This window comes from Pseudomonas sp. Xaverov 83 (genome assembly GCF_019352905.1).
GTDB lineage: Bacteria > Pseudomonadota > Gammaproteobacteria > Pseudomonadales > Pseudomonadaceae > Aquipseudomonas > Aquipseudomonas yamanorum.
Genome location: NZ_JAAAFU010000081.1, coordinates 166394 through 224064, shown reverse-complemented (window position 1 = coordinate 224064; position 57671 = coordinate 166394). Strand labels below are relative to the sequence as shown.

The window sequence follows — 57671 nt, the reverse complement described above, 5'->3', positions numbered from 1 at the left end:
ATAGGGCAGTCACCTACAGCGTTATCCCACAAGTGGCCGGTAGAGGTGGATGTCGTCCGGTTCCTGTTGATACAGCTCAGGATCCGGCTGCTTGAGCAGGTGGCAGCCGTGCCGGAGATAGAACTCCACCGTGTTACGCGACTCGGTGGCCGATACGTAGAGCGCCTCGGCCCCCGCCGTGCGGGCGTGCTCACAGGCCAGGGCAAACAGCTGGCCACCCAGGCCCAGGCCACGGGCACCATGGCTCACATGCAAAAACTTGAGCTGGCGCATGTGCAGGCCCTGATTGTGGATAACCCGGTTGTCCACCACCGCGGCGGCCAGCAACGTTTGGCCGTCGAACACCCCATGCAGCCAGCCGCCGCGCTTCAGGCACGCGTGCAGGGCCACGGCATCCTGCTCGGCTTCGCCCTCAGGCCAGCCTTGCATGTCGTGGTGCTCGGGGTATAGCCGCAACTCACCGTGTTCCACGCGATAGCACTCATCGACCCGTTCGGTGCGGTCAATCAGTGCCAGCAACGGCAGATCTTTTTCGGCCAGGTCACGCTTGATCAACATGCTGTGCGTCCGAGGGGTGATGGTGAACAAGGTTGAAGGCTTCCCCAGGCGTTGGCGCTTCGAAATAGCCGGTGATCAAATCGAACTGGGCATCACTGGTTTCAAACGCGTGGGTACCGGCAGCATTGCGTGCACGCAGGCGTGCCTTGCAGACCTCGTCCGGCACGTCCAGGTAATGCAATTGGTGATCGGCGCCCGCGCCCTCGAACAAAGACCGCATCCAGCGACGGCTGGCCTGGGTATTGGCCGGGAAATCCAGCACCACCGAGACGCCAGCCTTGAGCAGCGAGATGACATGGGCCGTCAACGCATCGCGCAGGTGGCCGGTGCAGCGCACGTAGTCGCCCAGGGCTTGGATCTGTCCGGGATAAAGGCGTGACAGCCACTCATCCTCGCTGATCAATACCGTCTGGGGAGCCTGCGACAACTGCTGGGTCAAGGTCGATTTGCCGGATGCGATTTTGCCGCAGATCAGGTGCAACATGAGTTTCTCCGGTATTGAAGCCAATAAAAAACCCGCCGGTCCAACGGCGGGCTTTCATGTTTACCACGATTGCTGTGCAGATCAATCCCGCAAATCGGACTCATGAATCGGCTGGTCGCGATGTGTGGCCCGCTGATACTGCGCCGGCCAGGTCGCCTTGCGCCCACCGAGGTCGTCGTCGGCATGCAACGGCCAGTACGGGTCACGCAGCAGCTCACGGGCGAGGAAGATGATATCGGCCTGGCACGTGCGCAGGATATGTTCGGCCTGGGCGGGCTCGGTAATCATGCCCACGGTGCCGGTGGCAATCCCCGACTCTTTACGCACACGTTCGGCGAAGCGGGTCTGGTAACCGGGGCCTGTAGGAATTTCCGCATTGGCCGCGGTGCCGCCGGAGGAGACGTCGATCAGGTCGACGCCCAGGTCTTTCAGGCGGCGCGCCAGTTCGACGGTTTCATCCGGGTTCCAGCCGTCTTCGACCCAGTCGGTGGCCGAGACCCGCACAAACAGTGGCAGCTCTTGAGGCCAGGCTTCACGCACCGCCGTGGTCACTTGCAGCACCAGGCGAATGCGGTTTTCGAACGAGCCGCCGTACTGGTCCTGACGCTGGTTGCTCAGGGGCGAAAGAAACTGATGCAGCAGGTAGCCATGGGCTGCGTGGATTTCCGCCACTTTGAAACCGGCGGTCAACGCACGCTTGGCGGCAGCGACGAAGTCAGCGATCACTTGCTGGATCTGCCCTTCGTCCAGTTGCTTGGGTGAAGTGTGCTGCGGATCGAAGGCAATCGGCGAAGGCCCCACCGGCACCCAACCGCCGTCTTCCGGCTTGACGCTGCCATGCTTGCCGATCCATGGCCGATGCGTGCTGGCCTTGCGCCCGGCGTGGGCCAGTTGAATACCCGCCACCGCGCCTTGGGCGTTGATGAAGCGCGTGATGCGTTGCAGGGGTTCGATCTGTTCGTCGTTCCACAGGCCCAGGTCCTGGGCGGTGATGCGGCCATCGGCAGTCACGGCGGTGGCTTCGGTAAAGATCAGCCCGGCGCCACCGACGGCACGGCTGCCGAGGTGCACCAGGTGCCAGTCATTGGCCAGGCCATCGACGCTGGAATACTGGCACATCGGCGAAACGGCGATGCGGTTGAGCAGGGTCAGTTGGCGCAGGGTATAGGGTTCAAGCAGCAGACTCATGGGGCACCTCTTTTATGCAGTGGGCAGGCTCCAGGGTTCTGTTTGAAAGGTCGACGAAAAACCCGTCCCCGGCGGGCTGAAATAAGACAAGGTCACAAGACCGATCACACAGTGCTTAGAGACTAGTCGACAACAGAGGATTGCACAGGGTTCAGCGTGGCTCGATATGCGCGATCATCAGTTGCACGGTTTCCTGGCCACGGAACTCGTTCACGTCGAGCTTGTAGGCCAGTTCCACCCAGCGAATGGTCGGATTGGGCCAGATCTCGCGGTCGATGCCGAAGGCGATGCCATCGAGTTTCACCGAACCGCATTCGCTTTTGAGCACCACTTTCAGGTGCCGCTCGCCGACGACGCGCTGCTCCACCAGTTGGAACACCCCGTGAAACAACGGCTCGGGGAAATGCTGCCCCCACGGCCCGGCATTGCGCAGGGCGCGGGCCAGTTCCAGGTGAAACTCTTCAACCGCCAGGGTGCCGTCGGACAGCAATCGGCCCGTCAGGTCTTCTTCACGCAGTTGGCGGCGCACTTCGGCGTCAAAGGCTTCGGCGAACAGTGGGAAGTTGGCCTCGGGCAATGTCAGCCCCGCCGCCATGGCGTGGCCGCCGTACTTGGCGATCAGCGTTGGGTGCTGGCTGGCCACCACGGCCAGCGCGTCACGGATGTGAAAGCCCGGCACGGAACGCCCGGAGCCCTTGAGCAGGCCATCCCCGGCATCGGCAAAGGCGATGGTCGGGCGGAAGTAGCGCTCTTTCATCCGCGAGGCGAGGATACCGATCACGCCTTGGTGCCATTCCGGGTCGAACAGGCACAAGCCATACGGCATCGATTCCACCGGCAAGTCCTTGAGCTGCGCCAGGGCCTCACGCTGCATGCCTTGCTCGATGGATTTGCGGTCCTGGTTCATGCCGTCCAGCTGCGCGGCCATTTCCCGGGCGGCGGCGAAATCCGAGGTGAGCAGGCATTCGATGCCCAGGCTCATGTCATCCAGGCGACCGGCGGCGTTCAGGCGCGGGCCGAGGATAAACCCGAGGTCGGTGGAGGTGATGCGGGCGTGATCGCGCTTGGCCACTTCGAGGATCGCCTTGATCCCCGGGCGAGCGCGACCGGCACGAATACGCTCCAGGCCTTGATAGACCAGGATGCGGTTGTTGGCGTCCAGCGGGACCACGTCGGCCACGCTGCCCAGGGCCACCAGGTCCAGCAGTTCACCGATGTTCGGCTGCGGCTTGTTCTCGTACCAGCCAAGGCTGCGCAAACGCGCGCGCAGGGCCATCAGCACGTAGAAGATCACGCCTACACCGGCCAACGCCTTGCTGGGAAATTCACAGCCCGGCTGGTTCGGGTTGACGATCGCATCCGCCGCCGGCAGTTCATCGCCGGGCAAGTGGTGGTCGGTAACCAGTACCTTGAGCCCCGCCGCTTTCGCCGCCGCCACGCCTTCGACGCTGGAGATGCCGTTGTCCACGGTGATCAGCAGCTGTGGCTCGCGTTGCAAGGCCACGGCGACGATTTCCGGGGTCAGGCCGTAGCCGTATTCGAAACGGTTGGGCACCAGGTAGTCGACGTGGGCGGCACCCAACAAACGCAGGCCCAGGGTGCCCACGGTGCTGGCGGTGGCGCCATCGGCGTCGAAGTCACCCACGATCAGTATCCGCTGGCGCTGTTCCAGAGCCGTCACCAGCAGGTCCACGGCGGCATCGATGCCCTTGAGCTGCTGATACGGAATCAGCCGGGCCAGGCTTTTATCCAGCTCGGCTTCCGATTGCACCCCGCGTGCGGCGTAGAGACGGGTCAACAACGGTGGCAATTCACCGAGGAATGGCAGGACGGCGGGCAACGGGCGAGGATCGATACGCATGGGGTGACGGAAGCTTCTCTTTAATGTTGAAAATTAGCGGTGATCCCTTGTAGGAGCTGTCGAGCCCCAGCGAGGCTGCAACAGGATCACCTCGGTGTACCTGTCAGACCTCAGCGCCTGCATCGCAGCCTCGCTAACGCTCGACAGCTCCCACACTCGACCAGCATCCAATCAGGTATCGACGTTTCAGCCGCGCTCGCCAGCCAGCCATTCCAGCTGGACTTCGTGCTGGCCACGGTCGTCAGTCACGAAGATCGTGCCTTCGCTGATCATCACGTCCCACTTGATCACCCGGGGCATGTCCTTGGCCAGCACTTCCAGGATTTCCTGGGGTACGGCGGCGATGCTCACGTTTTTCAGGTTCTTCGCCACCGGCACCACTTTGCCTTCCCAGACGCGCAAGCTGCCATAGGCCAGCAAGGTGGTGCGTTCGGTACGGCGGGAACACCAGGTCAGGCGGTCCGCGTCCGGCTGGCCGACTTCGATCCAGTGCAGGACGCGGTCATCCAGGCTTTTTTCCCACAGCGCTGGTTCGTCTACATCTGACAGGCCACGACCAAAAGACAACTGTTCGTTGTAGAAAAGTGCGTAGGCCAGCAAACGCACGGTCATGCGCTCTTCGGTTTCCGAAGGGTGGCGGGCGATGGTCTGCTTGACGCTCTCGTACACCGAACGATCAAGGTCGGTGAGGTTGAGTTCAAACTTGTAGGTCGTGGACGGCTGGGCCATGAACGGACTTCTAGAGACAGGGAAAGGCGGCAAGTCTAACCGATGGCGAGCTGATTCAACGAATCCTGCGCTGCATCATCCTTATCACTGCGCGACTCGCCTATGTTAAAAGGCTCACATCCCTGCCCTGCCCGAAAGGTTCCTCATGTCGTTTACCGCCAAACCACTTGCCGGCCTGAAAGTCATCGAACTTGGCACCTTGATCGCCGGCCCGTTCGCGTCCCGCATCTGTGCCGAGTTCGGCGCCGAGGTGATCAAGGTCGAATCCCCGGATGGCGGCGACCCGCTGCGCAAGTGGCGCAAGCTGTATGAAGGTACGTCGCTGTGGTGGTTTGTGCAGGCGCGCAACAAGAAATCCCTGACCCTGAACCTGAAACACCCGGACGGCCTGGCGATCCTCAAGCAACTGTTGGCGGACGCCGACATTTTGATCGAGAACTTTCGCCCTGGCGTGCTGGAAAAGCTCGGCCTGAGCTGGGAAACCCTGCACGCCCTGAACCCAAAACTGGTGATGGTGCGCCTCTCAGGCTTTGGCCAGACCGGGCCGATGAAGGACCAGCCAGGGTTTGGCGCGGTGGGCGAGTCGATGGGCGGTCTGCGCTACATCACCGGTTTCGAGGACCGCCCGCCGGTGCGCACCGGGATTTCCATCGGGGACTCGATCGCGGCGTTGTGGGCCGTGATCGGGGCGCTGATGGCCCTGCGTCATCGTGAAGTGAATGGCGGGCTCGGCCAGGTGGTGGATGTGGCGCTGTATGAAGCGATCTTCGCGATGATGGAAAGCATGATCCCGGAGTTCGACGTATTTGGCTTTATCCGCGAGCGCACCGGCAACATCATGCCCGGCATCACGCCGTCCTCGATCCACACCAGCCAGGATGGCAAGCATGTGCAGATCGGCGCCAATGGCGATGCGATCTTCAAGCGGTTCATGTCGGCCATTGGTCGGGACGACCTGGCCAATGACCCGGCCCTGGCCAGCAACGATGGCCGCGACAGTCGGCGCGATGAGCTGTATGGCGTGATTGATCGCTGGGTCAACTCACTGCCGCTGGAGCAAGTGGTGGAACAGTTGAACAAGGCCGAAGTACCCGCCAGCCGAATCTACAGCGCCGAAGACATGCTGGGAGACCCGCAGTTTCTCGCCCGCGAGATGTTCCTCAAGGCCCAACTCCCTGGCGGCAAGGACTTCAAGATGCCCGGCATCGTGCCCAAACTGTCGGACACACCGGGCAGTTGTGAGTGGGTCGGACCACAGTTGGGTGAACACAACGCAATGGTGCTCAATGAGTTGGGCTACGACGCGGCCGCCATTACCCGCCTGCGTGAGAATGGCGCGATCTGATGGCGCCGCGCTTCATCATTCGTCTATGCCTCCTGGGTTCACTGCTCGGGGCTTGGCCGCTGTCGAGCCAGGCTCAGGAGACCTTGACCTGGCTGCTGCGTGACCTGCCGCCCGTGACCATTTTCGACGGCCCGCAAAAGGGCCAGGGTGCCCTCGACCAACTGCTGCCGATACTCGCCGAGCATATGCCGGAGTATCGACACAGGATCCTCCACGTGAACCGCGCCCGCGGTATGCAAATGCTCCGCGACCCAGACACGCTGACGTGCGACCCGTCCCTGCTGCGGACAGCAGAACGCGCCAAAACCGTTGTATTTTCCGCCCAGGCCTTTGCGACGGTGAGCAATGGGGTGACCGTCCGCCAAAGTCAGCAGGCAGCGCTGGCGCCGTTTGTGGTGGATGGAATGTTTGACCTGGAGGCGTTTTTGAATGCCCGGGATGCGCGCCTTGGCATCATCGCCGAACGCAGTTATGGCGCCCTTATCGATGAAGCGCTCAAGCACGCCAGTGTTCACAAACTGGCACCGCACTACGGCAATGACGCCCTCGGCAGCCTGCTGCAAATGCAGCGAAAGGGGCGGCTGGAGGCGGTGTTGGGTTACTGGACAGAAGTTCGCTATCAGGCCCTGCAACAGGGCATCGATCCCCAGGACCTGATCTTTTATCCCATCAAGGGCACCCCGCCCTATCAACTGACCCATATCGGCTGCACGGATACCGCGGCAGGACGTGAGGCTATCGAGCGGATCAATCAGGTACTGCGCAAAATCCCGCAGGAGCAACTGCGGCAGTCCTACGCCTCTTGGCTCGACCCGGTCATGCGTGATCAATACCTGCAAGACAACCCGACGTTTTTCCAGGAGGCCCCCGGCCCATGACAAATCGCGGGCAAAAAGAAACCCCGAGCAGTGGGGAGACAACTCGGGGTTAATAAGGGCCTAAAAAGACCAGTAACAACGAGCCACAAGCACCGGAGCACAATGCTTGATCTCGCTGTTACAAAATCTGACTCGCCTTACCGTAGGAAGGTTCCCAACAAAAATAAATCTTCATGCACAGGCATTCGGCCGAGTCAGGGCCGCATTGCGCAGGGCCGCCATGACCGAGGGTTCCAGGCGTCCTTCGGCGATCATCAGGTCGCGGTGCAAGCAGTCCACCACATCCACCAATGCACGCTTGTCGGTCAATTGCGCCTGGTCGACTTCACGTTCGACCACGATGGCACCGGCCGGATTCTTTACGGTTACCAGGCATTCGCCCTGCACACCCGAGGTGGTCAGCGTGACCTGATAAGGGCTCAGTGCTTCACCGAGCAATAGGCTGATACTTTCCATCTCGATCACCACTCAATAGTTCGGGAACAATCGTGTAAACGGGAGCTGCATCTATCCTAAGTGACTATTTGTGTCGTAGGAAAGTTCGCTTTTTCGTCTTTCAAGGGTTGCCGGGGATGACGTGTCCAGCATGCGCTTGCAACATGACAACCAAAAAACGGCAGCACATAACTGCTTACTCAATGAGTTGCCGTTTTGGCGCTGATGCCGAGGGTGAATCCTATACTCGGTGAGTACGGGTCACGCTGCCACACAGGCCTATCAAAAGCCCCCATTTCGAAGGATGACGACCATGCTGGAACACAACAAAGAGCAGGCTGTACTAGAGAAAATCCACGCTGACATATCACGAATTTATGCCGAACAACGCAAGCTCAACGCAGAATCCCACAAGATAACCCGTGAGAATTTCTGGTACCCCGTGGGTATCGCCATAGGCTTCTTCACGGCTGTCGGGACCGTCATGGCAATCGCGCAAAAGCTACTCGCGTAAACGCCCCCTACGACCAGGGCTGCCTGAAACGCAACCGCCGCTAACGCAAGGAAGGGAAAGCGGCGTTGTTTTGCCGATCGTTAAAACGCCACTCCGGCCATCCCTCCCATTAACAGGCTAGAATCCCCAAATTACCCCGGGAGCCTGTATTGAAAGAAGCGTCTGATAAGCCATTGCGCATCGTACTCGCCGACGACCATCCGATTTTTCTCATCGGTCTGCGGGCGGTCCTGGAACGTGACGAACGGCTGACCATCGTCGGTGAAGCCAATTCACCCCAGGCACTTGCCGAGCTACTGCAACACTGCCCCTGTGACGTACTGGTCACCGACTTCATGATGCCCGCCGAGCCCCAGGCCGACGGTTTGCGCCTGATTGAACAACTGCGCCGGCATCACCCGGCCCTGCCCATTGTGGTGGTGACCATGCTGAACAACGCTGGCCTGTTCCACGCCATCCTGGAGTTGGGCGTCATGGGCCTGCTGAGCAAGGCCAGTCTCGCGGACGAATTGCCTGAAGCGATCCGCCAGGTACGCCTGCAGCGACGTTACGTGGCCCAGACCATCAGCCAGTCACTGAACCTGGCAGGTGTCGATCGCGTGTACTCCCAGGATCAACTGTCACCCCGTGAACTGGAAGTCATTCGCCTGTTGGCCGGAGGCTTGACGGTAGGCGAGATCGCCGCGAATCTTCATCGCAGCAAGCAGACCGTCAGCGCGCAAAAAGTCAGCGCCATGCGCAAGCTGGGCCTGAGCAACGACGCGGCGTTATTTATCTATGTGCAGGAACACGGGCTGGCCTAGCCTGAAACGCGATCCACTGTTTCAGTGCCTCGGCATCCATGGGCCGGGCGATAAAACAGCCTTGCAACCACGCAGCCCCCAACTCACTCACCGCGTGATAATCGGCGGCACTTTCAACCCCGGTCACCACCACCCCCACACCCAGTCGCCCCGCCATACTCATGGCGCCGGCAACCACTGCTGCCTTGCGATCGTCCCTGGCCATGCCGCTGGCAAACGCCGGCGGGATCTTCAATTCGCTGAAGGGTAATTCCAGCAAGCGTTGCAGGCTGGTGCCACCCACGCCGAAATCACCAATGGACAGCTTGCACCCCATCATCCGCAAACGCAGCAAGCCGGTGACGTGGGCGCTGTCGGTGTTCAAGCGCGAGGTTTCCACCAGTTCGAGGGTCAGGCCGTGAGCGGGCACGCCGTGAAGTTGCAGCAAGCCTTGCAGCACTTGGGGAAAGTGCGCGCGCTCCAGCATTCGCCCTGGGATATTCACCGCCACCGGCAGCGCCTGGCCGGTCTCGCGCATGACGTGTGCCGCCAGGCCCAGCGCTTGCTCCAACACGTGCCAGGTAAACGCCTCTTCCATTCCGGCAAACTCCAGCACCGGTAGAAACTCATCAGGCAACAGCAGCCCGCCTTCAGGAAGCTGCCAGCGCGCCAGCGCTTCAACACCTTGCAACGCACCGGCCTGGCTGACGATGGGCTGATACCAGACCGTGCCACAGCGTGCGATAACCGCCTGGCTCAGATCGGCTGAAGGTGGCAACACCTCGATTTCGCTCAAACCCAGCAACTGGCGCACCTGCTCCCAGGACATCGCCGCCGGCCCGGGCCGCAGGCGTTCCTGGCACGCCGTCAGGACTTGCCCGATCAACGTTGCCGATGCGGGCTTGGGCAAGCAGCCGAGCACGTTGAGCCCCAACTGCCGCGCCATGTTCGCCACGCCCTCCAACACCTCGGGCTCGGCATTGCTCAACAAGATCAACACCTGAGCCTGGCGACGTTCAGCCAGTTCGCGGATCAGCTCCAGGCCATCGCCCTGCTCCAGGTACAGATCGCAAATCGCAATGTCCACCGCGCCCTTGCTCTCCAGTGACTGCCGAGCGGCGTCAACCGTTTCGGCAGTGCGTACATTGAATACGCCGTTGGCATTGAGCATCTGATGCAGGGCCATCAATTGGAACGGGTTATCTTCGAGGATCAGGACTTTGAGGGAACGCATGAAAACTTTACCGGGGACAAGCGAGGGTGCGCAGACTAGTAAAAACCCCGCGCATTCCCCATAGGACATGTCTTATTCGGACCGATCCAGATAGGTATCAAGCTCGCGCTGGAACTCGACCAATGCCTCGCGCAGCGCTAACCAATGCATTTCAACCTCAGCGTTGCGCTGTTCCCGAAGACAGCCTTCCAGCGCCACACAGGCCTTGGCCAGCGGCAACGCATCCACCAGGCAGCAAATGCCCTTCAGGCGGTGCAGCGAAGCGGCCAGCCGGGCCTGGTCGTGGTCCGTCATAGCGGCGACCATCAAGTTATGTTCCTGCTCAAGGCTCCTCGCCAGTTCCTCCAACATCCGCAGCAAAACCGGCCCGTCGGCCTGGGTCATGGTGCGCAAGGTTTCGATACTGAAAGAGCGCGCAGGCGCCACCCGGGCGAGCACGCGCGTCCAGTGTTCAAGGGTCACGGGCTTGACCAGCAGTTCATCCATTCCCGCCTCCCGGCAACGCTGCTGTTCATCATCCAGGGCATTGGCCGTGCAACCTACCAACGCCAGGCGTGGCCGTTGCTCCTGGGTTTCAAGCCGACGGATGGCCTCGCTCAAGGCGTAGCCGGACATGCCCGGCATGTTGCAATCGGTGACCAGGACATCAAACACCTCATGGCGCCAACGCTGCAAGGCCGCCTCCGCCGAGTCGACGGCCACCACCTGATGGCCGAGGAACTGTAACTGCTGAGCCAGTACCAAACGGTTGGCCGGCAGGTCATCCACCACCAGCACCGACAGGCTGCGGCCGGCGACGGGCAACAACACCGCAGGTGCCGCCGGCACGTCGTCGCTGCTGACCCGGTCCAGGTACAGCTCGATGCACACCACCGTGCCCTGTCCCACAACACTGCTCAAGGTGATGCTGCCGCCCATCAACTCCACCAGTTGCTGACAGATGCTCAAGCCCAGCCCCGTGCCACCGTGCTCGGCAGCCGTCATTGCACTGACCTGGATAAACGGTTTGAACACCCGCGCCTGCTGCTCGATGCTGATACCCAGGCCGCTGTCCTCCACGCAGATGTGCAAGTATTCAGCTCCCGCCTGGTCGAGCTTGCGCGCGACACTGACCCGAACCTCGCCGTGCTGGGTGAATTTAATCGCATTGCCCAACAGGTTATGGATCACCTGGCGCAGGCGCAGCGGGTCGAACCAGTAGTGCCCTTGCGCCGCCGGATCGAAGGCGAGGGTCAAGTGCAGGCCTTTTTTCTGCGCCATGGCTTCAAACAGCCGCTGTATGCCCTCAAAGAACGCTTTCAAGTCAGTGGTCTGCGGCGCCAGTTGCAGATAACCGGCTTCAATCTTCGCCAGGTCCAGGCTGTCACCCATCAGGGCAATCAACTCACGTGCCGAGCGATGGGCTACCCGCAGCGCTTCAGACACCGGATTGCCTTCGGCCAGGGCACGCTCTTGCTCCAACTCAAGCAGGCCGATGATGGCGGTCATCGGCGTGCGAATCTCGTGGCTCAGGGTCGAGAGAAAGGCGCTTTTGGCGTAGTTCGCTTCATCAGCAGCCTGGCGCGCATCCATCAGTTGGTGCTCCAGGACCTTGCGCTCGTTGATGTCGATCCAGCCACCGAGCAACCCTTGCAATTGGCCCTTGGCGTCAAAGAACGGCACCGTCCACTGATAGACATGAAACGCCCCGCCGTTGAACTCCAGTTGCCGATCGACGAACAGCGACTGCTGGGTCGCCAACTGTTCCATATGGCCGGCGTGCAGGCGCGCAGCCGTTGCGTCAGGCATCAATCCGCTTTCCATCAGCGTCAGGCCCTGGATGTGCTCACGCCGGGTGTTCAACTGTTGTTCATAGCGGGTGTTGCAGGTCACCAGGCGTCCTTCCAGATCACGGACAAACACCGGGTTGGGCATGCCATCCAGCAACGCGCGTTTAAATGCCAACTGGTCGTTGAGCCGTTGCTCGGCCTGCAGGCGCTGGCGAATCTGGCGCTTGAGGCGGCTGTTCCAGGCCAGGGACACCAGCACAAACAGCAACGCCATGGCGACCGTCCAATAGGCCCATGGCGGCACGCGCTGCCAGGCCGGCACCGGGACCGGCACGGTACCCAGCCAACGCAAGCGCAAAGCACTCAACTCCGCGACCGGCAGCGCTTCCAGTGCCTTGTTCAAAATGCTCAACAGTTCCGGTTGGTCCTTGCGCACCGACAGGCTGTTGGCCGACCACTTGCCCTCGACACTGCGACCAATGCGCAGCTCATCGGCCGGGTAACTCTGAACTTCCACTTCACTTTGGATCGTCGCCGCCGCGCGGCCCTGCGTTACCAGCTCACGGGCCTGGGCATAGTTATCCACCGGGTGCAGCTTGATCCCGGGGTGCTCGCGACGAATGTACCCCTCCAGGACATGGCGTGCCGGCAGCGCCAGGACCTTGCCTGACAGCTCGCTCAAACTGGCCACTGGCGGTGCGTCCGCACGTTGGATAAACACCCAGCCGGAACCCCCAAAACCATGGCTGAAATTCAGGAATGCCTTGCGCTCCTGATTTTCGGCCAACGTGGTGTTCATATCCGCCCTGCCCGTTTCCAGCAACGCCAGGGTTTGCGCCGTGGAAGACACTTCCTCCATGACGAACTGCAAGCCGGTCATGCGTGAAATGCGGTTGAGCAGGTCCACATTCAGCCCTACCCATTGGCCGTCCTTGTCCTTGAATACATAGGGCGAGAGTTGTTGGGATGCCACCACCACATGGGGATGCTGGAGCACCCAGGCCCGCTCCTGGGCCGACAAGGCGATGCGCTCGGCGGCAATGCCGACGCCCAGGCCGGTGGTCCAGCGCGCGAGGATCTCCCGCCGCACGGAGTCATCGATGCTCGCCAGCGCCTGGTCCATCATCGTCCCCAGCAGCGGGTCGGCCTCCCGTGTGGCAAAGGCGAAACCGATGGGTGCCAGCCGGCTTTCCACCTTGATCTGCAAGCCCAGGTAGGGCCGCAAAGACTTGTAGGCGCGCACGATCACTTCGTTGCCGATAAACGCATCGGCATCACCTTGCTTCAGCGCTTCCAGGCCGCTGTAGAGATTCGGTGCCAGCATGATGTGGCTGCCGGGATATGCGAGATGGACGTTCTTGACGTTGGCGTAGCCGTCCAGCAACACCAGCTTCTTGTCCTTGAGGTCTTCGTTCTGGGTGGTGTCATCCCGGCGCACAACCACCACCGAACGATCCGGCATGTAGTCTTCGGTAAAGCGCAGCCCCGATACGTCGCGCTCATAACCGTTGGCACTGGTGAGAATATCGATGGTGCCGTTACGCAAGGCTTCCACCGCCTGCGCCCGCTCGGCGAAGCCCAGGACTTGCATCGGTGCATTCAGGCGCGCGCCGATCAGGCTGAGATAATCGGCGCTGATGCCCTGGTAGCGATTGCGGTCGCGGGTGATATCAATTGGCTGATAGTCATCAATCGAGATGCCCACCTTCAACGGTCGATGCGCCGCCAGCCATTGCTGCTCGCTGGCCGTCAGGGGCATGGGCTCCAGGGCAATGAACGCCGGTACCAGCTTGAACGGCAGGCTGACAGCCGCGAGGCTTGCCGAACCCTGCACAAGCAACAGCACACCTGCCAGCCACACACACGCGCGGGTCGATAAATACACCGGTTGGGTTTCCTTGATTATTCTTGTTGGTCGCCGCGCAAGTATGGCTCGCCAGAATGAAAAAGCCCGTCACGAGGACGGGCTTGAGCTACCACGTAAAGCCGTTGGCTCAGAGTGGCTTGCCGCGATTGCCATGCTGGCTGACAAACGCCTGCACCGCTTTCAGGTCATTGGCCAATACCGTGCAACGCTCTTCACGCTCAAACAGGTCGGTGAGGTGCGGCGGCAATTCCAGCGCCTTGCCAACACCCGCCTTCTCCACCGCTTCCGGGAATTTGACCGGGTGCGCAGTGCCGAGAATTACCATCGGGATGTCCAGGCTGCGACGGCATTCGCGCGCGGCCTTGACGCCAATGGCGGTGTGCGGGTCCAGCAGTTCGCCGGTCTGGGCGTAGACTTCGGCAATGGTCTCGCAGGTTTCTGCATCATCCACGGCCAGGGAGTCGAACAGCTTGCGGGTTTCGGTCCAGCGCTCTTGCTCGACGCTGAAACCGCCACCTTGCTTGAAGCTGTCCATCAGGCCAGCCAGGGCAGCGCCGTTGCGACCGTGCATGTCGAACAGCAAGCGTTCGAAGTTCGACGACACCATGATGTCCATCGACGGCGACAGCGTGGCGTGCAGCGTTTCCTTGACGTACTGGTTGCCACTCATGAAGCGGTGCAGGATGTCGTTGCGGTTGGTGGCGACGATCAACTGGTTGATCGGCAGGCCCATGTTGCGCGCCAGGTAACCGGCGAAGATGTCGCCGAAGTTGCCGGTTGGCACCGAGAACGACACCGAACGCGCCGGGCCGCCCAACTGCAGGGACGCATGGAAGTAGTAGACGATCTGGGCCATGATCCGGGCCCAGTTGATCGAGTTCACCGCCACCAGGCGCGTGCCCTTGAGGAAGCTCTGGTCGGCGAAGCTGGCCTTGACCATTTCCTGGCAGTCATCGAAGTTGCCTTCGATCGCGATGTTGTGGATGTTCTCACCGAAGATCGTGGTCATCTGCCGACGCTGCACTTCCGACACGCGGTTGTGCGGGTGCAGGATGAAGATGTCGACGTTTTCGCAGTGCTTGCAACCTTCGATCGCCGCCGAGCCGGTATCACCGGAAGTGGCGCCGATGATCACCACGCGCTCGCCGCGTTTTTCCAACACGTAGTCCAACAGGCGACCCAGCAGTTGCAGGGCGAAATCCTTGAACGCCAGGGTCGGGCCGTGGAACAGCTCCAGGACCCATTCGTTGCCGTTCAGTTGACGCAACGGGGCGATGGCGCTGTGGGAAAACACGCCGTAGGTTTCTTCCAGGATCTTCTTGAAATCCGCATCCGGGATGCTGCCGGTGACGAACGGGCGCATGACCCGGAACGCCAGCTCGTGGTACGGCAGGCCGGCCCAGGATGCGATTTCTTCCTGGGTGAAGCGTGGCAGGTTTTCCGGCACGTACAGGCCGCCGTCAGTGGCCAGACCGGCCAGCAAAACGTCTTCGAAATTCAGGGCCGGTGCCTGGCCGCGGGTGCTGATATAACGCATGACTGGCTCCTCTAGAGCATGCTTGAACAAGGGCCGCCGAACGCGTGGGGCCCTTGCCGCAAAACGATTAGTTCAGGTGTTCGACGCGAATCCGCACCACCGGCCCAACCACACCCTGCAACGCTTCAAGCGCGGCGATGGCATCGTTGATGTGCTGTTCCAGCACACGGTGGGTCAGCAGGATCATGGGCACCAGGCCGTCTTGTTCTTCGACTTCCTTCTGCATGATCGATTCAATGTTGATGCCGCGCTCCGACAGGATGCTGGCCACCTGAGCGAGCACGCCCGGATGATCCTTGGCCTGAATGCGCAGGTAGTAGGCACTTTCGCAGGCTTCGATCGGCAGGATCGGGTGGGCCGACAGCGAGTCCGGCTGGAAGGCCAGGTGCGGTACGCGGTTTTCCGGGTCGCTGGTCATGGCGCGAACCACGTCCACCAGGTCGGCGATCACCGACGAAGCGGTCGGCTCCATGCCGGCGCCGGCGCCGTAGAAAAGGGTCGAACCGGCAGCATCACCGTTGACCATCACGGCGTTCATCACGCCATTGACGTTGGCGATCAGGCGGTCGGCCGGGATCAGCGTCGGGTGCACACGCAACTCGATACCGGCCGGGGTGCTGCGCGCTACACCGAGGTGCTTGATGCGGTAGCCCAGGGCTTCCGCGTAGTTCACGTCGGCGGTGGTCAGCTTGGTGATGCCTTCGGTGTAGGCCTTGTCGAACTGCAGCGGGATACCAAAGGCGATGGACGCCAGGATCGTCAGCTTGTGGGCAGCGTCGATGCCTTCAACGTCGAAGGTCGGATCGGCTTCGGCGTAACCCAGGGCCTGGGCTTCGGCCAGCACGTCTTCGAAGGTACGGCCCTTCTCGCGCATTTCGGTGAGGATGAAGTTACCGGTGCCGTTGATGATGCCGGCTACCCAATTGATGCGGTTGGCGGACAGGCCTTCACGGATCGCCTTGATCACCGGGATACCACCGGCAACCGCAGCTTCGAACGCTACGATCACGCCCTTCTCGCGGGCCTTGGCGAAGATCTCGTTGCCGTGTACGGCGATCAGCGCCTTGTTGGCGGTGACCACGTGCTTGCCGTTCTCGATCGCCTTGAGCACCAGCTCGCGGGCCACGGTGTAGCCGCCCACCAGTTCGATGACGATATCGATTTCAGGGTTGGTGGCGACTTCGAAGACATCGTTGGTAATCGCAATACCGGTCGTTTGGAACTGAGGCTTTGGCGTACGCGTGGCAATTTGCGCCACTTCAATCTCACGCCCTGCACGGCGGGAAATTTCTTCAGCGTTACGCTGAAGTACGTTGAAGGTGCCGCCACCGACGGTCCCTAACCCACAGATGCCTACTTTGACCGGTTTCACTGAAGAACTCCCCATGAAACGGCCGACTCAAGGTCGGCCGTGAAAACAGCCGCACAACTGCGGCTCTCTATTAATGACCCGCCGAACTGTCGGCGAGTCATGATCGTCAAGGCTCGACGATTTTGCTTACTTTGCGTTGAGTGCCAGTTTGGCAACTTGCGGCGCCGGCTGGTAGCCCGGAATCACCTGACCGTCAGCCAAAACGATGGCCGGCGTGCCGCTCACACCAATCGACTGGCCGAGGGCGAACTGCTTGGAAACCGGGTTGGCGCACTTGGCGGCCTTGATTTCCTTGCCATCGACCATCTTGTCCATGGCGGCTTTCTTGTCGGCCGAACACCAGACAGCTTGCAACTGCTCGTCACCCGGCGAACCCAGGCCCTGGCGCGGGAACGCCACGTAACGCACTTCAACGCCGAGCTTGTTCAGCTCAGGCACTTCGGCGTGCAGCTTGTGGCAGTACGGGCAAGTGGTGTCGGTAAAGACGGTGATGTGGGTCTTGGTTTCGCCAATGGCCGGGTAAACCACGGTTTCAGCCACCGGAATGCCGTTGATCAGCTTGGACACACCCAGGCGCTCGGCTTTCTCGGTGAGGTTCACCGGCTTGCCGTCTTTCAACTGGAACAGGTAGCCCTGGACGATGTACTGGCCATCGGCGCTGGCGTACAGCACGCGGCTGCCCTTGAGCTTGACTTCATACAGGCCGGTCATCGGGCTGGCGCTGATGCTTTCAATCGGGGTATCGAGCTGGAGGGCTTCCAGGCTCTTGCGGATTGTCTTTTCTGCGGCGTCATCGGCGACGGCAAAGGTGGAGACCAACGCAATGGCTGCGATGGCGAAAATCTGGGTCAAGCGCATGGGAACTCCTGAAGGCAGATGCAGGGACGGGAGCAGGAACACCGATCTTCAAACACGGGTTTGGGCCGTCCCCTTTGCGAACCGGCAAAGCCTACCACAGTTGGGCCGCAGGGCAGCCAGTCGCGGGGAAATTGGGGTTTTTCCGATGTGATTTTCATCCGCGGGGATGGTGCTTGGCGTGCATCTCCTGCAAACGCGCCCGGGCCACGTGGGTGTAGATCTGGGTGGTGGATAAGTCGCTGTGGCCCAGGAGCATTTGAACCACGCGCAAATCCGCGCCGTGGTTGAGCAAATGCGTGGCGAACGCGTGACGCAGGGTGTGGGGCGACAGCGACTTGCCGATCCCCGCGACCTTGGCCTGATGCTTGATGCGATGCCAGAAGGTCTGGCGGGTCATCTGCTCGCCACGCTGGCTGGGGAACAGCACATCGCTGGGTCGACCGTTGAGCAACTCGCTGCGGGCGTCGCGCATGTAGCGTTCGATCCACACAATCGCCTCTTCGCCCATGGGCACCAGGCGCTCCTTGCTGCCCTTGCCCATCACCCGCAATACGCCCTGGCGCAGATTGACCTGTTCCAGGGTCAGGCTGATCAGCTCGGTGACGCGCAGGCCGCAGGCATAGAGCACTTCCAGCATGGCGCGGTCGCGCTGGCCGATGGCCTCGCTCAAGTCCGGGGCTGCGAGCAGGGCTTCAACGTCGGCTTCCGACAGGGATTTGGGCAATGGCCGGCCCAACTGTGGCATGTCGATTTGCAGGGTTGGGTCGACAGCGATCAGCTTTTCCCGCAGCAGGTAGCGATAAAAGCCACGTACGCCGGACAGAAAACGCGCGGTAGAACGAGGTTTGTAGTTTTGCTCCAGACGCCAGGACAAATGGTCAAGAATCAGCTCGCGACCGGCGTTGAGCAGCTCGAGGTTTTTCTCCTGCAGCCAGCCATTGAACAACGCCAGGTCACTGCGGTAAGCCTGGCGGGTGTTGTCTGACAGGCCTTTTTCCAGCCATAGGGCATCGAGGAAGCGGTCTATATGGGGATGGTCAATGGCGGGCATGAGGGCTCAGGCTGGGAAAGTGGCGGTGTCGGGTAGATCCTATCGCAGCACAGGCATCTACACATCAATGAAGGCGGGCAAATAATCTGTGGCGAGGGAGCTTGCTCCCGCTGGGGCGCGAAGCGGCCCTGACTGACCATGAGGCCCAACAGAGAGACTTCTATTGCAGGTTTCAGGGCCGCTGCGCAGCCCAACGGGAGCAAGCTCCCTCGCCACAAAAGCGACTCGACTCAGGATCAGTCGGCAAACCCTGGCAGCACGGGCACCGGTCGTTTGTCAGTATCAATCGCGACAAAACTGAACACACCCTGGATGGCCTTTTCTCGTCCGTCAGCGCTCATGCTTTCGACAAATACTTCCACCTGGACCTTGAGGCTGGTGTTACCCACCTTGATCACGCGACCGATCAGTTCAACGATGGAGCCCGCCGGTATCGCGTGATTGAAATCGATACGGTCGGTGGAGACCGTCACAAGCGGCAAGCGGCAGAAACGCGTAGCCGTAATGAACGACACTTCGTCCATCCATGCCAGTGCGGTACCGCCGAACAGCGTGTTGTGGTGGTTGGTAGTCGGTGGGAAAACGGCTTTGGTCACATGGGTAACGGAAAGGTCAGTACGACGCTGAATTTCTTCGAGGCGGGTAGTCATGAATAGATACCGGGGAAAAAGACAAATTTCAGGCAACAAAAAAGCAGCCCGTAGGCTGCTTTTTTCTGCATCGGGAAGCTGGACTTAAGCCAGTTTTTCCTTGATGCGAGCTGCTTTACCGGACAGGTCACGCAGGTAGTACAGCTTGGCTTTACGTACGTCACCGCGACGTTTAACGGCCATGCTGTCGATTTGCGGGCTGTAGGTCTGGAAAGTACGCTCTACGCCAACACCGTTGGAGATTTTACGAACAGTGAAAGCACTGTTCACACCACGGTTACGCTTGGCAATTACCACGCCTTCGAACGCTTGCAGACGCGAACGGTCGCCTTCCTTCACTTTCACCTGAACGACGATGGTGTCGCCCGGGGCAAAGGTAGGGATCTCTTTGGTCATCTGCTCTGCTTCGAGTGCAAGGATGATTTTGTTAGTCATGCTGTGCTCCTAAGGTAAGTCGTCGGACCTACCATCGATACGTTGTTAACTATCGTCCCGCCCAAGGATGTATTCCTCGAGCAGCTTCTTCTCTTCTCCAGAAAGCGAGCGGCTTTCCAGAAGATCGGCGCGTCGTTCATAGGTCCGCCCGAGGGACTGCTGTAAACGCCAACGCCGGATGTGTGCGTGATTGCCACTTAGCAATACGTCGGGAACACGCTGATCCGCATACACCTCCGGTCGGGTGTAGTGCGGGCAATCCAGCAAACCATCCGTGAAGGAATCTTCCTCCGCGGAGTCCGCATGCCCTAAAGCTCCAGGCAGCAGTCGTGTAACCGCATCTATCAGGACCATCGCCGGCAGCTCGCCGCCAGACAGGACATAGTCCCCAATCGACCACTCTTCATCGACATGAGCTTCAATAAACCGCTCGTCAATGCCTTCATAGCGACCGGCAATCAGGATTAATGCTTCCAGATTCGCCAACTCGCGTACCGCCGACTGATTCAGCTGACGGCCTTGAGGGGACAGGTAAATTACCTTCGCCTTCTCCCCGGCGGCTGCCTTGGCCTGAACCAACGCGTCTTCCAGGGGCTTGATCTTCATCACCATGCCCGGGCCACCGCCAAATGGGCGGTCGTCCACAGTGTGATGTCGATCTGTCGTGTAGTCTCGCGGGTTCCAACAGGTGAGCTGCAAGAGCCCCTGTTTCACCGCCCGACTGGTGATGCCGTACTCGCTGATGGCGGAAAACATCTCGGGAAACAAACTGATCACTTCAACGCGCAGGTTAGCCACGTTAGAAATCCGCGTCCCATTCCACCTTCATCTCGCCCGCTGCCAGGTCGACGGCCAACACGCATTGCTCTGTATAGGGCAACAGGCGTTCACGATCATCCAGGCTGCCAGCGCAAGGCTTGACCACCATTACATCATTGGCGCCGGTTTCCAGAAGATGATCGATTTTCCCGAGCAATTGCCCGAGTTGATCAATAACCTTCAGACCTTCCAGCTGGTACCAGTAGTACTCGCCGTCGGTCAATTCAGGGAACAGGTTGCGCGGCACGCAGATCTCATAACCGGCCAGAAGACGAGCTTCTTCACGATCATCAAGACCCTTGAGCTTTGCGACCAGGAACTTGTCGTTCCCGCGTCCACTGACCAGCTCTACCTGTTTCACACTACCTTCGCGCTTGAGCGTCCAGGTCTTGTACTGCAACAGGTTTTCAGTCGGATCAGTAAAGGAATACACCTTCACTTCGCCGCGAACGCCATGAACAGAATAAATCTTGCCGATAACGATCAAATCATCAGCAACCGCTGGCGTCGCGTTCATATTGCTCAGGCCGCAGCCTTAGATGCATCCTTCAACAACTGAGCAACGCGCTCAGAAGGTTGTGCACCAACGCTCAGCCAGTAGGCTACGCGCTCTTGGTTCACGGACAGACGGACTTCTTGACCACGAGCGATCGGGTTGAAGAAGCCAACTTGTTCCTTGTGAGAGCCGTCACGTGGGTTGCGGCTGTCAGTTACGGTCAAGTGGTAAAACGGGCGCTTTTTGGAGCCGCCAAGGGCAAGACGGATTGTTAGCATGTGAACATCGTTCCTGTAGTCGGTGCTGCAAATCTAAATGCACAGCGGGCATAGGTGCCCGAAAGGCCGCATATTCTAAGGAATATCCGGACTTTTGCAAATGTCTTTTTCTGGCGCCTATCAGCGTGCCATTCAGATCTGCTATAGAGCCGTCGGTTAAAACGGCAAGTCAGCTCCCGCCAATGGCGGGTTTGCTGGAGATCCCACATCCGTGTGGGTCGGAGCAGAAGCGAACTTCTGCTCGAATTCTTTACATTTTCGGCATGCCGCCGCCGGGCAACATACCGCCCATGCCGCGCATCATCTTGGCCATTCCGCCTTTTGCGGAGAATTTCTTCATCATCTTCTGCATCTGCTTGTGCTGCTTGATCAAGCGACCGATGTCCTGCACCTGGGTGCCGGAACCCATGGCGATCCGACGTTTGCGCGAACCGCTGATCAGCTCAGGGTCGCGGCGCTCGGCCGGGGTCATGGAATTGATGATGGCTTCCATCTGCTTGAATTGCTTCTCTGCCGCGCCCTGGGCATTGCCCATTTGCGCCAGGTTCACGCCGCCGATGTTCGGCAGCTTGTCCATCAGGCCGCCGAGACCGCCCATGTTCTTCATCTGTTGCAGCTGGTCGCGGAAGTCTTCGAGGTCGAAGCCCTTGCCCTTCTTCAGCTTTTTAGCAAGTTTGTCTGCCTTGTCCTTGTCGAGGGTCGCTTCCGCTTGCTCGATCAGGCTGAGCACGTCGCCCATGCCGAGGATACGCGAGGCGATCCGCTCAGGGTGGAACGGCTCGAGCGCTTCGCTCTTCTCGCCCATACCAATGAACTTGATCGGCTTGCCGGTAATCGCACGCACCGACAAGGCGGCACCGCCACGAGCGTCGCCGTCGACCTTGGTCAGGATCACACCGGTCAGCGGCAGCGCATCACCAAAGGCCTTGGCGGTGTTGGCCGCATCCTGGCCGGTCATGGCGTCGACCACGAACAGAGTCTCTACCGGGTTGATCGCGGCATGCAGCGCCTTGATCTCGCCCATCATCTCTTCATCGATGTGCAGGCGACCGGCGGTATCGACGATGACCACGTCGATGAATTTCAGCTTGGCTTCTTTAATAGCCGCCTGGGCGATATCGACCGGCTTCTGGCTCAGGTCGGACGGGAAGAAGGTCACACCCACTTCGCCCGCGAGCATTTCCAGCTGTTTGATCGCGGCCGGACGGTAAACGTCCGCAGACACCACCATCACCGACTTCTTCTTGCGCTCTTTAAGGAAGCGCGCCAGTTTGCCGGCGGTGGTGGTTTTACCCGCACCTTGCAGGCCAGCCATCAGCACAACGGCTGGCGGCACGGCGCTGAGGTTCAAATCTTCGTTGGCCGCGCCCATCAGGCTTTCGAGTTCGGCCTGGACGATCTTCACAAAGGCCTGGCCCGGGGTCAGGCTGCGGGACACTTCAGTGCCGACCGCGCGCTCTTTGACCGAGTTGACGAAGTCCTTCACCACCGGCAAGGCGACGTCGGCTTCCAGCAACGCCATGCGCACTTCACGCAGGGTGTCTTTAATATTGTCCTCGGTCAGCTTGGCCTTGCCGGTGACATGGCGCAGCGTCTGCGAGAGACGGTCAGTCAGATTTTCAAACATGCGCGATCCTTTCAGGCCCTATTCATCGAAATGCATTGTTAGACCGAGGTAATGGCGGCCCAGGCTGTGGTAAATCGCTATTAAAAACAGCGCTCGGCGAGCCTGCGGCGTGGGCAGGTCGCGGATTATAGCGAAGACTGCCGCCATGCACACCCGCTGTCTGGCCTGAGAGTCTTTCGTGTTACGCAGGTGTATGCCAAACTCAGCGCCTTTCGGGCCTGCTTAACAGGATTTATGCTCCCTTTGTCACCCAGTTTGCTACCCAGCCTCGCCGCCGCCATCTTGTATGCCGCTGCGACCCTTTATCAGGGCACTCGTCTGGCCCAAGGCGCCAAGGCCGACAAACGCCTGTTGGTAGGCCTTGGCGTCCTTGCCCTGCTCGCCCACGCGGCCAGCCTGTTCACACACTTGATGACGCCGGTCGGCCTGGGCCTGGATTTTTTCAGCGCCGCGAGCCTGATTGCCGCCGCAGTGATCGCACTGACCCTGATGGCCTGTTACAGGATTCCGGTGGAGAACCTGCTGGTGCTGCTGTTCCCGCTCGGGGTGCTGACGGTACTGCTGGCGCAATTCACGCCGACCGGCACCGTGCAGGTCATTGATGAAGAGCCGGGCATCCTCGCCCACATCCTGCTGTCGATCCTCGCCTACGGCATGTTCACCATCGCGGTGTTCCAGGCCTTGTTGCTACTGCTGCAAGACCACCAGCTCAAGCACAAGCACCCGTCCGGGCTGATCAAGAACTTCCCGCCGTTGCAAACCATGGAAAGCCTGCTGTTCGGCTTCCTCTGGGCCGGCTGGACGCTGCTGTCGCTGTCGCTGATCTCCGGCTGGCTGTTCGTCGAGAACCTGTTCGCCCAGCACCTGGTGCACAAGACCCTGCTGGCGTGCCTGGCCTGGGTGGTGTTCAGCGTGCTGCTGTGGGGCCGCAACCGCCTCGGCTGGCGCGGGCACAAGGCGATCCGCTGGACCCTGGCCGGTTTCTGCCTGCTGATGCTGGCCTATTTCGGCAGCAAGCTGGTTCGCGAATACATCCTGCATATCTGACGGGCAGCCGACATGGACAACTTGCCCTTAGGGCCGATGCTTGCGGTAGTAGCCTTGCTGGTTTTATGGTCGGCGCTGTTTACCGCCATCGAAGCCGCCCAGCAACATTTGCTGGCCCTGCGACCTGGCACCCGCCAGGGTGACAAAGCCGCCGCCCGCCTGAATTTCCCGCGCAATAGCCTGATCCTCTGCAACACCTTGTGCCGCGCCGTGGTGGTGATTCTCTGCACCCTGCTGGCGATCTACGCGTGGGCGGAAAACGGCCCATGGCTCGGCTGGGTGATCTCCAGTGCGGTCCTGCTGGTGCTGGCCGACTATCTGCCCCGCGCCCTGGCCACTCGCCACCCGCAAACCATCCTCGGTTTCGGCAATACGTTGCTGAGCGTTCCGTTGAAAATCCTTTATCCGCTGGCCTGGCTGCTCAATGGCGTCAGCCTGTTGCTGCTGCGCCCATTTGCCCGCAAACCTGGCGTGGTCAAGAAGAGCGACGAGCCGCAGCCGGATCAGGACGACGAGCCGGAAGCCGAAATCCCCAACACCCGCGCACCGGGCATGCCAGGCATTCATGCCCTGGACAACATCACCGTGAATGACATCCTGGTGCCCCGCAGCGAAGTGGACGGCATCAACCTGGATGACTCGGTAGAGGAAATCATCGAGCAACTGCGGGTTTCCACGCGCACCCGACTGCCGGTGTTCCACAGCGATATCAACCAGGTCGAAGCGGTGCTCAACACCCGGCAGATCCGCCATCTGCTGCCGGACGCCAGCCTGACCAAGGAAGCGCTGCTGGAGGCCTGCCACGAGCCCTACTTCGTCCCGGAAAGCACACCGCTGCAACTGCAATTGCTGAACTTCCACAAGCAGCAGCGCCGCCTGGGCATGGTGGTGGATGAATATGGCGAAGTGCTGGGCATCGTGACCCTGGAAGACATTCTTGAAGAAATCGTCGGTGAGTTCGAAAACGAGCAGCATCTCGACAACCCGCACATCCAGCCACAACTGGATGGTCGCTACGTGATCGACGGCGCCGCCTCGATTCGCGACCTGAACAAAACCCTCGGCTGGCACCTGCCCAGCGACGGCCCCAAGACCCTCAACGGCCTGGTCACCGAAGCGCTGGAGACCATCCCGGATTGCGCCGTGTGCCTGAAAATCGGCCGCTATCGCCTGGAAATCCTCGAGACCGAGGACAACCGCGTCGCCAAGGTGCTGATCTGGCACACCAGCACGGTGCCGGTCGCCGCTTAAGCCCCTTGTTGGATCCGCAAACCCCTTCCTATAATCGGGCGGCTTACCCAAGCCCCGCCCGACCGCGTGCTATCCGCACTGAGCGCGTCCAGGCAGCGTTTTACCGTGTCTGACCGGTGTTTGCTCCCATCCCGAGCCGCCCCGCGCACAACCCTGATCCATGGGTGTTCGACCAATAATAATCCGCGTCCAAACGCGCAATGACCGTCAGGGATACTTCAATGAGCACCACCTATAACGAGACGGCGACCGCCGCCCCGACCAACTCGACGGCCCGGGTCGCCACCGCGAGCATCATCGGCACCGCCATCGAGTTCTACGACTTCTATATCTATGCGACTGCCGCTGCCCTGGTGATCGGCCCGGTGTTCTTCCCGCAAACCTCCGGCACGGCGCAGATGCTTGCCTCGTTCCTGACCTTCGGTATCGCGTTTATCGCGCGGCCGTTGGGTTCGGCGCTGTTCGGCCACTTTGGTGACCGGATTGGCCGTAAATCGACGTTGGTGGCGTCCCTGCTGCTGATGGGCGTGTGCACCACGCTGATTGGTTTGCTGCCCGGTTATGACAGCATCGGAGCCTGGGCGCCGATCCTGCTCTGCGTGCTGCGCTTTGGCCAAGGCCTCGGGCTTGGCGGCGAATGGGGCGGCGCGGCGTTGCTGGCGACCGAGAACGCACCGAAGGGCAAACGCGCCTGGTTCGGCATGTTCCCGCAACTGGGGCCATCGATAGGGTTCTTGGCAGCCAACGGGCTGTTCCTGATCCTGGCCATGAGCCTGAGCGACGAGCAATTCCGCAGCTGGGGCTGGCGCATTCCGTTCATCCTCAGCGCGGCGCTGGTGATGGTGGGCCTGTATGCGCGACTCAAACTGCATGAAACGCCTGTATTCGCGAATGCCGTAGCCAAGGAAGCCCCGGTGAAAGTGCCACTGGTGGAACTGTTCAGCCAGCATTGGCTGCCGGTACTGCTGGGCGCGGCATCGATGGTGGTGTGTTATGCGCTGTTCTATATCACCACGGCGTTTTCCCTGAGTTACGGCGTGTCCACGCTGGGCTACAGCCGTGAAACCTTCCTCGGGCTGCTGTGCTTCGCCGTGCTGTTCATGGGCGCGGCGACGCCGCTGGCGGCGTGGGCAAGCGACCGTTACGGGCGTAAGCCGGTGCTGATTGTGGGTGCGATTCTGACCATCCTCTCCGGCTTCACCATGGAACCGTTGCTCACCCACGGTTCAACCTGGGCCGTGGCATTGTTCCTGGCGCTGGAGCTGTTTTTGATGGGCGTGACGTTCGCCCCGATGGGCGCGATGCTGCCGGAACTGTTCCCGACCCGCGTGCGTTATACCGGTGCTTCGGCGGCGTATAACCTCGGCGGGATCGTGGGCGCGTCGGCGGCACCGTTCTTCGCGACCAAACTGGTGGCGATGGGCGGTTTGAGTTACGTCGGCGGGTATGTGTCGGCGGCAGCGGTGATCAGCTTGATTGCTGTGCTGTGCCTGAAAGAGACGCGCAATAACGATTTGAATCGCGTTAGCTGATAAACCGCCATCGCGGGCAAGCCCGGCTCCCACATTTGGAATGCATTTCCCTGTGGGAGCCGGGCTTGCCCGCGATGGGCGCGACTCGATTACAGCTCTACAACAACCGCTTTCGAAGCACGGGTCGCTTTAGCCCGGGCAGCCTCAATCGACTCATCCCGCGCCAACGCCACGCCCATACGACGCTGACCGTTCACTTCCGGCTTGCCGAACAAACGCAACGCCGTATCCGGCTCGCTCAACGCAGCCCCCAGGTTGGCAAACGCCGTCTGTGTCGACTTGCCTTCCACCAGAATCACCGCCGAAGCCGAAGGCCCGAATTGACGGATCAACGGAATCGGCAGGCCGAGAATTGCCCGCGCATGCAGGGCGAACTGCGACAAGTCCTGGGAAATCAGGGTTACCAGGCCAGTGTCATGGGGGCGCGGCGACACTTCGCTGAACCACACCTGATCGCCTTTGATAAACAGCTCGACGCCAAACAGACCACGACCACCCAATGCTTCGGTTACCGCCTTGGCAACGCGCTCGGATTCCGCCAGCGCAATCGGGCTCATGGCCTGTGGCTGCCAGGATTCCTGGTAGTCGCCCTTCTCCTGACGGTGACCGACAGGCGCGCAGAAGGTGGTGCCGCCAATGTGGCGCACGGTCAGCAGGGTGATTTCGTAGTCGAAGTCGATAAAGCCTTCGATGATCACGCGGCCCTTGCCGGCACGCCCGCCTTCCTGGGCGTAGTCCCAGGCTTTCTGCACGTCATCGGCACTGCGCAACAGGCTCTGGCCTTTGCCCGACGAACTCATCACCGGCTTGACCACGCACGGGAAGCCCAGGTCGGTGACGGCCTTGCTGTAGTCCTCGAAGGTGTCAGCGAAGTGGTACGGCGAGGTCGGCAGGTCCAGCTCTTCAGCGGCCAGGCGACGGATGCCCTCGCGGTTCATGGTCAGCAAGGTCGCGCGGGCGGTCGGGATCACGTTGAAGCCTTCGGCTTCCAGCTCAACCAGGGTCGCGGTGGCGATCGCTTCGATTTCCGGCACGATGAAGTGCGGCTTTTCGGCTTCGATCACGGCACGCAGGGCGGCGCCATCGAGCATGTTGATCACATGACTACGGTGGGCAACCTGCATGGCCGGTGCGTTGGCGTAGCGATCCACGGCAATCACTTCAACGCCCAGGCGTTGCAGTTCGATTACCACTTCCTTGCCCAGCTCACCGCAGCCACACAGCATTACGCGGGTCGCGGTTGGCGACAATGGAGTTCCGATTCGGGTCATCTCAGGTCCTCAGGGGAGCGGATCATGTGGAGAAAGGCCGGCATTTTACATGAACTGTAAGGATTGGCTTCAGTTGGCGACGCGCTGCCGGCGCAAACGCCAGGCCATGGCCAGCCACACCACGGTGACGCCGGCGAACTTCGAGACCAGGGCAGTGCCGGCCACGGCAGGCGTGAGCGCGCCGATCAGGCCGAAAAAGATGAAGGTATCGAGGGGAATGCTGAGCGCCGAACTGATCCACAGGCGGTCGTGGAGCGGGCGCTTGGTGATGCTGAACACCAGCCAGTCAATGCATTCGGACACCGCGAACGCCGTGGCACTGGCCAGGGCGATGGACGGATCGGAGGTGATATAGGACAGCACCAGCGCCGCCAGCATGGCAATGATCGCGCCATGGCCGAAGCGGGTTTGCACCATGTCCCGCAGGACAAATACCAAGCCGCCCCAGGCAGACCAGATGACATCCAGGTGCGGAGCGGTGGAAAAGGCAAAGTTGATCAGCACGACGCTGCTGATGTAGGCGATCAGGAAGAACATGGGGCTAGGGACCTGTGAACAAGGGGCACAGGGTACTTCACATTTGGAAATATGTCGTCTGGGCAGGCCCTTTCGCGAGCAAGCCCGCTCCCACATTTTGAACGCATTCCTCCAAGATAAACGCAATCAAATGTGGGAGCGGGCTTGCTCGCGAAAACGGTCTATCAGGCGCCGGACTTCCCCGGAATCATCCACATCAGCCCACTCGCCTTCGCCCGCTCATGGCACAACCCCAGCACCACCCGGCGCTCGGCGTTGTCCATGCGACTCCAGCGGGTAATCTCTTCCACCGTGCGCTGGCATCCCGTGCAGATATCATCGTCATCCAGCGCGCAAATGCTCACGCAAGGCGACGCTACCGGCCGTTCAGATACGGTCATTCTTCCTGCTCAACCAGATCACGGGCATAACGCTGGGCGTTATGCACATAGTGCGCAGCGCTGGCCTCGAGCATTTTCTTCTGCACGTCGGTCAGTTCCCGCACCACCTTGCCCGGCGAGCCCATCACCAACGAACCATCGGGAATCTCCTTGCCTTCGCCAATCAGCGAATTGGCGCCGATGATGCAGTGCTTGCCGATCTTCGCCCCGTTGAGGATCACCGCATTAATGCCGATCAAGCTGTAATCGTCGACGGTGCAGCCATGCAACATGGCGTTATGGCCGATGGTCACGCCGGTACCGAGGGTCAGCGGGTAACCCATGTCGGTGTGCATCACGCTGCCGTCCTGCACGTTGCTGTTCTTGCCAATCAGGATCAGCTCGTTGTCGCCGCGCAACACCGCGTTGAACCAGACGTTGGCGCCCTCCTCCAGCTTGACCTTGCCCACCAGCGTGGCATTGGGGGCCACCCAGCTGTTGGGATGGGTTTCGACTCGGGCGTCGCCCAGGCGGTATTTCATAGGTGGATCCTCACGGCAGGAACGATGGCCATCTGGCTCTTAGGTATTGATGAAGCTTTTCGGCGGCCGATGCAGGCTGATGTCGGCATCGTCATAGAGCAAATTGATCAGCTCGACGATCATGATCGCCGTCAGGCCCCAGATCTTGTATTCGCCAAACCGGTAACTGGGCACGTACCAACTGCGGCCCTGGTAATCGATACGGTGGGTGTGTTCGCGGGGATCCTGGCGAAAAAACTCCAGGGGCACGCTGAACACAGCGGCGATCTCGGCGTCATTGGCCAGGTATTCAACGTAATCAGGGATAACGCCTACATAAGGCGTGACACGGATACCGTGCAGGGAAATCAGCGGGCTCAATGGGCCGATGACTTCCACCAGGCCCGGCGGCAGGCCGATTTCTTCTTCGGCTTCTCGCAGCGCGGTGAATATCAGGTCCGGGTCTTCCGGGTCGCGGCGCCCGCCAGGGAACGCCACTTCGCCGCCATGGGTCGACAGCCCGCTGGCGCGCAAGGTCAGGATCAGCTCGGGTTCGTCACTGCGGGTGATCGGCACCAGTACCGCCGCTTCCGGGAACCGACCGTCGGTCTCCAGCGTGTGGGGCGTATGATTGCTTACCCGGCGAAGTAGCTCGTCCAGCATGAGTCATCTCGGTCTGTTGGCTACCTTGCATCATGCACCAAACCGTGCGCACGCCCAACCCCAAAACCCTGGCCATGTCGCTAAACGACAACTTGCAGGCCATACCCGGTCACGCCAAGATAGGCGCACTCTCCAGGAACCCCAGCATGAACTTCTGCAGCCAGTGCGGTAAACCGGTCACCCAGCGCATTCCCGAAGGCGACGCACGCCTGCGTTATGTCTGCGATCACTGTCAGACCATTCACTACCAGAACCCCAATATCGTCGCCGGCACCGTGCCGGTGTGGGGCGACCAGGTGCTGCTGTGCCGCCGCGCCATCGAGCCGCGCCTGGGTTTCTGGACCCTGCCTGCAGGTTTTATGGAGAACGGCGAGACCGTCGAACAGGCCGCCATGCGCGAAACCATGGAAGAAGCCTGCGCCCGGGTGCGCAACCTGAGCATCTATACCCTGATCGACGTGCCGCACATCAGCCAGGTGCACATCTTCTACCGTGCCGAACTGATCGACCTGGACTTTGCCGCAGGCCCCGAAAGCCTGGAAGTGCGCTTATTCGATGAAGCCGACATCCCTTGGTCCGAGCTGGCTTTCCGCACGGTCGGGCGTACCTTAGAATGCTTTTTTGCTGACCGCCGGCAACAGTCGTATCCGGTGCGCAGCGAGTCGGTGCCGCCGCTGACCCAGTTGGCCAAATAACAATCCAGGTGGCACGTAGTCTTTTCAGGGGATACCGTTTTAATGCGTTGGTTGCTTGCTCTGATCTGCCTGTCGTTTGCCACGCTGTCGCCAGCCTCCACCCAAGTGATCCTGGGGGGCAAACCCGTCGAAAAAATCCTGGTGCTCAAGTCCGCCCATCAGTTGCAACTGATCAACGACGGCAAGCCCCTCAGGACCTACCGCATTTCCCTGGGCAAGAACCCCAAGGGCACCAAGCTGATGGAAGGCGACCGCCGAACCCCGGAAGGCTTCTACTGGATCGACTGGCGCAAGACCAGCGACCGCTTCAACCTGGCCATGCACATTTCCTACCCCAACATCAGCGACTCCGCCCGCGCCCGCCGCGAAGGGGTCAAGCCCGGCAGCATGATCATGATCCACGGCACCCCCGACGCCGAGGACTACCCCGAAGAGCTGTTCCACACCCTGGACTGGACCGACGGCTGCATCGGCATGCGCAATGTCGACATGCGCGAAGTCTGGAACCTGGTGAAAGACGGCACGATGATCGAGATTCGTCCGTAATTTCCTGCCACTCGTAAAATAATTCGAAAAAAAATCCCGCCCCACGCGGCGCTTGCCGGTGAATACCAGTTCACCCCGGCAAGCTGCGCGCTTCTGCCCCACAGAAAGACCTCTCTAATACCACTTGAACTGGCGCACTATTAAGGCGCCCGTAAACGCTCGCCTGCACCGTTTTCGCTGCATTGACATGGTATTTAAGTGGTATTAGCTTGCGATCACTACCGGGCGACAACACTCCAATAACCGCATCGGAAACCGACACGATGAACCCCATCCTGGCCCTGCGCCCCGACGATAAACAATCGACGCCGCTGTACCTGCAACTGGCCCGTAACCTTGAAGCCGCGATTCATGCCGGCCAATGGAAATCCGAGCAGGCATTGCCGTCGGAACGCGCCCTCAGCGAGCAACTGAGCATTTCCCGAGTGACCGCCCGCAAGGCGCTGGAAGTACTGTTCGAACAAGGCCTGATCCGTCGCAGCCAAGGCTCCGGAACCTTCATCACTCCGCGCCTTGAACAGCCGTTGTCGCGCCTCTCGGGCTTCAGCGAAATGCTCCGTCTCAAGGGCTTTGTGCCGACGTCCCAGTGGCTCGAGCGCGACATCACCCCGCCGACCCATGAAGAGCTGATCCGCCTGGGCCTGTCGCCGAGTGACAAGGTCGCGCGCCTCAAGCGTTTGCGTAAGGCCGACGACACAGTGATGGCGATTGAAATGACCGCCATGCCCGCCTCCGTCCTCCCCCACCCGCAGGCCATCGGCAACTCGCTGTACGAATACCTGGAAAGCATCGGCAAGCCCATCGTGCGCGCCCTGCAACACATCCAGGCGATCAACGCCTCGGACGAGTTCGCAGCCCTGGTGGGCATCGCCCCTGGCACCGCCATGCTGCTGATGACCCGGGTGGGCTACACCGCCGACAACACCCCGATTGAAATCACCGACACCTATTGCCGCAACGACTACTACGACTTCGTCGCAGAACTGCGCCGCCACGACTATTCCGCTGAACTGCGAATTTAGAGAACTGCCCATGTCCGAAGACAACATTCTTACGCCCAACGGCTGGATTCGCGGCCGCCTGGTGCACCAGCACGGCAAGGTCACTGCCGTTGAAGGCAGCCCGTGCGACCCGGCAGACAACGACCTGCCATATTTGCTGCCAGGCTTTATCGACCTGCATGTGCACGGCGGTGGCGGCAAAGACATCATGGAAGGCACCGACGCCTTCCACACCATCACTCGCACCCACGTGCGGTTTGGCACCACCTCGCTGCTGGCCACCACCATGACCGCGCCGGTGGACGAAATCACCCGTGTGCTCGGCGAAATCGGCACCTATTGCGAGAGCCGCCCGACCGGCACCGCCCGTGTGCTCGGCGTGCACCTGGAAGGCCCCTACATCAATCCGGGAAAACTCGGCGCACAACCGAACTTCGCCCACACCGCCTTGATGGCCGAAGTCGAAGAATACCTGCGCCTGGCGCCGATCCGGGTGATCACCATTGCTCCGGAAATCGCCGGCCATGACGGACTGATCCGCGCCCTCAGCGAACGCGGCGTGCGCATGCAGATCGGCCACACCCTGGGCAGCTACGAAGAAGGCGTCGCCGCCCTCGCCGCCGGGGCCACCAGCTTTACCCATTTGTACAACGCCATGAGCCCGTTGCATCACCGTGAGCCCGGCATCGTCGGCGCGGCCCTGGCCCACGCCAAATACGCTGAGCTGATTCCCGACCTGCTGCACGTGCACCCCGGCGCCATGCGCGTGGCCCTGCGTTCGATCCCGTGCCTGTACTGCGTCACCGATTCCACCGCCGCCGCCGGCATGCCCGACGGTGAATACAAGCTGGGCAGCCACACCGTGACCAAGTGCCTGGGCGGCGTACGCCTGGCCGATGGAACACTGGCCGGCAGCACCCTGACCATGGACCAGGCGCTGCGCAACCTGGTGAAGATCGGCCTGCCCATTAGTGAAGCCTCACAACGCCTGTCGCAATTTCCTGCGGACTACCTGGGCCTCGAAGAACGCGGTCGCCTGCAACCCGGCAGCTTCGCCGACTGCGTGCGCCTGGACCGCTCCCTGCACCTCACCGACGTAATGGTCGAAGGAGAAACCATTGACTTCAAAAATGCTTGAAGAGGCCCTGGCCTCCTGCGAGGCCGTCGAGGCTCAACTGCAACGCCTGGACCCATTGCTGGAGGAAGTCGCCGGCCGCCTGCGTCGCCAGCCGCCGCAAGTGGCAATGACCATTGCTCGCGGCAGCTCGGACCATGCCGCCAGTTACTTCGCCTACCTGACCATGCAACACCTGGGGATTCCGGTGGCGTCGTTGCCGATGTCGGTGGTGACCATGCTGCAATCGCCGCTCAAGGTCAGCGGGCAAGTGGCGTTCGGTTTCTCCCAGTCGGGGCAAAGCCCGGACCTGGTCAACAGCCTGCGCCTGCTGCGCAAGCGCGGCGCCTTGAGCATCTCGATGGTCAACGCCGAAGACTCGCCACTGGAAGCCGCCTGCGAATTCCACGTGCCGCTGTGCGCCGGGCCGGAACGCAGCGTCGCCGCCACCAAAAGCTTTATCGCCACCCTGAGTGCCAGTGCCCAATTGATCGGCCACTGGAACCAGGAAGCCGAATTGCTGCAAGCCTGCCAGGCCTTGCCTGATGGTTTGCGTGAAGCGGCCAAGCAAGACTGGAGCGTGGCCATCGAAGCCCTGCGCGGCTGCCAGCAACTGATGGTGATCGGCCGTGGCGCCGGTTTTGCCATTGCCCAGGAAGCCGCGCTCAAGCTCAAGGAAACCTCGGCGATCCAGGCCGAAGCCTTCAGCAGCGCCGAAGTGCGCCATGGCCCGATGGCCCTGATCGATGACAACTACCCGCTGCTGGTCTTCGCCCCCCGTGGCGCCGAACAAGCCGGCCTGCTGAGCCTGGCCGCCGACATGCGCCAGCGCGGTGCCCGCGTGTTGCTGGCCGCTCCCGATGACATCGCCGAACGCGACCTGACCCTGAGCCGCGCCGAACACCCGGCCCTGGACCCGATCCTGGCGATCCAGAGTTTCTACGTGATGGCTGCCGGTTTGGCAGAGGCCCGGGGCATGGACCCGGACCAACCGCGTCACTTGAGCAAAGTGACCCGTACCCACTGAGTTGATTGCAGCGATTTCCTGATGAGTACCGTGCCCATGTCCCACAATAATAAAGACCTTACCCTCAGCGCTCCCCTCAGTGGGCCGGTGCTGACCCTGGGCAACGTTCCCGACGAAGTGTTCGCCAGTGGCGCCATGGGCGACGGCATTGCCATCGACCCGCTCAACGATTGCCTGCACGCGCCGTGCGACGGCGTGATCATCCACGTCGCCCGCACCGGGCACGCGCTGACCATTCGCGCCGATAACGGTGCCGAACTGCTGATGCACGTGGGCATCGACACAGTGGAATTGAATGGCGAAGGCTTTGCGCTGCTGGTCAAGCAAGGGGCGCGAGTCAGCAAGGGCCAGGCACTGGTGCAGTTTGATCTGGATCTGATTGCGCGGCAGTGCAAAAGCCTGGTCAGCCTGATCATCCTGACCAACAGCGAGTTGTTTGAGCTACGGCCGATCACCTTGAAAACAGTGAAGGTCGGCGAGCCGCTGCTGCATGTGGTTGCGCGGTTGGCCGGTGCGGCGAAAGTGATTGATGAGTCTGTCGCCGAAGCCAGCGCGACTATTCGCATCACCCATCGTGGCGGGTTGCACGCGCGCCCTGCCGCCTTGATCCGCAAGACCGCACAGGCATTCAGCAGCCAGTCGCAGCTGCATTTCGCCGGCAAGTCGGCCTCGTGCGACAGCTTGATCGGCTTGATGGGACTGGGGATTGGTGAGCAGGACGAGGTACAGGTCACTTGTCGCGGCAAGGATTGTGAAGCGGCGCTGCAAGCACTGATCGCCGCGCTGTCGGTGGCCTTCAGCGAAGAACATCACGCCCCAGTGGCCGCAGCCCCGCGACGCGCGAATACCGAGGCCGGTGTGCTGCAAGGCGTCTGCGCCGCGCCGGGCTTGGTATGCGGCCCCTTGTTCCGCCTGAACGGAATCGAGCTGCCGGCGGACCCGGGCAACAATGTTCCGGATGAACAATTGCAGCACCTGGACAGCGCCCTGGAACAGGTGCGCGGCGAAATCCGCCACACCCTGGACCAGGCCCGCCAGCGCAAGGATGTGGAAGAAGAAGAGATCTTCGCCGCCCACCTGGCATTGCTGGAAGACCCGACCCTGCTGGAAGCCGCCACCACCGCCATCGAACATGGCAGCGCCGCCACTCACGCCTGGCGCGATGCGATCCAGGCCCAATGCGCAGTGCTGCTCGCCCTTGGCAAACCACTGTTCGCCGAACGCGCCAACGACCTGCGGGACTTGCAACAACGCGTGCTGCGGGCGCTGCTGGGCGAGGCCTGGCACTTCGAGTTGCCGGCCGGCGCGATCGTCTCGGCCCATGAATTGACCCCGTCGGATCTGCTGCAATTGAGTAAGCAACACGCCGCCGGTATCTGCATGGCCGAAGGCGGCGCGACTTCTCATGTGGCGATTCTGGCACGGGGCAAAGGCCTGCCGTGTGTGGTCGCGTTGGGCGAGCAAGTGCTGGAGGTGCCACAGGGTCAACGGGTGGTGCTGGACGCCGCCAACGGTCGACTGGAACTGACACCGGATGATGCACGCCACGCTCAGGTTCATCAGTTGCGCGATGCACAGAAACTGCGGCGCCAACAGCAGCACGCGGAGGCTCGAGGCACTGCCAGCACTCAGGATGGCGTGCGTATTGAAGTGGCCGCGAATGTCGCCTCCGGCGCCGAAGCCCAGTTAGCCTTCGAGAATGGCGCGGATGGCGTCGGCCTGCTGCGTACCGAATTTCTCTTCGTCGACCGCCGCACTGCACCCGACGAGCAAGAGCAGCGCCAGGCCTACCAAGCCGTGCTGGATGCCATGGGCGACAAATCCGTGATCATCCGCACCATCGACGTCGGCGGCGACAAGCAACTCGACTACCTGCCGCTGCCGTTCGAGACCAACCCGGTGCTGGGCCTGCGGGGCATTCGCATGGCGCAAGTGCGTCCGGAAGTGCTGGACCAGCAACTGCGTGCCCTTCTTCAGGTCAGCCCGCTGGAGCGCTGCCGGATCCTGCTGCCGATGGTCAGCGAAGTCGACGAACTGCTGCACATTCGCCAGCGCCTCGATGAACTGTGCGCCGAACTGGAGCTCACCCAACGCCCGGAACTGGGCGTGATGATCGAAGTGCCCGCGGCGGCGCTGATGGCCGAACAACTGGCCGAGCACGCGGACTTTCTGTCCATCGGCACCAATGACCTGTCCCAGTACACCCTTGCCATGGACCGCGACCACGCCGGCCTCGCCGCCCGAGTCGACGCCATGCACCCGGCGCTGCTGCGGCTGATCGCGCAGACCTGCATCGGCGCCGCCAAGCATGGCCGTTGGGTGGGTGTGTGCGGCGCGCTGGCGTCCGACCCGCTGGCCACGCCGGTGCTGATCGGCTTGGGCATCAGCGAGCTGTCTGTCAGCCCGCCGCAAATCGGAGAAATCAAGGACCGTGTCCGTCACCTGGACGCAGCCCAATGCCGGCAACTGAGCCAAAGCCTGCTTAACCTGAGCAGCGCCAAAGCCGTTCGCCAAGCCTGTCAACACCACTGGCCGCTGAGCTGAAAACAACAAAAATAGGGAGACACGCCGTGTATCAACATTTTATCGAAGGGCTGCAACGCCTGGGCCGTGCGCTAATGCTGCCGATCGCGATTTTGCCGATCGCCGGCCTCCTGCTGCGACTGGGCGACACCGACTTGCTGAACATCGCGGTGATGCACGACGCCGGGCAGGCGATCTTCGCCAACCTGGCGCTGATCTTCGCCATCGGGATCGCCGTGGGTTTTGCCCGCGACAACAACGGCACGGCGGGCCTGGCGGGTGCCATTGGGTACCTGGTGATGGTCTCCACCCTCAAGGTGATGGACGCCAGCATCAACATGGGCATGCTCGCGGGGATCGCCAGCGGCTTGATGGCCGGTGCGCTGTATAACCGCTTCAAGGACATCAAGCTGCCGGAGTACCTGGCGTTCTTTGGCGGGCGACGGTTTGTACCGATCGTCACCGGGTTCTCAGCGGTGGCGCTGGGGGTGATCTTTGGTTTGATCTGGCCACCGATCCAGCACGGCATCAACAGCTTCGGCGTACTGCTGATGGAAAGCGGCAGCTTTGGCGCGTTCGTGTTTGGCGTGTTCAACCGCCTGCTGATCGTCACCGGCTTGCACCATATCCTCAACAACATGGCCTGGTTTGTGTTCGGCAGCTTCACGGATCCGGTGACCGGCGCGGTAGTGACCGGCGACCTGACCCGCTACTTTGCCGGCGACCCGAAAGGCGGCCAGTTCATGACCGGCATGTTCCCGGTGATGTTGTTCGGCCTCCCGGCGGCGTGCCTGGCGATGTACCGCAATGCCCTGCCGGAACGGCGCAAGATCATGGGCGGGATTTTCCTGTCGATGGCGCTGACCTCGTTCCTGACCGGGGTCACCGAGCCGATCGAATTCGCGTTCATGTTCCTCGCGCCATTCCTGTATCTGATCCATGCGCTACTGACCGGCTTGTCGATGGCGGTCACCAACATGCTCAACATTCACCTGGGCTTTACCTTCTCCGGCGGGTTTATCGACATGGTGCTGGGTTGGGGCAAGTCCACCAACGGCTGGCTGGTGTTCCCGGTTGGGCTGGCGTATGCGGTGATCTACTACAGCGTGTTCAATTACTGCATCCGTCGCTTCAATTTGAAGACGCCGGGGCGTGAGGATATTCAGGTCGCGCAGGCCGAGGCCATGACCGATAACCAGCGGGCCGGAGCTTACATTCGAGCGCTGGGTGGTGCGGAGAATCTGCTGAGTGTAGGTGCTTGCACTACGCGTCTGCGGCTGGACATGGTGGATCGCAACAAGGCGGTAGATGCCGAGCTGAAAGCACTGGGTGCCATGGCGGTGGTTCGGCCGGGCAATGGCGGAAGTTTGCAGGTAGTGGTCGGGCCGATGGCAGACAGCATTGCCGATGAGATTCGGTTGGCGATGCCTTCGTATGTTGCGGCGCCTGCGGTGGTGGTAGCGCCTGTTGAGAAGAGCACACCGGTGAATGTGCATGAGGCCGAGAAATGGCTGAGTGCGCTGGGCGGTCGGGCCAATGTCTTGCAACTGGATGCGGTGGCAATGACGCGGCTGCGGGTGGAGCTGGAGGATGGTTCGGTGTTGTCGGAATCCCAACTGACTGCGCTGGGTTGCCAGGGGGTTAGCCAGCTTGAGAGTGGGGTTTGGCACTTGCTGATTGGTGACAAGGCTTCGGGGTTGGGTGAGGCGTTGGAGCGGTTGGTCAGTGGCCGTGAGGTTGGGGTAAAAGCCTGAATCTTTACTGAGCATCAGGGCCTCTTCGCGAGCAAGCCCGCTCCCACATTTTGATCGGTGCCCGTCATGGCAACGCGGTCAAATGTGGGAGCGGGCTTGCTCGCGAATGGCCCTCACAGGCGCCGAATTACTCAGGCTCAGGCACCTCATACAAGTCCAGCATCCGATCCACCATCAACTGAATCCCCTCCAGCATCCGACAAATCCCCAGCGCCACATCCCGGTGGGAACCGTCGACTTCAAACGCCAGATGAACTGTCAGCGCCTGCACTGAGGCAAGATCCTGAGAGGCGTTGGCCAGCAGGGTTTCGCTATCCAGATTAGGTACAAGGGAGAATAACTGATCGGCAGGTTGACTCGTCGCCTGACGGGCTGCAGCTTGAAGCGAGGCTATGGAAGATGAAGTGTTTTCGTTGACCATCGTAAAGCTCCGAGAAGAATACGCTCCTAGTGATGTTTACGAGCTTGCAGTCCCGGTCACTGAATTGGCAGCGACTGGCGAAGGTTAGAGAGGCAGATTCCGAGGGACAACCTGAAAGGCTTGTCAGAAAAATCCGAGTCGCTCCGACAAGCCAGCTCTCACATTTGATCGCCACCAGACATGGCAACGCGGTCAAATGTGGGAGCCGGGCTTGCCCGCGATGAGGCCCTGACAGGCAACAAAAAACCCGCTGACCAAACTGGCCCAGCGGGTTTCTTGTTTTGCAGCCGACGGATCAAAAATCCGCCAACTGCCATACCTCATACGCCGGTGTCTCATACGGATGGCTCAGTTTCAACGCAGCCACGACAGCCACGATCAATTCATCCGCCACCACCAGCTCAACCTTCCATTCTTCAACCACTTCAACCTGCCCTACCTGCCCGATAAACGGCTGGCTGCCGTCCATCGCGCGGAATTGGCCCTGGCCCAGGACCTGCCAGGCGCAGCTGTCGTAGTGGCCGATACGCCCGCCACCCGCTGCGAATACGGCGGTTTTCACCGTCTCCACATGGCTGTCGGGCACAAAGAAGCTGAGCTTGTACACCGTCTTAGTTCACCCAGACGCGAGCGTTACGGAACATGCGCATCCACGCGCCGTCTTCGTTCCACTCTTCCGGGCGCCACGAGTTCTGCACGGCGCGGAACACACGCTCCGGGTGCGGCATCATGATGGTGACGCGACCGTCGCGGCTGGTCAGGCCGGTGATCCCGCGCGGCGAGCCGTTCGGGTTGGCCGGGTAGCCTTCGGTGACCTTGCCGTGGTTGTCGACGAAACGCAGGGCCACGGTACCGGACAGGTCGGCTTCCAGCAGTGCTTCTTCGCTGGCGAACTCGGCATGGCCTTCACCGTGGGCGATGGCGATTGGCATGCGCGAACCGGCCATGCCTTGCAGGAAGATCGAGTTGGATTCCTGCACCTGAACCATCGCAACACGGGCTTCGAACTGCTCGGAACGGTTACGCACGAAGTGCGGCCAGAACTCGCTGCCCGGGATCAGTTCGCTGAGGTTGGACATCATCTGGCAACCGTTGCACACACCCAGGGTGAAGCTGTCGTTACGCTCGAAGAAACCCTGGAACGCGTCGCGGGCACGGCTGTTGAACAGGGCCGATTTGGCCCAGCCTTCACCGGCACCCAGTACGTCGCCGTAGGAGAAACCGCCGCAGGCCACGAGGCCTTTGAACTCATTGAGGTCGACGCGACCAGCGAGGATGTCGCTCATGTGCACGTCGATCGCATTGAAGCCGGCACGGTCGAACGCCGCCGCCATTTCCACCTGGCCGTTGACGCCCTGCTCACGCAGTACGGCAACTTGTGGGCGGATGCCTTTCTTGATGTAAGGCGCGGCGATGTCCTGGTTGACGTCGAAGCTGAGCTTGGTGCTCAGGCCCGGGTTGTCTTCTTCCAGGATCACGTCGAATTCCTGCTCGGCGCAGTCGGCGTTGTCACGCAGGCGCTGGATCTGGTAGCTGGTCTCGGCCCACTGGCGTTGCAGCAAGCGGCGCTGGCCTTCAAACACGGTTTCGCCGTTGAAGACGATGTTGATTTCACCGTTGTTGATCGGCTGGCCAACCACGGCCACGCAGTCACCCAGGCCAGCAGCGCTGAACTGTGCGAGTACGTCTGGCGTTGCGTCCTGGCGAACCTGGATCACGGCGCCCAGTTCTTCGTTGAACAGGATTGCAGCGATGTCGGCGGAAGTTTCTGCCAGGCCATCGAGGTTCAGGTTCAGGCCGCAGTGACCGGCGAAGGCCATCTCCACGGCGCTGGTCAGCAAACCACCGTCGGAACGGTCGTGGTAAGCCAGCAGGTGACCGTCGGCGTTCAAGCCCTGGATCACGGCAAAGAAGGCCTTCAGGTCTTCGGCATCGTCGACGTCCGGAGCCTGTTTGCCGAGTTTGCCGTGCACCTGGGCGAGGATCGAGGCGCCCATGCGGTTCTGGCCGCGACCGAGGTCGATCAGGATCAGGTCGGTGGTGCCCTTGTCCATGCGCAGTTGCGGGGTCAGGGTCTGGCGAATATCGGTAACGGGCGCAAAGCCGGTGACGATCAGCGACAGCGGCGAGGTGACGCTCTTGTCCACGCCTTCATCGTTCCAGCGAGTGGCCATGGACATGGAGTCCTTGCCCACCGGAATGGTAATGCCCAGCTCAGGGCACAGCTCCATGCCGACCGCTTTCACGGTGTCGTACAGACGCGCATCTTCACCCGGGTGACCGGCAGCGGACATCCAGTTGGCCGACAGCTTGATGTCGGAGATCTTGGCGATACGCGACGCTGCGATGTTGGTCAGGGTTTCGCCGATGGCCATGCGGCCCGACGCCGGAGCGTCCAGCAGCGCCAGCGGAGTACGCTCGCCCATCGCCATGGCTTCACCGGTGTACACGTCGAAGCTGGTGGCGGTGACGGCAACGTCAGCCACTGGAACCTGCCACGGGCCGACCATTTGATCACGGGCAACCAGACCGGTAATGGTGCGGTCGCCGATGGTGATCAGGAAGCTTTTGCTGGCAACGGCCGGGTGGTGCAGGACGCGCTCCACGCAGTCGGCGATGGCCAGGGTCGACGGATCGAAATCGTCGCCCAGTTCGTTTTCACGCACGGCCGAACGGTGCATGCGCGGGGCTTTGCCTAGCAGCACTTCCAGCGGCATGTCTACCGGGCTGTTGCCGAAGTGGCTGTCGGTGACCGTCAGTTGCGGCTCGGCAGTGGCTTCGCCGACCACGGCAAACGGGCAGCGCTCGCGCTCGCAGATCGCCTGGAAGCGTTCGAAGTCGGCAGGGCCGACGGCCAGGACGTAACGCTCCTGGGATTCGTTGCTCCAGATTTCGTGCGGGGCCATGCCCGGCTCGTCGTTTGGAATGTTGCGCAGTTCGAAACGGCCGCCACGGTCGCCATCGTTGACCAGTTCCGGGAAGGCGTTGGACAAACCACCCGCGCCGACGTCGTGGATGAAGCTGATAGGGTTCTTGTCACCCAACTGCCAGCAACGGTCGATGACTTCCTGGCAACGGCGCTCCATCTCAGGGTTTTCACGCTGAACGGAAGCGAAGTCCAGGTCGGCCGAGCTGGTGCCGGTAGCCATGGAGGAAGCGGCGCCGCCGCCCAGGCCGATCAGCATCGCCGGGCCACCGAGGACGATCAGCTTGGAGCCGACCAGAATCTCGCCTTTCTGTACGTGCTCGGCGCGGATATTGCCCATGCCGCCGGCCAACATGATCGGCTTGTGGTAACCGCGCACTTCATCGCCACGCGGGGTGGTGATGGACTGCTCGAAAGTACGGAAGTAACCGGTCAGGGCCGGACGCCCGAATTCGTTGTTGAACGCAGCGCCGCCCAGCGGGCCTTCGATCATGATGTCCAGCGCGGTGACGATGCGCTCAGGCTTGCCGTACGGCACTTCCCACGGCTGTTCGAAGCCCGGGATCTGCAGGTTGGACACGGTGAAGCCGGTGAGGCCAGCCTTTGGCTTGGCGCCACGACCGGTTGCACCTTCGTCGCGAATCTCGCCGCCGGAACCGGTGGCTGCGCCAGGGAACGGGGCAATCGCGGTCGGGTGGTTGTGGGTCTCGACTTTCATCAGGATGTGCACCGGCTCCTGCACCGCGCCGTATTGGCGGGTCTCAGGGTCCGGGAAGAAACGGCCGGCGACGGAGCCGACGATGACCGAGGCGTTGTCCTTATACGCCGACAGAACGCCTTCGCTGTGCATCACGTAGGTGTTCTTGATCATGCCGAACAGGCTTTTTTCCTGGCTCTGGCCGTCGATGTCCCAACTGGCGTTGAAGATCTTGTGACGGCAGTGCTCGGAGTTCGCCTGGGCGAACATCATCAGTTCGATGTCGTGGGGATTGCGCTTCAGGCCGATGAAGGCGTTGACCAGGTAGTCAATTTCGTCTTCGGCCAGGGCCAGGCCCAATTCGGTGTTGGCGGTTTCCAGGGCGGCGCGACCACCACCGAGCACGTCAATCGCGGTCAGCGGCTTGGGCTCGGCGTGGCTGAACAGACCGGCGGCCTGTTCCAGCTGGCCCACGATGATCTGGGTCATGCGGTCGTGCAGGCTGCTGGCGATCAGCTCGGCCTCGGCCTCGCTGAACTGGCCGGCTACATAGAAGGCGATCCCGCGTTCCAGGCGCTGGATTTTTTCCAGGCCGCAGTTGCGGGCGATGTCGCTGGCCTTGCTCGACCAGGGCGAGATGGTGCCGAACCGTGGCAAAACCAGGAACAAGCGGCCCGCAGGCTCTTGAACTGGAACGCTGGGACCGTACTTCAGAAGGCGCGCCAGCACTTGCTGTTCGTCGGCGGTCAAAACGCCGGTAACGTCGGCGAAGTGAGCAAATTCAGCATACAAGCCACTGACAGAAGGTACCTTCTGGCTCAGTTGCTCAAGGAGTTTGCTGTGGCGAAAGGCAGAAAGGGCAGGAGCGCCGCGCAGGATCAACATCTTCGGGACAGCCTCGGGAAGGGGGTGTGCTTTGAGGCCGTGCATTCTAGCGTAAACCGTCGCCAACGGCACCCGAAACGGCACCTATGGCCGCTGCCGGACGTCAGTTGGCATAAATCGCACGATATCAGAGGGCCATCCAGGCTATTCCGGGCAGTTATTTTAACCGTCACAATCGGCTGCCAAGCCCCGTTTCTGCGGCCTGCAGCCAAGGTTTACGGGCGCTAGCAGACAAGTGCCCCGCTGTCGAGATATGGCGCCGAGGGTCCTTTGCGTATACTGCGCAGATGTTCTCCCCTACTGCTTTACGCCCGCGATGCGCCAAATGGCTCTTCGTCACCGGACTCTTCCTGCTGCTCAGCGCGTGTGTGGATAAACCCAACACGCTCGAGCGAATCAAGGAGGATGGCGTATTGCGGGTGGTCACCCGAAACAGCCCGGCCACTTATTTCCAGGACCGTAACGGCGAAACCGGATTCGAATACGAACTGGTGAAGCGTTTCGCCGACGAGCTGGGGGTAAAGCTGGAGATCGAGACCGCTGACAACCTGGATGACCTGTTCTCACAGATCGGCAAGCCCAACGGCCCGGTACTGGCCGCCGCCGGTCTGGTCAGCAGTGAGCCGCGCCGCCAGCAAGTGCGTTTCTCCCATCCGTATCTGGAAGTCACCCCGCAGATCATCTACCGCAACGGCCAGTCCCGCCCGACCACCGCAGCAGACCTGGTGGGCAAGAAGATCATGGTGCTCAAGGGCAGCACCCACGCCGAACAACTGGCGCAGTTGAAAAATCAATTTCCCGGAATTGAATACGAAGAATCCGATGCCGTTGAGGTGGTCGACCTGTTGCGCATGGTGGACGAAGGGCAAATTGACCTGACCCTGGTGGACTCCAACGAAGTGGCGATGAACCAGGTGTACTTCCCCAACGTGCGGGTGGCCTTTGACCTCGGTGATGCCAGCCATCAAGCCTGGGCGGTCGCCTCCGGCGAAGACAACAGCCTGCTCAACGAGGTGAACAGCTACCTCGACAAGGTCGAAAAGAACGGCACCCTCCAGCGTCTGAAAGATCGCTATTACGGGCACGTGGATGTACTCGGCTACATGGGCGCCTACACCTTCGCCCAGCATTTGCAGCAGCGCCTGCCCAAGTACGAGAAACACTTCCGCGCCTATGCCAAGGAAGAAAAGGTCGACTGGCGACTGCTGGCGGCCATCGGCTACCAGGAATCACTCTGGCAACCGGCGGTGACCTCCAAGACCGGCGTGCGCGGCCTGATGATGCTGACCCAGAACACAGCGCAGGCCATGGGCGTATCCAACCGCCTGGACGCCAAGCAGAGCATCATGGGCGGCGCCAAGTACCTGGCCAAGATCAAGGATGAGCTGGACGACAAGATTGCCGAGCCGGACCGCACCTGGTTTGCCCTGGCGGCGTACAACGTCGGCACCGGCCATTTGGATGACGCGCGCAAGCTGGCCGAAAAGGAAGGCCTGAACCCGAACAAGTGGCTGGACGTGAAGAAAATGCTGCCACGCCTGTCGCAGAAGCAGTGGTACAGCAAGACGCGGTATGGGTATGCGCGTGGCGGAGAGCCCGTGCACTTTGTGGCGAACATCCGGCGTTACTACGACATTTTGACGTGGGTGACGCAGCCGCAGCTGGAAGGCAATCAGGTGGTGGAAGGCAACCTGCATGTGCCGGGTGTGGACAAGACCAAGCCGACTGAAGAAACTCCGCAGCTCTGATCCCTCCGATGCTCCGAACACCACAAAATACTGTGGGAGCCGGGCTTGCCCGCGATGACGGAGTGTCAGCCAACCTATGTATCGCTGACACACCGCCATCGCGGGCAAGCCCGGCTCCCACATTTGATCCTCTTTGATTTATAGAGCGGTGCTCAGGCCGGTGATCAGGTGCACTACCCCACCCGCCAACACCATCACGCCCGGCACGCCTGCCACCTTCAACGCGTTCGCATCCAACCGCCCCGCATCCTTCAATTGCACCCGCACCCGGGTCAGTGCCACCCGCTGCTGCGACGTGAGATTCTCCGCGCCGCCCAGCGCATTCAGCACTGCCGGGGCCAACAGTGTTTCGCTCACTGGAGCTGCCTGCGGCGTTTCAAGCACCAGATCCGGCGTCAGGGCCTTCCAGAACGCCCGCTGAAATTTCTCGAACATATCAGTGCTCCACAACCAATGAGGTTTCAACGGTAGCCGCGTGGTACAGGCGCAACGCCTCGCGTACCTGCGCCGCTTCTTCCAGGCCGAGCACCTGGCGAGCGATGGATTGGCAGTCCGCCAGGTCCAGCTCGCGCACGGTGGCCTTGATGGTCGGGATCAGCGGCACGCTGACCGACAACTCATCCACCCCCAACCCGATCAGCACCGGCACCGCCAGCGCTTCAGACGCCAACGCCCCGCACACGCCGACCCACTTGCCATGGGCATGGGCCGCCTTGACGGTGCTGGCGATCAGGCGCAGCACCGCGGGGTGAAAGCTGTCAGCCTGGCTGGCGAGCCGCGGGTGATCGCGGTCCATGGCCAGGGTGTATTGGGTCAGGTCGTTGGTGCCGATGGAGAAGAAATCCACCTCCGGCGCAAACAGGTCGGCCATCAACGCCGCCGACGGCACTTCGATCATGATTCCCAGCTTCGGCAACTCCGTCAGCCCCAGGACCAACGCTTCCTCTTCAAGAATCTTCCGCGCCAGGCGCAATTCCGAAAGCAGGCTGACCATCGGCAACATGATGTGCAGACGGGCGAAACCGGCACTGGCGAGAATCGCGCGGAATTGTTCGCGCAGCAGTTCCGGGCGCTCCAGGCACAGGCGAATCCCGCGCAGGCCGAGGAACGGGTTGGTCTCGCTGTCCATTGGCACATAGGCCAGCGGCTTGTCGCCACCGACATCCAGGGTGCGCACCACCAGATTGCGTTCGGGGCCCAACGCACGGGCGATGGCGCTGTAGGTGCCCGCCTGTTCTTCAGGGCTCGGCGCGCGGTTGCGGTCCAGATACAGGAACTCGGAACGCAGCAAACCCACGCCTTCGCCCCCCAGCGTCAGCGCCTGCTCCACCTCCTGCAATGAAGCGACGTTGGCCGTCACTTCGACGTGATGACCGTCGCGGGTAGTGGCGGGCAATGAAGCCTGTTCCACTTCCCGCTGGCGGCGAAGCACGTGCTGTTGGCGGGTGACTTGCAGCTGCTCGATCTCGGCCAGGTCCGGGTTCAGGTGCAGCTCGCCTTTGTCGGCATCCAGCAGCACTTGTTTACCGTTGACCAACTCCAGCACCTGCGCCGGCACGCCGCAGATGGCCGGCAAACCAAGGGCGCGGGCAAGGATAGCGACGTGGCTGGTAGCGCCACCGCCCACCGTGACGAAGCCCAACACCCTGCGGGTGTCGAGGCTGGCAGTTTGCGAAGGCGTCAGTTGCTCGGCAATCAGGATCGCCTGCTCCGGTAAATCCCAGGCGCGGTCCTGAACCCCGAGGATCAGTTTCAACACCCGCTGGCCAACGTCAGCCAGGTCGGCAGCGCGCTCGGCGAGCAAGGCATTGCCCAGGCCCTGGAAGAGCGTGGCGGTGGCTTCGGTGGCGCTGTTCCAGGCGAAGGCCGCGCTTTTGCCCTGGTCCAGCAGATCGCGGGTTTGTTCCAGCAGGGCCGGATCGTCCAGCAACTCCTGATGGGCGCGGAAGATCTCGGACTGGGCGGTGCCGACGGCCTTTTCCTGCAAGGCTTGCAGCGCCTGATTGGCGTTGTTCAGGGCATGGGTCAGGGCCGCGCGCTCCAGCGCCTCACCTTTGCCGGCTTCGGCGAAGGTCAATGCCGGTTCTTTAACCTGCACCACCTGGCCAAACGCCGAACCGGGCGAGGCACACACACCGCGCAGCATGGTCGCCGATGAATCAGGCGCCACGGGTGCAGCAGCCGGTGAATGAGCGGTGACGGCTTCCCCGCAACCTTCGGCCAGCAAGGTTACCAGCGCCTGGATCGCCGCTTCGGCGTCCTCACCTGCCGCACTGACTTGCACGGTGTCACCCTGCACCGTCTGCAACGCCATGATCCGCACCAGCGACTTGGCGTTGGCGCTCTCGGTTTGCTTGTGCAGGTAAATACTCGCCTTGAAGCCTTTGGCGGCCTGCGCCAGCACCGCCGCCGGGCGCGCATGCAGGCCGTTGGCGTTGGGCAAGGTCAGTGGCTTGGAGAACAGGGCGTCACCCTCCTCGTCTTTTACCTCGTCGGCAACAGCTTGCGGCGTTACTCGCAGCAGCGGTTGCCCCACATCGACCAAACCCTGCTCGGGCGTCAGCAGCTTGAAGGGCTCACCACTGACCACCAGCATCAGGGTCAGCAAACTACGGGCATTGAGCGCTACGTAGTCGGCATCGAATTCAATCAGCGGTTGCCCGGCTTCCACCCGCTGGCCTTCCTCGACCAATCGGGTGAAACCCTTGCCCGCGAGATTCACGGTGTCCAGGCCGATATGCATCAGCACCTGGACGCCGTTGTCGTCGGTGACACTCACCGCATGACCACTGTCCTGGATATTGCTGATCACCCCGGCCAGCGGCGCGCAGAGGGTCTGCGAGGTCGGATCGATGCACAGGCCATCGCCGATCAGGCGACTGGAGAACACCGGATCAGGCACCTGGTCCAGGGCGAGCAGCACCCCGGACAACGGCGCCAGCAATTCCAGGGGTTGAGTTGTGGTCATGACTTCACCTGCTGTTTTGTTCTGTAAACATCATTGAATGGGGGCGACTTATTTCCACCAATATTCGACTTGCACACCAAAATTGGAACCATGCAACGCCGTGCCGTAGCTGCCGGTGTCGGACAACGCCGAACCTGCCGCCAGCTCATTGGCCGCACGCTTGGCCGCTTCGTTCCAGGTCGCGTAGGTGTAATACAAGCGCACTTCCGGCCGCGCCCAGAAGTCCGGGCCTTTGGGGGACCAGGTCGGGGCGAAGGTAAATTTGCTCAGCTTGCGCGTACCACCGGTGGCCTCGACCTGATCATGGCCAAGTTCGGTGACCAGTTTGAACTGTTCGGAGATGGCATAGGCCGGGCGCACGCCCAGCGACATCCAGGTCTGGTCCTGGCTGCCCGGGCGAATATCCTTCTGGTAAACGGCCTCGATCTGCCCGCCAAACCGTGGGGTCACTTGCCAGTCGAAGAACTCCACCGCGCGGTAGCTCTTGCTGCTTTTATCGAGGAAGGTATCGCCGGTGTAGCCGAGGCCGGTGCCGGGGCCTTCGCCGTATTGCAGCGCAAACTTGTTGCGCCCGCCAAGAAAGGGTTTCTGCACGTGCTGGGCGGTAATGGCCCAGCCACTGTTGGTATCACGACCACCGGCTTTTTCGATGTAACTCAAGCCCAGTTCCAGCTCACCGCCGGGGTTGGTCTTGAAGCCGGCCACGTTGAAGTCATGACGGGTGGCGTATTCCTTCTGGTACAGGTTGTCCTTGCGGGACAGTGCATAGCTGTACTTCAGGTCGCCGATTTTCACGTCCTCGATACCGCCGCCTGTGGCGCTCTGGTTCCAGTAGTAAAAGTCGGAGATATGGATGTCGTTTCGTTTGTAGTAACGCCGGCCGGCCCACAGCGAACCGCCGTTGAGGCTGGGAATGTTCGACCACTGCGCATACATCTGCGGCATCCGTGCCGAGCCGTTGTCTTCACCCTGGAACTTCAGCGCCCGGTCGTACTTGTTGTACAGCGAGGCCATGGCATCGACGCTGAACACCGAGCCGTCGTCGAGGGTCAGCAGGTCCTGGCGCAATTCGAGTTCGGCGTACTGCTCGCACTCGTTGCCCAGACGGTATTTGGATTGTGCACCCGGCAACTGGAAGCACTGCTGCTTGCCACTGCCGGTTGAAGTCCCTGCACCGCTACGCAAGTAGCCGGCAAATTCCAACGCCTGAGCTGCCATCGGCAAGGTCAGGCAGGATGCAACGAGGCCCAGCTTTATTGTTGTTTTCATGAAGCACTCCGATATTTTTATTATGTTTTTTTAAGCGCCCCGGCTCTCCCACGCCGGGGGTAAAGCGGGTCTCAGTCCTTGAGGTGCAGCACAAACGATTCATACGGGCGCAGCGAGACCTGGTTCGAACGCTGTGGGCAGTCGTCGTAGTTGCTGATCAGCAGGCGTTGCTCACTTGCCGCCGTCAGCAGGCCATCGGGCAGTTCGATCTGGCAGGGCGTACCGTAGAAGTTGTTCAGCACCAGCAGGCGCTCGCCGTGGCCTTCGCGCAGGTACGCCCATACCTGGGTGTGCTGCGGCAGCAGTTGGCGATAAACGCCTTCCTGAATCAGCGGCTCGTGCCGACGCAGTTCGATCAACGCGCGGTAGTGATGCAGCACCGAATGCGGGTCATCCAGCTGGCTTTGCACGTTGATCTGCGCCGCGTTGGCCGGGATGCCGATCCACGGTTCGCCGCGGCTGAAGCCGGCGTTTTGCTCGGCATTCCATTGCATCGGCGTGCGGCCGTTGTCGCGGGACTTCTGCATGATCGCCGCCATGCTCGACGCCTCGGATTCACCCGCCTCGCGCTTGAGCCGGTAGATGTTCAGGGTTTCGACATCCCGGTATTGGTCGATGGTGTCGAAGCCCGGGTTGGTCATGCCCAACTCTTCGCCCTGGTACACAAAAGGCGTGCCCTGGAGGAAGTGCAGCGCGGTGGCGAGCATCTTCGCCGAGACCACGCGGTGCTCGCCGTCGTCACCAAAACGCGAGACCACCCGCGGCTGGTCGTGGTTACACCAGAACAGCGCATTCCAGCCACCACCGGCCTGCATGCCGAGTTGCCAGTCGGAAAGAATCTGCTTGAGTTGCAGGAAGTCGAAGTCGGCCGCCACCCACTTTTGCAGGTTCGGATAATCGACTTTCAGGTGGTGAAAGTTGAAGGTCATCGACAGTTCTTTCGACTGTGGATTCGAATAACGAATGCAGTGTTCAAGGCTGGTGGACGACATCTCGCCGACGTTGATCAGGTCATGCCCCTCGAACACTTCGCGGTGCATTTCCTGCAGGTATTCGTGTACGTTCGGGCCGTCGGTGTAAAAGCGTCGACCGTCGCTGCTGTCTTCCGGGAAATCCGCCGGTTTGGAGATCAGGTTGATCACGTCCAGACGGAAACCGCCCACGCCCTTGTCGCGCCAGAAGCGCATCAACTTGAACACTTCGGCGCGCACCTTGGGGTTGTCCCAGTTCAGGTCGGCCTGGGTGTGGTCGAACAGGTGCAGGAAGTACTGGCCGGTCTGCGCCTCGTATTCCCAGGCCGAGCCGCCGAACTTGGATTCCCAGTTGTTCGGCTGGTCGCGCCAGATGTAGAAGTCGCGGTACGGGTTGTCTAGGCTGCTGCGGGCCTGCTGGAACCACTCGTGTTCGATGGAGGTGTGGTTGACCACGATGTCGAGCATCAGCGTGATGCCGCGCTTGGCGGCTTCGCTGATCAGCAGGTCGCAATCGGCCATGGTCCCGTAGCTCGGGTCGATGGCGTAGTAGTCACTGATGTCGTAGCCGTTGTCGCGTTGCGGCGAGCGCAGGAACGGGGTGATCCACAGGCAATCGACGCCCAGCCACTTCAGGTAATCGAGCTTGTCCACGATGCCCAGCAGGTCACCGGTGGCGTTACCCGCGTGGCTATGAAAGCTTTTTGGGTAGATCTGGTAGATCACCGAGTGTTGCCAGTTTTGCATGGTGGGTTCCTTCAATTTGAAATGCGATCAACTGTGGGAGCTGGCTTGCCTGCGATAGCGGTAGGTCAGGCGACCCTGTATCCAGGCCGAACAATCTTCATGCTCAGCACACAGGTCAAAACAAACGGCACGACAATCGCAACGACCATGCCGATGACAAAACTTGGGATGTATTGCGGGATGATCGAGATGAACCCGGGCAAGCCACCCACGCCAATGGCCGAGGCCTGGACCTTGTTCAGCGACAGGAAAATACTGCCCAGCGCCGAGCCGGTCAGCGCCGCATAGAACGGAAACTTGAAGCGCAGGTTGACCCCGAACATCGCCGGCTCCGTGATGCCGAAGTAAGCGGAAATCGCCGAGGTGGAGGCCATGCTTTTGTCCCGCGCATTGCGGCTCATGTAGAACACGCCGAGCGCCGCGCTGCCCTGGGCCAGGTTGGACATGACGATCATCGGCCAGATAAAGGTGCCGCCCTGGGTGGAGATCAGTTGCAGGTCCACGGCGAGGAACATGTGGTGCATGCCGGTGATCACCAGCGGTGCGTACAGCAGGCCGAAAATGGCACCGCCGACCATGGGCGCCAGGTCAAACAGAGTGACCACGCCTTCGGTGATCAGGATGCCGAGGTGACGGGTCACCGGGCCGATGATCGCCAGCGCCAGCACGCCAGTGACGACGATGGTGGTGATCGGCACCACCAGCAATTGGATGGCATTCGGCACCCGTGCCCGCAGCCATTTTTCAATCACGCTCATCACGTAGGCGGCCAGCAGGATCGGCAGGATCTGCCCCTGGTAACCAACCTTCTCGATCTTGAACCAACCGAAAATATCGAAATACGGCAGGCTCTGGCCGTCGAGGCCGGCGACCGCCTTGCCGTAATTCCAGGCGTTGAGCAGATCGGGGTGCACCAGCATCAGGCCGAGGACAATGCCGAGGATTTCACTGCCACCAAACCGCTTGGCCGCCGACCAGCCCACCAGCGCCGGCAGGAACACGAACGAGGTGTTGGCCATCAGGTTGATCAGGCTCCACAGGCCATCCAGGTTCGGATAGGCATCGAGCAGGGTCTTGTCCGCGATGAACATGCCCTTGGCGCCCATCAGGTTGTTCACCCCCATGAGCAAGCCGGCAATGATCAGCGCCGGCAAAATCGGCATGAACACGTCGGAGAACACCCGCACCAGGCGCTGCATCGGGTTTATTTTGTCGGCGCTTTTCTGTTTCACGTCAGCGATGGTCGACGCGGCGAGGCCGGTTTGCTCACGCAGGGCGGCGTAGACCTTTTCCACTTCGCCGGGGCCGATCACGATCTGGAACAGGCCGCCGGTGAAGAACGAACCCTTGACCAGGTCGACCTGGTTCAGCTCGCCGCTGTTGGCCAGGCTCGGGTCCTTGAGGGCCAGGCGCAGGCGGGTCACGCAGTGGGCAGCTTGCTCAAGGTTGTCGCTGCCACCGAGGTTCTTGAGAATCTCGCGGGCAATATTCGGATAGTCGTGGCTCATGCTTGGTATCCACTTTGGTTTTTTTTATTGGGGCGGTCATAGGCAGCACGCCGAGGCCAAAAGTACTCGTCTGTACGAGTTAAAGCAATAACTCGTATGTACGAGTTTGAAAATGATTGAATTTCTGTTTTTTGAGTCAGATATTTCCGAGTTCTACAATGGGTTGCATGGACAAACCCCATCGCTGCCACTAAGGTTCCTGCCTTGAACGCCAACGCGGCACAGAGCCCTCCCCCATGAGTAAATACAACCAGATCTATACCGATCTGCTTGCCAGCATCACCACCGAACGCCTGCAACGCGGCACGCGCCTGCCCTCCGAAACCGAACTGATGGACGCCTACCAGGCCAGCCGTGGCACGGTGCGCCGGGCGATCGAGCAATTGCAGGAGCGCGGGTTCGCGCAAAAGATCCACGGCAAGGGCACGTTCGTGCTGTCGCCCAACCCCATCGAGTTCCAACTCGGCGGTATCGTCAGCTTTCGCGAGACCCATGCCGCCCTCGGCGATGACGTCAGCACCGAAGTGGTGGAGTTCAGCCAATTCCCCCTGGAAGGCCCGCTGATGCAACACATCGAAGCCGAAGCGGGCAGCCTGATTACTCGGGTCAAGCGGGTGCGGCGGATCGACGGCAAACGGGTGATCCTCGACATCAACCACTTCGTCGCCGACCTGATTCCGGGGCTGGACCGGGAGATTGCCGAGCAGTCGATCTATGCGTTTATCGAGCAGACGCTGCAGCTGCAAATCAGCTATGCCCAGCGCACCATCGAAGCGCTGCCGCGGGGGAAGGACGACCAGACACACCTGGACCTCGAAGGTCAGAGCCATGTGATCGTGGTGAGCAACCAGACGTTTTTGCAGGATGGACGGCAGTTCGAGTACACCGAGTCGCGGCATACGCTGGATAAGTTTTACTTTTCGGATATCGCGCGACGCTGAGCCGCTTGAAGCGGCCTGGCCATTATCGCAATTGTTGCATTTCCCTCGCACACACGGATCTTTAAGGTCGCGCCCCTCCAACCAAGGGGCAGACGCGACATTGTCCGCGCCTGCGCACTGCAACGATTTTCGAGCCGATAATGAACAAGATATTCACCTCACTCACCACGGCGTTATTGCTGGGGAACAGTGCAACGGCCTCTGCCGCCGCTACCGTAGACCTGACCGTCAAAGGCCGTATCACTCCGAATGCCTGCCAGCTCCAACTCGCCAACGGCGGGGCGGTTGATCACGGCAAACTGGCGGCCAAGGACTTGAATATTGAAGAAATAACAGTCCTGGACCAATACCGCCGGCAGTTAAGCGTGAGGTGCGAAGGACCGACACTGCTGGCCCTGAACACCGTCGATAATCAGGCAGGCTCCGCATTGGTGCCTAGCCTCCATGGCCTCGGCCTGGTCAACGGCAGCGAAAAACTTGGCTACCTCGCCTTTAGCCTGGCCGACCCGGTCAGCGAGTCCGGCCCAATGCGCCCCATTGTATCCGGCAACAAAGGGGCCACCTGGAATACCGGCACCGCCGTCACCCATGGCTTGTTGACCTCCGTCACCCACGCCGAAAACCCGCGTCACACTCCGGTAGCAATCACCACGCTGGATGCGCAGCTTGTGTTTTATACCTACATCGCCCCCTCCAATACGCTGACCCTGACCGAAGAAGTGCCCCTGGACGGTGACGTCACCCTGGAAATGAAATACCTCTAGCCGGTCTCGGCACGGGCAGTTCGAGTACACCGAATCGTGGCATTCCCGGACACGTTTTTAACTTTCTCGGACATTGCCCTGCGTTGAGTCCGACGCGCAGCAACAGGCAGGGCCGACAGCCTTGAACCGGGCCCCTTGGGATAGTACGGGCGACATCACGCCACCCAAGGAAAGCTACCATGCAAGACGCACCCAAGCAGCCCAACGCCGCCGAGGCCGTCGCACTCAAGGCGTTGGTCCCGGCCATGGTCGAGGCCTGCCCTGACCTTTACGAAATGGCCACCCGGTTCGCACGCAAAATCCTCACCGATCATGCGATCAACCTTGATCCGGAGCAGATCTACTTCCACCGTTTCCATTCGTCCCAAAGCAACGACCAGACCTTTAGCGGCTGGGAACACTTCGAACATCCCCACGATTCCCTGACCCTGACGCAACTGGTGATCACCCGCTTCACCGTGCATGACCAGGACAACGCCGACGTGCTCGACAACGATTGCGGCTTCTACACCGCCGGGCCGGAGGTGGGCACCTACAACCAGAGCAACGAGGTGCGGCTGCTGGGCAGTCAGGTGATGAAAGCCTTCTGGGCCTTCAACTTCCTGGATCATTACAAGACAGCGGTGGCCACGTTCTGGAGCAGCCAAAGCGAGCACTTCCGCAGTCTGGCCAAATGCACGTACCTGGCGAAGGCCATCGAAGACCGCGAAGCCGGGCGGCTGTCGGATGCGCACTTCCTGACGGTGGTGAAAGCGGCAGCCAGTAACGTCGAGTGGCCGGTGACCCGGGCGATGCTCGATGCTTCAATCCAACCTTCTCCAGCCCTGCGCATCCGGCGCTTGCAGATTGGCAGCTACGTCTCCAGCGATATCCTGTGCATCGTCGACGCTTACGAGCGCCAGATCGTTTACGTGCCGGGTGAGCTCTGGGGCTTTCATGTGATGGAAAGCGTGGTCGACCTGCATTGGTGGGTGATGTCCCAGGTCGAGCGACCGGACGCACGCAAACGTTTCATGGCGCATTTCCAGGCGATGGACCACGATGTTATGGAAGACACGGCCGCCCTCACGTCCACCCAGGAATGGCTGCTGGCCGCTTTTCCGGTGACGGATCTGTTGGCCCACGTGTTCCACGAACCGCACCGGGAAAACGTCGGCCTCAGCCACCTGCTGGACCTGCTGTTCAGTGCCTGGCAAACCAACAACCACCAGCTACTCGAGGTGCAGCAGGCCTGGGTCAACGACGACCCCTTCACCCACCTGCGGCACACCACCCACGCGCGCATGCTCGCCGATGCAGGCTTCATGATGCACACCAATGGCGAACTGCGAAAAAAACTCTGGATGGGCTACCTCAATGCTTTCGGCCGGGTGTTCGGGCCGATGGCCGCGGTCGGCTGGCCGGTGGCGCTGGCCGTGGTGGGCGCGGGCATTGCGAATGTCGGGTTGAATATTGATCAGGCGATCACAGGCAACACGCCGGCCGAACGCAAGGCAGGCGTGACCGGTGCGATCCTCGCGGGCATCGACACCCTGTTCAACGCCATGTTTCTCAAGGGCGGTGGCGACTTGCCGGACATCGCCCTGACCGAAGAGACAGTGGGTTCAGAAACCCGACTGGGGACCGGCACGTTGTCCAGGGCCGACGCGCCAATGCTGTCGGATATTGCCCCCGACCGAGTCGTGGCCCCGGCCCAGCAAGAAACCCTGCTGGACAGCTTGCGCACCGACATCACCGAAGGCACGCGTGCCGGCACCGGGGCCAGGGAGGGCATTATCGAAACCCTGAGCGGCAAGACTTACATCTACCTGCGCCAGGGCACTACGTCCGGCTATTTTCAGGTGCGCTACGTCAAGGAGGTCAAGGGCTGGTTGATCATTGATGCGCAAAACCCCTACGCGTTTTCGCGCAACGTTCCCGTGCGGCTCAATGCCTACAAACGCTGGGAACCCTTGCCAGCCCCCGGTCTCAAGGGCGGCATGTTGCGGATGGGTCCCAAACCCTGGGGCCGGGCGACGGACCCTTTGCCCCAGGTTGACCCAGTGACCACTGCGTACGACGTGCCCGTGACCGAGCGTCCGGCATTGCGAGACCATGCAGACGGCTACGGGGACCGCCACGCCCTCAGCGAAACCTACTTTGCCGGGAATGAATACGACGACTTCAAGGCCCTGCGCCGCCGGCTTTACAACGACGCCAAGGATTTTTTTCTGCCCGGCCGCCGACTGTCCGCGCGCCCATTCCCACGTTCAAGCCAGGCACATCGATCAAGGAATTTATCCAGCGCCTGCTCAATGAAGGCCCCGGTATCGTATTCGGCGAGAACCATTCCAGCGTGGGCAGCAAGCGCTTGCTGATCGAGAATATGCCGCTGCTGGCCAAGCAGAAGGTCAAGACCTTATACCTGGAGCATGTGCAGACGGATTTTCATCAGGCCGACCTGGAGCTGTTCAACCGCAGCGGCAAAATGCCCGAGCGCCTTGAGCGCTATCTCAACAGCCTGGACAACGGCTTTGGCACCGACCCCACCGGGCGCTATACCTTCCTCGAAGTGGTCAAGAGCGCGCAGCGCAACCATATTCGCGTGCAAGCCATCGACTGCATGGCCAGCTATCGCAAGGGGCTCGCTGATGTCGAAACCTTCTACCGGCAACAGATGATGAACTTCTTCGCACGCACTGTGATCGATGCGGACCAGGCGGCCCGTGGCGCGCATAAGTGGGTAGCGTTGGTGGGTAACAGCCACGCCAACGTGCACCAAGGCGTACCGGGGCTCGGCGAGTTGGAGGACGTTGTCGGTGTTCGCATCGAGGACGTGGAAACCGGCCAACCCAGGGGAATCGAGCCGGATCCCGGCTATGCAGCCACTGACAAAAGGCTGACGTCGGTCGAAATCAAAAATGACCTGCGCGTGCAGATGGACACGCCCCTGGACGTGCGCGTCGCCCAACAGCTGTCGCGCTACCTGCCGGAGGCTGGCATGTATATCCACCACGTCGAACCCGGTTATCCGATGTTTGTTGCTCGCGGCCGGGATGGATTTATCAACTGTGTGCTGATCCAGCATGATAAAGCGGGATATCTGGTTGACCGGCCGGAATGGAAGTCGGTCAGCGGCAAGCATTTCAAGACCCTCGAAGAGCTGAGCCGGGCACTCAAGTCCCGAGGACTGGTCGAGGTGACAGGCCCACGACTGTCTCCTGAACTGCCATCCAGCC

At 61.1% G+C, this 57671-nt stretch carries 50 protein-coding genes (1 of these 50 cut by a window edge); 19 read left to right on the top strand and 31 right to left on the bottom strand.

Translation table 11 applies throughout. The features are described 5' to 3' along the window. Positions 1-21: 21 nt before the first annotated feature. From K0H47_RS27320 to K0H47_RS27300, 5 genes are all read right to left on the bottom strand, one after another. Positions 22-558 (bottom strand): GNAT family N-acetyltransferase, encoded by a 537-nt coding sequence (locus K0H47_RS27320; protein ID WP_063032957.1) that lies wholly within the window; start codon positions 556-558, stop codon positions 22-24. Next, entirely contained in the window at positions 542-1042 is a 501-nt protein-coding gene (locus K0H47_RS27315; RefSeq protein WP_063032958.1) for an ATP-binding protein, read from the bottom strand. Before K0H47_RS27315 ends, K0H47_RS27320 begins: the two co-directional genes overlap by 17 nt. Positions 1043-1123: 81 nt before the next feature. Then, the gene (locus K0H47_RS27310) at positions 1124-2230 is read right to left on the bottom strand and encodes an NADH:flavin oxidoreductase/NADH oxidase (protein WP_003209564.1); all 1107 of its coding nucleotides are present in this window, start codon (positions 2228-2230) and stop codon (positions 1124-1126) included. Between the two features lie 151 nt (positions 2231-2381). Next, positions 2382-4091, bottom strand: coding sequence for a single-stranded-DNA-specific exonuclease RecJ (gene recJ / locus K0H47_RS27305; RefSeq protein ID WP_076017504.1), 1710 nt, complete (start codon positions 4089-4091; stop codon positions 2382-2384). Positions 4092-4277: 186 nt separating this feature from the next. Beyond that, the gene (locus K0H47_RS27300) at positions 4278-4820 is read right to left on the bottom strand and encodes a YaeQ family protein (RefSeq protein WP_003209567.1); all 543 of its coding nucleotides are present in this window, start codon (positions 4818-4820) and stop codon (positions 4278-4280) included. A 145-nt stretch (positions 4821-4965) separates the two neighbouring features. Here K0H47_RS27300 and K0H47_RS27295 point away from each other — a divergent pair, with 145 nt between their 5' ends. Both K0H47_RS27295 and K0H47_RS27290 read left to right on the top strand, forming a co-directional pair. Then, the gene (locus K0H47_RS27295) at positions 4966-6165 is read left to right on the top strand and encodes a CaiB/BaiF CoA-transferase family protein (RefSeq protein ID WP_219273919.1); all 1200 of its coding nucleotides are present in this window, start codon (positions 4966-4968) and stop codon (positions 6163-6165) included. Next, the gene (locus tag K0H47_RS27290) at positions 6165-7043 is read left to right on the top strand and encodes a TIGR02285 family protein (protein WP_219273918.1); all 879 of its coding nucleotides are present in this window, start codon (positions 6165-6167) and stop codon (positions 7041-7043) included. The genes K0H47_RS27295 and K0H47_RS27290 overlap by 1 nt, the downstream gene beginning before the upstream one ends. Before the next feature lie 171 nt (positions 7044-7214). On the opposite strand, the gene K0H47_RS27285 is transcribed toward K0H47_RS27290, so the two are convergent. Further along, entirely contained in the window at positions 7215-7499 is a 285-nt protein-coding gene (locus K0H47_RS27285) for a DUF3509 domain-containing protein (RefSeq protein WP_017478706.1), read from the bottom strand. A gap of 292 nt (positions 7500-7791) precedes the next feature. On the opposite strand from K0H47_RS27285, the gene K0H47_RS27280 reads away from it, so the two are divergent. Both K0H47_RS27280 and K0H47_RS27275 read left to right on the top strand, forming a co-directional pair. Further along, positions 7792-7992, top strand: a complete 201-nt coding sequence (locus tag K0H47_RS27280) for a hypothetical protein (protein WP_010176820.1) — start codon at positions 7792-7794, stop codon at positions 7990-7992. Positions 7993-8141: 149 nt separating this feature from the next. After that, complete coding sequence (locus tag K0H47_RS27275; protein ID WP_219273917.1) at positions 8142-8795, top strand: response regulator transcription factor; 654 nt, start codon at positions 8142-8144, stop codon at positions 8793-8795. On the opposite strand, the gene K0H47_RS27270 is transcribed toward K0H47_RS27275, so the two are convergent. The 12 genes from K0H47_RS27270 to ffh form a co-directional block, all read right to left on the bottom strand. Continuing rightward, a complete protein-coding gene (locus K0H47_RS27270; protein WP_219273916.1) occupies positions 8764-10008 on the bottom strand; it encodes an EAL domain-containing protein in 1245 nt (414 codons plus the stop codon). The two genes, K0H47_RS27275 and K0H47_RS27270, sit on opposite strands and share 32 nt — an antisense overlap. Before the next feature lie 72 nt (positions 10009-10080). Next, positions 10081-13662: a transporter substrate-binding domain-containing protein gene (locus K0H47_RS27265; RefSeq protein WP_219273915.1), complete on the bottom strand. Its 3582-nt coding sequence runs from the start codon at positions 13660-13662 to the stop codon at positions 10081-10083. Between the two features lie 109 nt (positions 13663-13771). Then, on the bottom strand, positions 13772-15181 hold the full coding sequence (gene thrC / locus K0H47_RS27260; protein WP_003209579.1) for a threonine synthase: 1410 nt from the start codon (positions 15179-15181) through the stop codon (positions 13772-13774). 67 nt (positions 15182-15248) lie between these two features. Continuing rightward, entirely contained in the window at positions 15249-16553 is a 1305-nt protein-coding gene (locus K0H47_RS27255; protein WP_017478702.1) for a homoserine dehydrogenase, read from the bottom strand. Positions 16554-16679: 126 nt separating this feature from the next. Then, positions 16680-17411, bottom strand: a complete 732-nt coding sequence (locus K0H47_RS27250) for a thioredoxin fold domain-containing protein (protein ID WP_219273914.1) — start codon at positions 17409-17411, stop codon at positions 16680-16682. 154 nt (positions 17412-17565) lie between these two features. Next, positions 17566-18462: a site-specific tyrosine recombinase XerD gene (gene xerD / locus K0H47_RS27245; protein ID WP_219273913.1), complete on the bottom strand. Its 897-nt coding sequence runs from the start codon at positions 18460-18462 to the stop codon at positions 17566-17568. A 236-nt stretch (positions 18463-18698) separates the two neighbouring features. Then, positions 18699-19112, bottom strand: coding sequence for an acyl-CoA thioesterase (locus K0H47_RS27240; protein ID WP_063032965.1), 414 nt, complete (start codon positions 19110-19112; stop codon positions 18699-18701). Positions 19113-19196: 84 nt separating this feature from the next. Next, positions 19197-19547 carry a 50S ribosomal protein L19 gene (gene rplS / locus K0H47_RS27235; RefSeq protein ID WP_003175895.1) on the bottom strand — a complete coding sequence of 117 codons (351 nt, stop codon included), beginning with the start codon at positions 19545-19547 and terminating at the stop codon, positions 19197-19199. Between the two features lie 45 nt (positions 19548-19592). After that, on the bottom strand, positions 19593-20303 hold the full coding sequence (gene trmD, locus K0H47_RS27230) for a tRNA (guanosine(37)-N1)-methyltransferase TrmD (protein ID WP_231988895.1): 711 nt from the start codon (positions 20301-20303) through the stop codon (positions 19593-19595). 43 nt (positions 20304-20346) lie between these two features. Further along, the gene (gene rimM, locus K0H47_RS27225) at positions 20347-20883 is read right to left on the bottom strand and encodes a ribosome maturation factor RimM (RefSeq protein ID WP_010565276.1); all 537 of its coding nucleotides are present in this window, start codon (positions 20881-20883) and stop codon (positions 20347-20349) included. Between the two features lie 5 nt (positions 20884-20888). Continuing rightward, entirely contained in the window at positions 20889-21140 is a 252-nt protein-coding gene (gene rpsP / locus K0H47_RS27220; RefSeq protein ID WP_003209587.1) for a 30S ribosomal protein S16, read from the bottom strand. Positions 21141-21390: 250 nt separating this feature from the next. After that, complete coding sequence (gene ffh, locus K0H47_RS27215; RefSeq protein WP_003209589.1) at positions 21391-22767, bottom strand: signal recognition particle protein; 1377 nt, start codon at positions 22765-22767, stop codon at positions 21391-21393. A 234-nt stretch (positions 22768-23001) separates the two neighbouring features. On the opposite strand from ffh, the gene K0H47_RS27210 reads away from it, so the two are divergent. The 3 genes from K0H47_RS27210 to K0H47_RS27200 all read left to right on the top strand — a co-directional run bounded on the left by K0H47_RS27210 (position 23002) and on the right by K0H47_RS27200 (position 26597). Further along, positions 23002-23814: an inner membrane protein YpjD gene (locus K0H47_RS27210; RefSeq protein WP_026078135.1), complete on the top strand. Its 813-nt coding sequence runs from the start codon at positions 23002-23004 to the stop codon at positions 23812-23814. A 12-nt stretch (positions 23815-23826) separates the two neighbouring features. Further along, positions 23827-25065 carry a transporter associated domain-containing protein gene (locus K0H47_RS27205; RefSeq protein WP_063032966.1) on the top strand — a complete coding sequence of 413 codons (1239 nt, stop codon included), beginning with the start codon at positions 23827-23829 and terminating at the stop codon, positions 25063-25065. A gap of 221 nt (positions 25066-25286) precedes the next feature. Beyond that, positions 25287-26597, top strand: a complete 1311-nt coding sequence (locus K0H47_RS27200) for an MFS transporter (RefSeq protein ID WP_008438242.1) — start codon at positions 25287-25289, stop codon at positions 26595-26597. 89 nt (positions 26598-26686) lie between these two features. Here K0H47_RS27200 and purT read toward each other — a convergent pair whose 3' ends face one another. The 5 genes from purT to K0H47_RS27175 all read right to left on the bottom strand — a co-directional run bounded on the left by purT (position 26687) and on the right by K0H47_RS27175 (position 29948). Beyond that, a complete protein-coding gene (purT, locus tag K0H47_RS27195) occupies positions 26687-27868 on the bottom strand; it encodes a formate-dependent phosphoribosylglycinamide formyltransferase (RefSeq protein ID WP_026078133.1) in 1182 nt (393 codons plus the stop codon). Positions 27869-27937: 69 nt separating this feature from the next. After that, the gene (locus tag K0H47_RS27190) at positions 27938-28405 is read right to left on the bottom strand and encodes a hypothetical protein (protein ID WP_003209599.1); all 468 of its coding nucleotides are present in this window, start codon (positions 28403-28405) and stop codon (positions 27938-27940) included. A 164-nt stretch (positions 28406-28569) separates the two neighbouring features. Then, entirely contained in the window at positions 28570-28785 is a 216-nt protein-coding gene (locus tag K0H47_RS27185; RefSeq protein ID WP_063032968.1) for a DUF1289 domain-containing protein, read from the bottom strand. Then, on the bottom strand, positions 28782-29306 hold the full coding sequence (locus K0H47_RS27180; protein WP_008438249.1) for a gamma carbonic anhydrase family protein: 525 nt from the start codon (positions 29304-29306) through the stop codon (positions 28782-28784). Before K0H47_RS27180 ends, K0H47_RS27185 begins: the two co-directional genes overlap by 4 nt. A 39-nt stretch (positions 29307-29345) precedes the next feature. Then, complete coding sequence (locus tag K0H47_RS27175; protein ID WP_003209605.1) at positions 29346-29948, bottom strand: CoA pyrophosphatase; 603 nt, start codon at positions 29946-29948, stop codon at positions 29346-29348. Between the two features lie 146 nt (positions 29949-30094). On the opposite strand from K0H47_RS27175, the gene K0H47_RS27170 reads away from it, so the two are divergent. The 7 genes from K0H47_RS27170 (at position 30095) to nagE (ending at position 38608) form a co-directional block, all read left to right on the top strand. Beyond that, positions 30095-30643, top strand: coding sequence for an NUDIX hydrolase (locus K0H47_RS27170; RefSeq protein ID WP_017478693.1), 549 nt, complete (start codon positions 30095-30097; stop codon positions 30641-30643). 42 nt (positions 30644-30685) lie between these two features. Continuing rightward, on the top strand, positions 30686-31189 hold the full coding sequence (locus tag K0H47_RS27165) for a murein L,D-transpeptidase family protein (RefSeq protein ID WP_003209608.1): 504 nt from the start codon (positions 30686-30688) through the stop codon (positions 31187-31189). Positions 31190-31452: 263 nt separating this feature from the next. After that, positions 31453-32211, top strand: coding sequence for a GntR family transcriptional regulator (locus tag K0H47_RS27160; RefSeq protein WP_003209609.1), 759 nt, complete (start codon positions 31453-31455; stop codon positions 32209-32211). A gap of 10 nt (positions 32212-32221) precedes the next feature. After that, positions 32222-33328: an N-acetylglucosamine-6-phosphate deacetylase gene (nagA, locus tag K0H47_RS27155; protein ID WP_063032970.1), complete on the top strand. Its 1107-nt coding sequence runs from the start codon at positions 32222-32224 to the stop codon at positions 33326-33328. Continuing rightward, complete coding sequence (locus K0H47_RS27150; protein ID WP_108083578.1) at positions 33309-34331, top strand: SIS domain-containing protein; 1023 nt, start codon at positions 33309-33311, stop codon at positions 34329-34331. The genes nagA and K0H47_RS27150 overlap by 20 nt, the downstream gene beginning before the upstream one ends. 36 nt (positions 34332-34367) lie before the next feature. After that, positions 34368-36875, top strand: coding sequence for a phosphoenolpyruvate--protein phosphotransferase (gene ptsP, locus K0H47_RS27145; RefSeq protein WP_219273912.1), 2508 nt, complete (start codon positions 34368-34370; stop codon positions 36873-36875). A 74-nt stretch (positions 36876-36949) separates the two neighbouring features. Continuing rightward, positions 36950-38608, top strand: a complete 1659-nt coding sequence (gene nagE, locus K0H47_RS27140; protein ID WP_374106783.1) for an N-acetylglucosamine-specific PTS transporter subunit IIBC — start codon at positions 36950-36952, stop codon at positions 38606-38608. A 127-nt stretch (positions 38609-38735) separates the two neighbouring features. Here nagE and K0H47_RS27135 read toward each other — a convergent pair whose 3' ends face one another. The 3 genes from K0H47_RS27135 to purL all read right to left on the bottom strand — a co-directional run bounded on the left by K0H47_RS27135 (position 38736) and on the right by purL (position 43537). Beyond that, the gene (locus K0H47_RS27135) at positions 38736-39029 is read right to left on the bottom strand and encodes a DUF6124 family protein (RefSeq protein ID WP_219273911.1); all 294 of its coding nucleotides are present in this window, start codon (positions 39027-39029) and stop codon (positions 38736-38738) included. Between the two features lie 295 nt (positions 39030-39324). Beyond that, positions 39325-39636: an NGG1p interacting factor NIF3 gene (locus K0H47_RS27130; RefSeq protein ID WP_093201315.1), complete on the bottom strand. Its 312-nt coding sequence runs from the start codon at positions 39634-39636 to the stop codon at positions 39325-39327. Positions 39637-39640: 4 nt separating this feature from the next. Next, positions 39641-43537, bottom strand: coding sequence for a phosphoribosylformylglycinamidine synthase (gene purL / locus K0H47_RS27125; RefSeq protein WP_063032976.1), 3897 nt, complete (start codon positions 43535-43537; stop codon positions 39641-39643). Between the two features lie 287 nt (positions 43538-43824). Here purL and mltF point away from each other — a divergent pair, with 287 nt between their 5' ends. Beyond that, positions 43825-45285 (top strand): membrane-bound lytic murein transglycosylase MltF, encoded by a 1461-nt coding sequence (mltF, locus tag K0H47_RS27120; protein WP_201141094.1) that lies wholly within the window; start codon positions 43825-43827, stop codon positions 45283-45285. Between the two features lie 138 nt (positions 45286-45423). Here mltF and K0H47_RS27115 read toward each other — a convergent pair whose 3' ends face one another. From K0H47_RS27115 to treP, 5 genes are all read right to left on the bottom strand, one after another. Further along, entirely contained in the window at positions 45424-45720 is a 297-nt protein-coding gene (locus tag K0H47_RS27115; protein WP_219273910.1) for a PTS transporter subunit EIIB, read from the bottom strand. Position 45721: 1 nt separating this feature from the next. Beyond that, positions 45722-48253: a phosphoenolpyruvate--protein phosphotransferase gene (ptsP, locus tag K0H47_RS27110; protein WP_219273909.1), complete on the bottom strand. Its 2532-nt coding sequence runs from the start codon at positions 48251-48253 to the stop codon at positions 45722-45724. A 48-nt stretch (positions 48254-48301) separates the two neighbouring features. After that, positions 48302-49522 carry a carbohydrate porin gene (locus tag K0H47_RS27105; protein ID WP_177025477.1) on the bottom strand — a complete coding sequence of 407 codons (1221 nt, stop codon included), beginning with the start codon at positions 49520-49522 and terminating at the stop codon, positions 48302-48304. Positions 49523-49593: 71 nt separating this feature from the next. Next, positions 49594-51240 (bottom strand): alpha,alpha-phosphotrehalase, encoded by a 1647-nt coding sequence (treC, locus tag K0H47_RS27100; RefSeq protein ID WP_219273908.1) that lies wholly within the window; start codon positions 51238-51240, stop codon positions 49594-49596. A gap of 65 nt (positions 51241-51305) precedes the next feature. After that, positions 51306-52748, bottom strand: coding sequence for a PTS system trehalose-specific EIIBC component (gene treP, locus K0H47_RS27095; protein WP_008438268.1), 1443 nt, complete (start codon positions 52746-52748; stop codon positions 51306-51308). 236 nt (positions 52749-52984) lie between these two features. Between treP and treR the strand changes: the two genes are divergently transcribed. The 4 genes from treR to K0H47_RS27075 form a co-directional block, all read left to right on the top strand. Next, positions 52985-53689, top strand: a complete 705-nt coding sequence (gene treR / locus K0H47_RS27090; protein WP_003209636.1) for a trehalose operon repressor — start codon at positions 52985-52987, stop codon at positions 53687-53689. Between the two features lie 140 nt (positions 53690-53829). Next, positions 53830-54453, top strand: a complete 624-nt coding sequence (locus K0H47_RS27085; RefSeq protein WP_177025476.1) for a DUF1120 domain-containing protein — start codon at positions 53830-53832, stop codon at positions 54451-54453. A 179-nt stretch (positions 54454-54632) separates the two neighbouring features. Continuing rightward, on the top strand, positions 54633-56810 hold the full coding sequence (locus tag K0H47_RS27080; RefSeq protein WP_219273907.1) for a dermonecrotic toxin domain-containing protein: 2178 nt from the start codon (positions 54633-54635) through the stop codon (positions 56808-56810). Beyond that, on the top strand, positions 56789-57671 hold the 5' portion of the coding sequence (locus K0H47_RS27075) for a membrane-targeted effector domain-containing toxin (RefSeq protein WP_219273906.1). 428 nt of this gene lie beyond the right edge of the window; the window shows 883 of its 1311 coding nt (coding positions 1-883); its start codon is at positions 56789-56791; the stop codon falls past the right edge of the window. The genes K0H47_RS27080 and K0H47_RS27075 overlap by 22 nt, the downstream gene beginning before the upstream one ends.

Coding starts and splice junctions, on each gene's coding strand:
- K0H47_RS27085 (WP_177025476.1), top strand. CDS start 53,830: ATGAACAAGATATTCACCTCACTCACCACGGCGTTATTGCTGGGGAAC.
- K0H47_RS27200 (WP_008438242.1), top strand. CDS start 25,287: ATGAGCACCACCTATAACGAGACGGCGACCGCCGCCCCGACCAACTCG.
- mltF (WP_201141094.1), top strand. CDS start 43,825: ATGTTCTCCCCTACTGCTTTACGCCCGCGATGCGCCAAATGGCTCTTC.
- xerD (WP_219273913.1), bottom strand. CDS start 18,462: ATGCCCGCCATTGACCATCCCCATATAGACCGCTTCCTCGATGCCCTA.
- K0H47_RS27250 (WP_219273914.1), bottom strand. CDS start 17,411: ATGCGCTTGACCCAGATTTTCGCCATCGCAGCCATTGCGTTGGTCTCC.
- K0H47_RS27285 (WP_017478706.1), bottom strand. CDS start 7,499: ATGGAAAGTATCAGCCTATTGCTCGGTGAAGCACTGAGCCCTTATCAG.
- K0H47_RS27105 (WP_177025477.1), bottom strand. CDS start 49,522: ATGAAAACAACAATAAAGCTGGGCCTCGTTGCATCCTGCCTGACCTTG.
- nagE (WP_374106783.1), top strand. CDS start 36,950: ATGCTGCCGATCGCGATTTTGCCGATCGCCGGCCTCCTGCTGCGACTG.
- K0H47_RS27310 (WP_003209564.1), bottom strand. CDS start 2,230: ATGAGTCTGCTGCTTGAACCCTATACCCTGCGCCAACTGACCCTGCTC.
- K0H47_RS27190 (WP_003209599.1), bottom strand. CDS start 28,405: ATGTTCTTCCTGATCGCCTACATCAGCAGCGTCGTGCTGATCAACTTT.
- K0H47_RS27080 (WP_219273907.1), top strand. CDS start 54,633: ATGCAAGACGCACCCAAGCAGCCCAACGCCGCCGAGGCCGTCGCACTC.
- treR (WP_003209636.1), top strand. CDS start 52,985: ATGAGTAAATACAACCAGATCTATACCGATCTGCTTGCCAGCATCACC.
- thrC (WP_003209579.1), bottom strand. CDS start 15,181: ATGCGTTATATCAGCACCCGCGGCCAGGCACCGGCCCTGAATTTCGAA.
- treC (WP_219273908.1), bottom strand. CDS start 51,240: ATGCAAAACTGGCAACACTCGGTGATCTACCAGATCTACCCAAAAAGC.
- K0H47_RS27210 (WP_026078135.1), top strand. CDS start 23,002: ATGCTCCCTTTGTCACCCAGTTTGCTACCCAGCCTCGCCGCCGCCATC.
- K0H47_RS27135 (WP_219273911.1), bottom strand. CDS start 39,029: ATGGTCAACGAAAACACTTCATCTTCCATAGCCTCGCTTCAAGCTGCA.
- K0H47_RS27240 (WP_063032965.1), bottom strand. CDS start 19,112: ATGACTACCCGCCTCGAAGAAATTCAGCGTCGTACTGACCTTTCCGTT.
- K0H47_RS27270 (WP_219273916.1), bottom strand. CDS start 10,008: ATGCGTTCCCTCAAAGTCCTGATCCTCGAAGATAACCCGTTCCAATTG.
- rimM (WP_010565276.1), bottom strand. CDS start 20,883: ATGAACGCGACGCCAGCGGTTGCTGATGATTTGATCGTTATCGGCAAG.
- K0H47_RS27315 (WP_063032958.1), bottom strand. CDS start 1,042: ATGTTGCACCTGATCTGCGGCAAAATCGCATCCGGCAAATCGACCTTG.
- rpsP (WP_003209587.1), bottom strand. CDS start 21,140: ATGCTAACAATCCGTCTTGCCCTTGGCGGCTCCAAAAAGCGCCCGTTT.
- K0H47_RS27115 (WP_219273910.1), bottom strand. CDS start 45,720: ATGTTCGAGAAATTTCAGCGGGCGTTCTGGAAGGCCCTGACGCCGGAT.
- treP (WP_008438268.1), bottom strand. CDS start 52,748: ATGAGCCACGACTATCCGAATATTGCCCGCGAGATTCTCAAGAACCTC.
- ptsP (WP_219273909.1), bottom strand. CDS start 48,253: ATGACCACAACTCAACCCCTGGAATTGCTGGCGCCGTTGTCCGGGGTG.
- K0H47_RS27185 (WP_063032968.1), bottom strand. CDS start 28,785: ATGACCGTATCTGAACGGCCGGTAGCGTCGCCTTGCGTGAGCATTTGC.
- K0H47_RS27170 (WP_017478693.1), top strand. CDS start 30,095: ATGAACTTCTGCAGCCAGTGCGGTAAACCGGTCACCCAGCGCATTCCC.
- ffh (WP_003209589.1), bottom strand. CDS start 22,767: ATGTTTGAAAATCTGACTGACCGTCTCTCGCAGACGCTGCGCCATGTC.
- trmD (WP_231988895.1), bottom strand. CDS start 20,303: ATGTTTTCCGCCATCAGCGAGTACGGCATCACCAGTCGGGCGGTGAAA.
- K0H47_RS27205 (WP_063032966.1), top strand. CDS start 23,827: ATGGACAACTTGCCCTTAGGGCCGATGCTTGCGGTAGTAGCCTTGCTG.
- K0H47_RS27320 (WP_063032957.1), bottom strand. CDS start 558: ATGTTGATCAAGCGTGACCTGGCCGAAAAAGATCTGCCGTTGCTGGCA.
- recJ (WP_076017504.1), bottom strand. CDS start 4,091: ATGCGTATCGATCCTCGCCCGTTGCCCGCCGTCCTGCCATTCCTCGGT.
- K0H47_RS27180 (WP_008438249.1), bottom strand. CDS start 29,306: ATGAAATACCGCCTGGGCGACGCCCGAGTCGAAACCCATCCCAACAGC.
- K0H47_RS27300 (WP_003209567.1), bottom strand. CDS start 4,820: ATGGCCCAGCCGTCCACGACCTACAAGTTTGAACTCAACCTCACCGAC.
- K0H47_RS27175 (WP_003209605.1), bottom strand. CDS start 29,948: ATGCTGGACGAGCTACTTCGCCGGGTAAGCAATCATACGCCCCACACG.
- K0H47_RS27280 (WP_010176820.1), top strand. CDS start 7,792: ATGCTGGAACACAACAAAGAGCAGGCTGTACTAGAGAAAATCCACGCT.
- K0H47_RS27165 (WP_003209608.1), top strand. CDS start 30,686: ATGCGTTGGTTGCTTGCTCTGATCTGCCTGTCGTTTGCCACGCTGTCG.
- nagA (WP_063032970.1), top strand. CDS start 32,222: ATGTCCGAAGACAACATTCTTACGCCCAACGGCTGGATTCGCGGCCGC.
- K0H47_RS27160 (WP_003209609.1), top strand. CDS start 31,453: ATGAACCCCATCCTGGCCCTGCGCCCCGACGATAAACAATCGACGCCG.
- rplS (WP_003175895.1), bottom strand. CDS start 19,547: ATGACTAACAAAATCATCCTTGCACTCGAAGCAGAGCAGATGACCAAA.
- K0H47_RS27295 (WP_219273919.1), top strand. CDS start 4,966: ATGTCGTTTACCGCCAAACCACTTGCCGGCCTGAAAGTCATCGAACTT.
- ptsP (WP_219273912.1), top strand. CDS start 34,368: ATGTCCCACAATAATAAAGACCTTACCCTCAGCGCTCCCCTCAGTGGG.
- purT (WP_026078133.1), bottom strand. CDS start 27,868: ATGACCCGAATCGGAACTCCATTGTCGCCAACCGCGACCCGCGTAATG.
- K0H47_RS27290 (WP_219273918.1), top strand. CDS start 6,165: ATGGCGCCGCGCTTCATCATTCGTCTATGCCTCCTGGGTTCACTGCTC.
- purL (WP_063032976.1), bottom strand. CDS start 43,537: ATGTTGATCCTGCGCGGCGCTCCTGCCCTTTCTGCCTTTCGCCACAGC.